The 57671-nt window shown below is 73.6% G+C and carries 49 protein-coding genes (1 of these 49 running past the window's edge); 17 read left to right on the forward strand and 32 right to left on the reverse strand.

Going from position 1 to position 57671, the window contains the following annotated elements; all coding sequences use genetic code 11:
• Nucleotides 1-197 precede the first annotated feature (197 nt).
• From ACVCAH_RS29195 to ACVCAH_RS29245, 11 genes are read right to left on the reverse strand one after another with little or no spacing between them, the layout of a single operon-like run.
• Nucleotides 198-725: a hypothetical protein gene (locus ACVCAH_RS29195; protein WP_447139442.1), complete on the reverse strand. Its 528-nt coding sequence runs from the start codon at nt 723-725 to the stop codon at nt 198-200.
• Nucleotides 726-760: 35 nt separating this feature from the next.
• Nucleotides 761-1543, reverse strand: a complete 783-nt coding sequence (locus tag ACVCAH_RS29200; protein ID WP_447139443.1) for a hypothetical protein — start codon at nt 1541-1543, stop codon at nt 761-763.
• Complete coding sequence (locus tag ACVCAH_RS29205; RefSeq protein ID WP_447139444.1) at nt 1540-2781, reverse strand: MCE family protein; 1242 nt, start codon at nt 2779-2781, stop codon at nt 1540-1542. The genes ACVCAH_RS29200 and ACVCAH_RS29205 overlap by 4 nt, the downstream gene beginning before the upstream one ends.
• On the reverse strand, nt 2778-4172 hold the full coding sequence (locus ACVCAH_RS29210) for an MCE family protein (protein ID WP_447139445.1): 1395 nt from the start codon (nt 4170-4172) through the stop codon (nt 2778-2780). The genes ACVCAH_RS29205 and ACVCAH_RS29210 overlap by 4 nt, the downstream gene beginning before the upstream one ends.
• 8 nt (nt 4173-4180) lie before the next feature.
• Nucleotides 4181-5425 carry an MCE family protein gene (locus ACVCAH_RS29215; RefSeq protein ID WP_447139446.1) on the reverse strand — a complete coding sequence of 415 codons (1245 nt, stop codon included), beginning with the start codon at nt 5423-5425 and terminating at the stop codon, nt 4181-4183.
• Nucleotides 5425-6405 carry an MCE family protein gene (locus ACVCAH_RS29220; RefSeq protein WP_447139447.1) on the reverse strand — a complete coding sequence of 327 codons (981 nt, stop codon included), beginning with the start codon at nt 6403-6405 and terminating at the stop codon, nt 5425-5427. The genes ACVCAH_RS29215 and ACVCAH_RS29220 overlap by 1 nt, the downstream gene beginning before the upstream one ends.
• A complete protein-coding gene (locus ACVCAH_RS29225) occupies nt 6402-7433 on the reverse strand; it encodes an MCE family protein (protein ID WP_447139448.1) in 1032 nt (343 codons plus the stop codon). Before ACVCAH_RS29225 ends, ACVCAH_RS29220 begins: the two co-directional genes overlap by 4 nt.
• Nucleotides 7430-8710, reverse strand: coding sequence for an MCE family protein (locus ACVCAH_RS29230; protein WP_447139449.1), 1281 nt, complete (start codon nt 8708-8710; stop codon nt 7430-7432). Before ACVCAH_RS29230 ends, ACVCAH_RS29225 begins: the two co-directional genes overlap by 4 nt.
• Before the next feature lie 2 nt (nt 8711-8712).
• Nucleotides 8713-9516, reverse strand: coding sequence for an MlaE family ABC transporter permease (locus ACVCAH_RS29235; RefSeq protein ID WP_447139450.1), 804 nt, complete (start codon nt 9514-9516; stop codon nt 8713-8715).
• 1 nt (nt 9517) lies between these two features.
• Nucleotides 9518-10288 (reverse strand): MlaE family ABC transporter permease, encoded by a 771-nt coding sequence (locus tag ACVCAH_RS29240; protein WP_447139451.1) that lies wholly within the window; start codon nt 10286-10288, stop codon nt 9518-9520.
• Nucleotides 10285-11262, reverse strand: a complete 978-nt coding sequence (locus ACVCAH_RS29245) for an ABC transporter ATP-binding protein (RefSeq protein WP_447139452.1) — start codon at nt 11260-11262, stop codon at nt 10285-10287. The genes ACVCAH_RS29240 and ACVCAH_RS29245 overlap by 4 nt, the downstream gene beginning before the upstream one ends.
• A 180-nt stretch (nt 11263-11442) precedes the next feature.
• On the opposite strand from ACVCAH_RS29245, the gene shbA reads away from it, so the two are divergent.
• The 4 genes from shbA (at nt 11443) to ACVCAH_RS29265 (ending at nt 14935) form a co-directional block, all read left to right on the forward strand.
• On the forward strand, nt 11443-12024 hold the full coding sequence (gene shbA, locus ACVCAH_RS29250; protein WP_447139453.1) for an RNA polymerase sigma factor ShbA: 582 nt from the start codon (nt 11443-11445) through the stop codon (nt 12022-12024).
• A complete protein-coding gene (locus ACVCAH_RS29255; protein WP_447139454.1) occupies nt 12021-12815 on the forward strand; it encodes an anti-sigma-D factor RsdA in 795 nt (264 codons plus the stop codon). Before shbA ends, ACVCAH_RS29255 begins: the two co-directional genes overlap by 4 nt.
• 110 nt (nt 12816-12925) lie before the next feature.
• On the forward strand, nt 12926-14008 hold the full coding sequence (locus tag ACVCAH_RS29260; protein ID WP_447139455.1) for a hypothetical protein: 1083 nt from the start codon (nt 12926-12928) through the stop codon (nt 14006-14008).
• A gap of 471 nt (nt 14009-14479) precedes the next feature.
• Nucleotides 14480-14935, forward strand: a complete 456-nt coding sequence (locus ACVCAH_RS29265) for a GNAT family N-acetyltransferase (RefSeq protein ID WP_447139456.1) — start codon at nt 14480-14482, stop codon at nt 14933-14935.
• A gap of 39 nt (nt 14936-14974) precedes the next feature.
• Here the strand turns inward: ACVCAH_RS29265 and ACVCAH_RS29270 are convergent, their stop codons facing one another.
• Together ACVCAH_RS29270 and ACVCAH_RS29275 are read right to left on the reverse strand one after the other, a co-directional pair.
• On the reverse strand, nt 14975-15547 hold the full coding sequence (locus tag ACVCAH_RS29270; protein WP_447139457.1) for a YdeI/OmpD-associated family protein: 573 nt from the start codon (nt 15545-15547) through the stop codon (nt 14975-14977).
• A gap of 2 nt (nt 15548-15549) precedes the next feature.
• Nucleotides 15550-15960, reverse strand: a complete 411-nt coding sequence (locus ACVCAH_RS29275) for a VOC family protein (RefSeq protein ID WP_447139458.1) — start codon at nt 15958-15960, stop codon at nt 15550-15552.
• 61 nt (nt 15961-16021) lie between these two features.
• On the opposite strand from ACVCAH_RS29275, the gene ACVCAH_RS29280 reads away from it, so the two are divergent.
• On the forward strand, nt 16022-16975 hold the full coding sequence (locus ACVCAH_RS29280; protein ID WP_447139459.1) for a helix-turn-helix transcriptional regulator: 954 nt from the start codon (nt 16022-16024) through the stop codon (nt 16973-16975).
• Nucleotides 16976-17058: 83 nt separating this feature from the next.
• On the opposite strand, the gene ACVCAH_RS29285 is transcribed toward ACVCAH_RS29280, so the two are convergent.
• Complete coding sequence (locus ACVCAH_RS29285; protein WP_447139460.1) at nt 17059-17730, reverse strand: HNH endonuclease family protein; 672 nt, start codon at nt 17728-17730, stop codon at nt 17059-17061.
• A gap of 282 nt (nt 17731-18012) precedes the next feature.
• On the opposite strand from ACVCAH_RS29285, the gene ACVCAH_RS29290 reads away from it, so the two are divergent.
• Nucleotides 18013-18417 (forward strand): DUF2267 domain-containing protein, encoded by a 405-nt coding sequence (locus ACVCAH_RS29290; protein ID WP_447139461.1) that lies wholly within the window; start codon nt 18013-18015, stop codon nt 18415-18417.
• A gap of 75 nt (nt 18418-18492) precedes the next feature.
• Here the strand turns inward: ACVCAH_RS29290 and ACVCAH_RS29295 are convergent, their stop codons facing one another.
• The 4 genes from ACVCAH_RS29295 to ACVCAH_RS29310 all read right to left on the reverse strand — a co-directional run bounded on the left by ACVCAH_RS29295 (nt 18493) and on the right by ACVCAH_RS29310 (nt 21586).
• Complete coding sequence (locus ACVCAH_RS29295) at nt 18493-18879, reverse strand: DUF6578 domain-containing protein (RefSeq protein WP_447139462.1); 387 nt, start codon at nt 18877-18879, stop codon at nt 18493-18495.
• A gap of 95 nt (nt 18880-18974) precedes the next feature.
• Entirely contained in the window at nt 18975-19952 is a 978-nt protein-coding gene (locus ACVCAH_RS29300; protein WP_447139463.1) for an ABC transporter permease, read from the reverse strand.
• A 121-nt stretch (nt 19953-20073) separates the two neighbouring features.
• Entirely contained in the window at nt 20074-20955 is an 882-nt protein-coding gene (locus tag ACVCAH_RS29305) for a hypothetical protein (RefSeq protein WP_447139464.1), read from the reverse strand.
• A 118-nt stretch (nt 20956-21073) separates the two neighbouring features.
• Nucleotides 21074-21586, reverse strand: a complete 513-nt coding sequence (locus tag ACVCAH_RS29310) for a hypothetical protein (RefSeq protein ID WP_447139465.1) — start codon at nt 21584-21586, stop codon at nt 21074-21076.
• A gap of 188 nt (nt 21587-21774) precedes the next feature.
• Between ACVCAH_RS29310 and ACVCAH_RS29315 the strand changes: the two genes are divergently transcribed.
• Entirely contained in the window at nt 21775-24576 is a 2802-nt protein-coding gene (locus tag ACVCAH_RS29315; protein WP_447139466.1) for a M14 family zinc carboxypeptidase, read from the forward strand.
• Between the two features lie 79 nt (nt 24577-24655).
• On the opposite strand, the gene ACVCAH_RS29320 is transcribed toward ACVCAH_RS29315, so the two are convergent.
• Nucleotides 24656-25732: an NYN domain-containing protein gene (locus tag ACVCAH_RS29320; RefSeq protein ID WP_447139467.1), complete on the reverse strand. Its 1077-nt coding sequence runs from the start codon at nt 25730-25732 to the stop codon at nt 24656-24658.
• Between the two features lie 273 nt (nt 25733-26005).
• Between ACVCAH_RS29320 and ACVCAH_RS29325 the strand changes: the two genes are divergently transcribed.
• The 3 genes from ACVCAH_RS29325 (at nt 26006) to ACVCAH_RS29335 (ending at nt 28945) form a co-directional block, all read left to right on the forward strand.
• On the forward strand, nt 26006-27265 hold the full coding sequence (locus ACVCAH_RS29325; protein ID WP_447139468.1) for a family 16 glycosylhydrolase: 1260 nt from the start codon (nt 26006-26008) through the stop codon (nt 27263-27265).
• A gap of 194 nt (nt 27266-27459) precedes the next feature.
• Entirely contained in the window at nt 27460-28551 is a 1092-nt protein-coding gene (locus ACVCAH_RS29330; RefSeq protein ID WP_447139469.1) for a Gfo/Idh/MocA family oxidoreductase, read from the forward strand.
• Nucleotides 28552-28567: 16 nt separating this feature from the next.
• Nucleotides 28568-28945: a nuclear transport factor 2 family protein gene (locus tag ACVCAH_RS29335; RefSeq protein ID WP_447139470.1), complete on the forward strand. Its 378-nt coding sequence runs from the start codon at nt 28568-28570 to the stop codon at nt 28943-28945.
• Between the two features lie 159 nt (nt 28946-29104).
• On the opposite strand, the gene ACVCAH_RS29340 is transcribed toward ACVCAH_RS29335, so the two are convergent.
• From ACVCAH_RS29340 to ACVCAH_RS29355, 4 genes are all read right to left on the reverse strand, one after another.
• Nucleotides 29105-30178 (reverse strand): cellulose binding domain-containing protein, encoded by a 1074-nt coding sequence (locus ACVCAH_RS29340; protein ID WP_447139471.1) that lies wholly within the window; start codon nt 30176-30178, stop codon nt 29105-29107.
• Between the two features lie 188 nt (nt 30179-30366).
• Complete coding sequence (locus ACVCAH_RS29345; protein WP_447139472.1) at nt 30367-31680, reverse strand: hypothetical protein; 1314 nt, start codon at nt 31678-31680, stop codon at nt 30367-30369.
• A 151-nt stretch (nt 31681-31831) separates the two neighbouring features.
• Nucleotides 31832-32764, reverse strand: coding sequence for an HNH endonuclease (locus ACVCAH_RS29350; RefSeq protein WP_447139473.1), 933 nt, complete (start codon nt 32762-32764; stop codon nt 31832-31834).
• Between the two features lie 71 nt (nt 32765-32835).
• Entirely contained in the window at nt 32836-33075 is a 240-nt protein-coding gene (locus ACVCAH_RS29355) for a winged helix-turn-helix domain-containing protein (RefSeq protein WP_447139474.1), read from the reverse strand.
• Between the two features lie 314 nt (nt 33076-33389).
• Here ACVCAH_RS29355 and ACVCAH_RS29360 point away from each other — a divergent pair, with 314 nt between their 5' ends.
• Entirely contained in the window at nt 33390-33683 is a 294-nt protein-coding gene (locus tag ACVCAH_RS29360; RefSeq protein WP_447139475.1) for a DivIVA domain-containing protein, read from the forward strand.
• Entirely contained in the window at nt 33661-33942 is a 282-nt protein-coding gene (locus tag ACVCAH_RS29365; protein ID WP_447139476.1) for a hypothetical protein, read from the forward strand. The genes ACVCAH_RS29360 and ACVCAH_RS29365 overlap by 23 nt, the downstream gene beginning before the upstream one ends.
• On the opposite strand, the gene ACVCAH_RS29370 is transcribed toward ACVCAH_RS29365, so the two are convergent.
• The 3 genes from ACVCAH_RS29370 to ACVCAH_RS29380 form a co-directional block, all read right to left on the reverse strand.
• Entirely contained in the window at nt 33917-34648 is a 732-nt protein-coding gene (locus tag ACVCAH_RS29370) for a Sec-independent protein translocase subunit TatA/TatB (RefSeq protein WP_447139477.1), read from the reverse strand. The two genes, ACVCAH_RS29365 and ACVCAH_RS29370, sit on opposite strands and share 26 nt — an antisense overlap.
• 335 nt (nt 34649-34983) lie before the next feature.
• Nucleotides 34984-36609, reverse strand: a complete 1626-nt coding sequence (locus ACVCAH_RS29375; RefSeq protein WP_447139478.1) for an ABC transporter permease — start codon at nt 36607-36609, stop codon at nt 34984-34986.
• The gene (locus ACVCAH_RS29380) at nt 36606-37553 is read right to left on the reverse strand and encodes an ABC transporter ATP-binding protein (RefSeq protein ID WP_447139479.1); all 948 of its coding nucleotides are present in this window, start codon (nt 37551-37553) and stop codon (nt 36606-36608) included. Before ACVCAH_RS29380 ends, ACVCAH_RS29375 begins: the two co-directional genes overlap by 4 nt.
• A 112-nt stretch (nt 37554-37665) precedes the next feature.
• Here ACVCAH_RS29380 and ACVCAH_RS29385 point away from each other — a divergent pair, with 112 nt between their 5' ends.
• Nucleotides 37666-38412, forward strand: coding sequence for a TetR family transcriptional regulator (locus ACVCAH_RS29385; protein WP_447139480.1), 747 nt, complete (start codon nt 37666-37668; stop codon nt 38410-38412).
• Between the two features lie 9 nt (nt 38413-38421).
• On the opposite strand, the gene ACVCAH_RS29390 is transcribed toward ACVCAH_RS29385, so the two are convergent.
• A complete protein-coding gene (locus ACVCAH_RS29390) occupies nt 38422-39018 on the reverse strand; it encodes a hypothetical protein (protein ID WP_447139481.1) in 597 nt (198 codons plus the stop codon).
• Nucleotides 39019-39073: 55 nt separating this feature from the next.
• Nucleotides 39074-40867, reverse strand: coding sequence for an ABC transporter ATP-binding protein (locus ACVCAH_RS29395; protein WP_447139482.1), 1794 nt, complete (start codon nt 40865-40867; stop codon nt 39074-39076).
• A gap of 89 nt (nt 40868-40956) precedes the next feature.
• Here ACVCAH_RS29395 and ACVCAH_RS29400 point away from each other — a divergent pair, with 89 nt between their 5' ends.
• Nucleotides 40957-41370 (forward strand): MarR family winged helix-turn-helix transcriptional regulator, encoded by a 414-nt coding sequence (locus ACVCAH_RS29400; RefSeq protein ID WP_447139495.1) that lies wholly within the window; start codon nt 40957-40959, stop codon nt 41368-41370.
• Nucleotides 41371-41620: 250 nt separating this feature from the next.
• On the forward strand, nt 41621-43405 hold the full coding sequence (locus tag ACVCAH_RS29405; protein WP_447139483.1) for an N-acetylglutaminylglutamine amidotransferase: 1785 nt from the start codon (nt 41621-41623) through the stop codon (nt 43403-43405).
• Between the two features lie 37 nt (nt 43406-43442).
• Here the strand turns inward: ACVCAH_RS29405 and ACVCAH_RS29410 are convergent, their stop codons facing one another.
• The 3 genes from ACVCAH_RS29410 to ACVCAH_RS29420 all read right to left on the reverse strand — a co-directional run bounded on the left by ACVCAH_RS29410 (nt 43443) and on the right by ACVCAH_RS29420 (nt 46273).
• A complete protein-coding gene (locus tag ACVCAH_RS29410; RefSeq protein ID WP_447139484.1) occupies nt 43443-44579 on the reverse strand; it encodes a carboxylate-amine ligase in 1137 nt (378 codons plus the stop codon).
• A 125-nt stretch (nt 44580-44704) separates the two neighbouring features.
• Complete coding sequence (locus ACVCAH_RS29415) at nt 44705-45913, reverse strand: RNA polymerase sigma factor (protein ID WP_447139485.1); 1209 nt, start codon at nt 45911-45913, stop codon at nt 44705-44707.
• Nucleotides 45914-45916: 3 nt separating this feature from the next.
• Nucleotides 45917-46273, reverse strand: coding sequence for a YciI family protein (locus ACVCAH_RS29420; RefSeq protein ID WP_447139486.1), 357 nt, complete (start codon nt 46271-46273; stop codon nt 45917-45919).
• Between the two features lie 217 nt (nt 46274-46490).
• On the opposite strand from ACVCAH_RS29420, the gene ACVCAH_RS29425 reads away from it, so the two are divergent.
• Entirely contained in the window at nt 46491-47237 is a 747-nt protein-coding gene (locus ACVCAH_RS29425) for a lysozyme (RefSeq protein ID WP_447139487.1), read from the forward strand.
• Between the two features lie 59 nt (nt 47238-47296).
• Nucleotides 47297-47965 (forward strand): peptidoglycan recognition protein family protein, encoded by a 669-nt coding sequence (locus ACVCAH_RS29430; protein WP_447139488.1) that lies wholly within the window; start codon nt 47297-47299, stop codon nt 47963-47965.
• A 72-nt stretch (nt 47966-48037) separates the two neighbouring features.
• Here the strand turns inward: ACVCAH_RS29430 and ACVCAH_RS29435 are convergent, their stop codons facing one another.
• Nucleotides 48038-57671, reverse strand: the 3' portion of a protein-coding gene (locus tag ACVCAH_RS29435) for a hypothetical protein (RefSeq protein WP_447139489.1). 17 nt of this gene lie beyond the right edge of the window; the window shows 9634 of its 9651 coding nt (coding positions 18-9651); the start codon falls outside the window, past its right edge — the gene reads right to left on this strand; its stop codon occupies nt 48038-48040.

Below are 57671 nucleotides of genomic sequence, written 5' to 3' on the forward strand. Positions count from 1 at the left end.
TGATCGACGTCGGCGAGCAACCACACCCCGATTTTCAGCCCGGCAGGACGCGCCGCAAGGGGCACGGGTGACTCAAATACGTTGCGGCCCGACGCCCGACGCGAGTCGCTGACTCTTGTCAGACGGATCGACCACGTGGGAGGGCGGCGGCGACGGCCCACTCCCCGCTGGACCGGGCCGCCCGCGCCGGGTAGCGGTCAGACCGCCGTCGCCCGGGTCACCTTCCAGTCGCCGTCGACCCGCTCCAGGGTGAGCACGACCCGGTTCTGGTCCACCTTCTCGCCGGCCGTGGTGACGTTGCGCCGGTACTGGTTCAGGTAGACCAGCAGCTCCACCCGGTCCGCGTCGGCGCTGACCACGCCGGTCGAGGTCACCTCCGCCAGGACCACCGCCTGCTGCTTGGCGGCGGTCTCCTTCAGCGTCGCCGTGGTCTGCGCGTACTCCTCGGCGAAGGCGCCGGTGGTGAAGGTCCGGGCGTTCGCCACGCTGTCGTCGAAGGTCCGGTAGTCGTAGGAGAAGATGGCCTTGGCGGCCGCCGGGGCGGTGGCGAGCGCCTGCCGGACCGCGGTGTCCCGCCGGTCGGCGGCGCGGTCGGCGTACCAGCCGGCGGTCGCGACGCCGGCCGCCAGCAGGATCGCCGTGACCAGCGCCGGGATCAGCCGGACCCGGCCGGGCCGCAGCCACGGGAGGCGGCCGGGCCGCGGCAGACGGGCGGGGATGCGCATGGGTCCTCCTCGGGGACGTCGGGGCGGCGTCGGGGTCATCCGACGAACTGCAGGCGGGACACGAGCCACTCGCCGGAGTCCCGGTCGCGGACCATGTCCACCTGGATCCGGTAGTGCGACGGCCGGCCCTCGGGCGCCTTGGCGTTCTTCACGGTGGCGTCGACGGCCACGATGACCACCGCCCGGTTCCGGTCACCGGAGACCACGCCGGCCCGCAGCACCGAGCCCCGCGAGTCGACCTTGTTCTCCACCACCGCGGCGCGGACCTGCGCCTGGCCCCGGGTGAACTCGTCCTTGAACTCGCCGGTCGCCCCGGCGACGATCCGTTGCAGGTCCCGGTCGACGCTGGCCGCGCTGACCGAGACGAAGTTGACGCTCGCCTGCCGGGCCGCGGCCAACGCCGCCTGGCGGGCCTCCTCGACGGCGTGCGCGGTGTACCAGCGGTGCCCGTAGAACCCGGCCGCGGCCAGGGTGGCGGCGAGCAGCACCACGAGCAGGCCGACGAGCGTACGACGGCGGGCCGGCGCGGCGCGCTCGGTGCCGGCCGGGCGGGGAGCGTCGTCGGCGGCCGGCGGGTCGTCGGCGCGCGCCGGGTCGTCCAGCGCCGTCAGGTCACCGGCGTCGTCCGGGTCGGTCACGGGCTCCTGGTCCAGCCGCTCCAGCACCGCCTCGATCGGCGATTCCGCACGGGACACGGGACGGCTGACCAGCCGGCGCTGGGCGGGCCGGCCGGGAACGCCGGCCTTGGCTCCCTTGATCACTTTCAGTGTGCGGTCCCTGCGGGTCTGCACGGGCACCTCCTCTGGTCTGCCGGTCACGGGGTCACCCCGGCGAGCAGCAACTGCTTCCACGACTGGTCGCCGGCCGTCCGGTACTGGCCGCCGGTGGCACCGAACTGCAACGGCCGCCCGTCGGAGCCGAGCACCAGGCCGGTCGCCGGGTCGTAACCCGGCCCGGACGCGCCGGCGGGCGGGGGGCCCGCGGCGGCCGGATCGGTGCCGCCGGGGCGCGGCGCGTTCGGGGCGCCCCGGACGCCGGCGCCGGCCGCCCGGTCCTGCGCGGTGCACTGCCGGCTGCCGCCCCGGTACACACAGGAGGGCGGGTTGTTGAGGTTGAGCACCAGGCCGAGGTGGGCGGTGCCGTCGCCCGGAGTGACGGTGAAACCACCGGCGACGGCGATCGGATACACCACGAGCAGCTGCTCGATGCCGGGCAGCCGCCGGGCGGCGATGCCGTTGACGGTCACCAGGTTGCCCAGCAGGGTGCCGATGGTCGGCTCCAGCCCGCGCAGCAGCGCGACGGCCTCGGTCGCGGCGGGCGGCCCGGCGGCGAGGACGCGCCGCAGGTCGGGGTCCGCGGCCCGGATGCCGGCGGCCAGCTCGGCCAGGCCCCGCGCCCACCGACGCAACGCCTCCGCCGACTCGGCCTGGGTGGTCAGCACGGTGCGGCCGTCGTGGATCAGGGCGAGCGTCTCGGGCAGCGCCGCGGTCGCGTCGGTGAGCAGCGCGTCCCCGGCGTCGAGGATCCGGGCGAGCGCTTCCTCGTTGCCGTGGAACGCGGTGCCGAGTTCGGTGATCAGCACGGCCAGGTCCTCGGGGCCGACCGACCGGACCAGCGCGTCCAGGTTGGTCAGCAGCACCTCGGGGGCGAGCGGAACCCCGGTGCGGTCGGCCGGGATCACCGACCCGTCACGCAGGTAGGGGCCGTCGTCGCGGTCCGGTCGCAGGTCGAGGTACTGCTCGCCGACGGCGGAGCGATGCGCCACCACCGCCCGAAGCTCGGTGGGTACCTGGACGTCCCGGTCGATCCGCAGGTCGGCGCGGACCCCCTCGCCGCGCAGGGTGACCGCGGTGACCCGGCCGACGGGCACTCCCCGGTAGGTGACCGGAGCGTTGGGGAAGAGTCCACCGGCGCGGGCGAGGTCGACGTGCACCACGTAGCCGCCGCCGAACAACCGGTCGCCGAGGCCGACGTAGCGGACCCCGACGTAGCCGACGCCGAGCAGGCTCACCAGCACGAACGCGATGACCTGGAGTTTCACGGTGCGCGTGATCATGGCAGCAGCCCGCCTCCGAGGATGTCGGTCAGGTCGCCGACGGCGCCGGTGATCGCGCCGGTCACTGGCAGGATGCAGTCGGCGGTGAGGATCGTGCCGGCCGGCAGTTTGGTGCCTTCGGGGAAGGCGGTCCCGGGCGGCACGATCCCCTTGGGCAGGATCAGCCCGCCGACCGGCACGGCCGAGCCGGGCTTGAGCAGCACGCAGCCCTTGGGCAGCAGGCAGTCCTTCGGCGGCGTCCAGGTCGCCGGGAAGTTCTTCAGGTCCGGCAGGCAGTCCAGCAGCGGCAGCTTCGGCCCGGACCCGGCGCCCGGGCGGGATCCGGGGCGCGACCCACCCGCCGCGGGCGGCCCGGCCGCGCCGGGGGCAGGCCGGCCGGCGGCCGCCCGCGTCGGCGCGGGCGCCGCGGCCACCAGGTTGGCCAGGATCGCGGCGGCGTCCAGGTCGGCGGTGACGGAGAGGTTGACGAAGTCCCCGACGATCGCGCCGGTCACGTTCGGCGGGAACGGGTACGACAGCATGAAGTCCAGCGACTTCGGCAGATCGTCCCCGGCGCGGACCAGCTGCTCCAGGATCGGTTTCAACGCCCGCAGACTGGCCAGGGTGTCGTCCCGGCTGCGGTTGACCACCCGGGTGCCGACCCGGCCGAGTTCGCCGAGCGCGGTCAGCGCGCTGGTCAGCTGGGCGCGCTGGCGGGCCAGCACGGTCACACCGGGGGCGAGCGAGTCGACGGCCTCGCCCACGACCTGCCGCTGCCGGGCGAGCCGGCCGGTCAGCCGGTCCAATGCCTCGACCGCCCGGACGATGTCCGCCTTCTGCCGTTCCAGCCCGCCGACGAATTCGTCGAGCTGGCGCAACGCGTCCCGGACGGCCGGCTCCCGGCCGTCGAGCGCCCGGCCGAGTTCCTGGTTGATGGTGCGCAGCTGGGCCAGGCCGCCGCCGTTGAGCAGCAGCCCCAGGGCGGCGAGCACCTCCTCCACCTCGGCGCCACGGGTGGTGCGGACCAACGGGATGACGTCGCCGTCGGCGAGCCGCCCGCGCTGCGGTTCGGTGGTCGGGGCGGCCACGGTGACGTACTTCTCGCCCAGCAGGCTGCTCTGCCGGACGGCCGCGGTGGCGTTGGCCGGCAGCTGGACCTCGCGGTCGATCCGCAGGGTCACCCGGGCGGTCCAGCCGGCGAGGGAGACCTTCTCGACGCTGCCCACGGTGACGTCGTCGACCTTGACGGCAGCCTGCGGCACCAGGTCGAGCACGTCGCGGAACTCGGCGGTGACCCGGTATCCGGGGCCGGCCGGGGCGCCGCCGGGCAGCGGCAGGTCGGTCAGCTCCGGCAGGCCGCAGCCGGCGGGCAGCAGCGCCACCACGAGGGCCCCCGCCAGGGTCCGTCGCATCCGGGCGGTCATGCCGGGCCCCGCAGGATGCCACCGAGGGTGCGGTCCAGGGTCCCGCCGGGGCCGCCCGGCGCCAGGTCGAGGGCCGGCCCACCGGGCTGGGTGGACGGAGGTTCACCCGGGGGGACCGGGCCGGCCGTCGCGGCGCCGGGCGGCAGCTTGAGCAGCTTGCGCAGCTGGTCGGTCATGGGCAGGCCGCGCGCGTGCAGGGTCTGGGCGAGCGCGTGGCAGGTGGCCGGGACCTGTTTCGCGGGCAGCTGGTCGACCAGGAGCGAGCAGGCGAAGCCGGCCGGGTCGTACGGGCCGGTGGCGTTGTCTCGGGTGTCCAGGGTGCCCGACCGGGGGTTGTAGGCCAGGGCGAGGTTGTTCAGCGCCAGCGGCGCGACGTCGAGGATCTCGATGACCGCCTCCTGCTGGCGGACCAGCACGCCGGTGATGTCGGCGAGCGCGGCGACGTCGGCGGTGAGCAGCTGCCGGTTCTGTTTCACGAAGGCGGTGACCTTCTCCAGCGCGACGGCGAGGTTGCGCAGCGCGGCGGAGAGTTCGTCGCGCTCGCCGGCGAGCTGCTCGGCCACGTCGGCCAGTTGCCGCTGGAAGGCGCGGACCTGCTGGTCGCTCTCGGCGAGGGCGGTGGTGAACCGTTGCAGGTTGCCGACCGAGCCGAAGAGGTCCTGCCGCCCGTCGGACAGGGTGGACAGCGCCCGGGACAGCCCGTCGAGGGTGTCGCGCAGGTGCTCGCCGTTGCCCTCCAGGTTGGCCCGGCCGGTGGCGACGAGGTCCGACAGGGCGCCGTCGGCGTTCGCCCCGTCCGGGCCCAGGGCGCGGTTGAAGTCGTCCAGCGCCCGGTAGATGTCGTCAATCTCCATCGGGGCCGCAGTGCGGTCCACCGGGATGGCGGCATCGTCGACGAGCGTGGCGCCACCGGCGTACGCGGGGGTGAGCTGGACGTACCGGTCGCTGACGACGCTGGGCGGGACGATCACCGCCTGCGCGTCGGCCGGGACGTCGACGCCCGCGTCGTAGCGCATGGCGACCTCGACGGTGCGGCCGCGCGGGGTCACCGCGACCACCTCGCCGACGCGGACGCCGAGGACCCGGACGTCGGAGCCGGGATGCACGCCGACGGCGCGGGTGAAGTGGGCGGTCACCCGTCGCTGGGGCGGCTCGTGCCGGGCGACCACCACGGCGGCGGCGACGGCGGTGAGCAGGACGGTGGCGGCGGCGACCGGCCGGCGCCAGCGCTGGGCGGCCATCAGCGGCCGCCCGTGGGCACGTACGGCTGCACCAGCCCGTGCACGTAGGAGTCGAACCAGCGACCGTTGCCGACCACGTTCGCGAACGCGGTGACGAACGGCGCCATCTTCGCGATGCTCTGCTCCAGGTCGTCGCGGTTGCGTTGCAGCACGACGATGACCTCCCGCAGCTGCCGCAGGGCGGGGTTGAGCTTGGCCCGGTTGTCGTCGACCAGTCCGGACAGCTGAGTGGCGAGGTCGTTGGTGCCGACCAGCAGCTTGTGGATGGCGTCGCGGCGGCGGCTCACCTCGGCGAGCAGCGCCTCGCCGTCGGTCACCAGCTTGCGGAACTCCTCGTCCCGGGTGGCGAGCACGCCGGTCACCTCCCGGGCCCGGGTGAGCAGCGAGCGAAGTTCCGCGTCGCGGTCGGCGACGGTACGGGAGAGCCGGGACAGCCCGCCGAGCGCGGAGTCGACGCTGGCGGGGGTGTCGGCGAAGGTCTCCGACAGGGTGGCGAACGCGGCGGCGAGCTGGTCGGTGTCCACCTTGTCGAGGGTGTCGGCCAGCCCGGTGACCGCCTGGACCACGTCGAACGGGGCGGCGGTACGGTCGAGCGGGATCTGTGCACCCTCGGGCAGCCGCCCGGCTCCGGCCGGCGACAGCGCCAGGTACTTCTGGCCGAGCACGGTCTTGATCCGGATCGTCGCGCCGGTGCGGTCGCCGAGGCGTACGCCGTCGTCGTCGAGGCGGAACCGGACCCGCACGTACGACCGGCCGTCGCGGGCGAGCTCGACGGCGGTGACCTTGCCGACGCGCACCCCGGCGACCCGCACCTCGTTGCCGACGGCGAGGCCGCTGGCGTCGGTGAAGGCCGCCTGGTAGGCCCGGCCGGTGAACGCGGCGAGCCGGTCGAGCTGGAAGGCGCCGAGCAGCGCGGCGACGATCACGGTCAACCCGACCACGCCGGTGACGACGGGGTTGCGTTCACGGAACGGTTTCATCGGCTGCCTCCGGTGGCGCACCGGGCGGCCGGCGCGCTGAACGTGACGGGGTTGAGGGTCTGGCCGGCGGTCGACACCCGGCCGTCGAAGTCGCAGAGGTAGAAGTTGAACCAGGAGCCGTACGAGGCGACCCGGGTCAGCGACTCGTAGCGCTCCGGCAGCCGGCCGAGCGTGCTGTCGATGACGGCGGAGTTGCGGTTGAGCGTGCCGGCGAGCTGGTCCAGGGCGCGGATGTCCGCGGCGAGCGGCGGCCGGGCCTGGCCCACCAGGGACGAGGTGGCCTCGGTGAGGTCGCCGAGGTTGACCAGCGCCTCGCCGATGGCGGTCCGGTCGGCGGCCAGCCCGGAGACGAACTCCTGAAGTTGGGTGATCGTCCGGTCGAGGTCGCGGTCCCGGGTGGCCAGGGTGGTCAGGACGGTGTTCAGGTTGGTCACCACGCGCCCGATGACGGCGTCCCGGTCGGCGAGGGTGTTGGTCAGCGAGGCGGTGCGTCGTAGCAGGCTGGCGACGGTGCCACCCTCGCCCTGGAGCACCTGGATGATCTCGTAGGCGAGCTTGTTGACGTCCTCGGGGCGCAGCGCGGTGAACAGCGGCCGGAAGCCGTTGAACAGCACGGTCAGGTCCAGCGCCGGGGTGGTCTGCGCGATCGGGATGAGCCCGTCCGGCCGCAACGGCCGCCCCTCCCCCGGCCCTTCGGTCAGCGCGACGTAGCGCTGCCCGACCAGGTTGCGGTAGCGGATCGCGGCCCGGACGCTGGTGGCGACCGGCACGTCGGTGGTGACGGTGAAGGCCACCTCGGCGACGGTGTCGTCGACCACCCGGATGTCCTCGACCCGGCCGACCCGGACGCCGGCGATGCGGACGTCGTCGCCCGGCAGCAGCCCGGTGACATCGGTGAACCGCGCGCGGTAGCTGACGCCACCGGCCGGGAAGGCGCCCAGGGTCTGCGCGAGCAGCCCGGTCAGCAGCAGCGTCACCGCGGCGAAGATGAGCAGCTTGACCAGCGGGGAGACGGTCCGGGCGGTCATCGGGCGTTCACCACCGCTCCGCGCAGCAGCGGCCCCCAGAGCAGCACCGCGATGTCGGGCACCTCCGCCGGCAGGGTGCCGGTGAGGGCACCGACCAACGGCTTCACCAGGGCCCGTTCCTGTGTGGTGGCGGCCTGACCCATGGCCGGGGTGGCGCCGGCGGCCGGGGTGGGCAGGCCGACCGGCAGGGTGACCCGGGGCCGGCCGCCGGAGTAGTCGTAGCCGTCGTCGATCGGCTTCTCCGGCGCCGGTTGGGCCGGTCGGGGCAGGCCCTGGCAGTGCGGCCCGTCGTCCGCGCCGTAGACCGGCTCGTCGCGCCCGCGTTCGTACCGGCCACCGTCGCGGGTGACCTCCAGGGTGATCCGCATCCGCCCACCCGCGAACACCTCCTCGACCCGGGGTTGCAGGGCCACCAGGCCACTCATCAGGCACGGGTACTCGGGGGCGTAGGCGGCGAGCAGTTCGAGCACCGGCCGGCTCACCGCGCCAAGCCGGATGAGCTGGTCGTCGTGCCGGTCGAGGAAGCCGCGGGCCACGTCGGCGGCGTCCGTGGTGTCGGCGAGGAACGCCGCCAGCTGGGTCCGCTGGTCGGTGACGGTCCGGGCGGTGACGCTGACGTCGCGCAGCAGCGCGAGCAGGTCCGGCAGCGCCGCGTCGTAGCTGTCCAGCACCACCGCCAGGGCGCGTACGTCCGCGGCGATCGCCGGCATCGCCGGGTTCAGCTGTCTGAGGTACGCGTCGAGCCGGGCCAGGTTCGCGCCGAGTTGGTCGCCGCGGCCCTCCAGCGCGGTGGCCAGGGCGCCCAGCGTGGTGGCCAGCTGGTCGGGTCGGATCGCCTGCAGCAGCGGCAGCGCCTCGTCGAGCACCCGCTCCAGTTCCACCGCGGTGCGGCTGCGGTCCTGGCTGATCACCGCGCCGTCGCGGATCGGCCCGGCGGTGCTGGCCGCTGGCGGGACGAGTTCGACGTAGCGTTCGCCGAAGAGCGTCTTGGGCAGCAGCCGCGCGGTCACGTCGGCCGGGATGCGGGCCGCGCTCGCCGGATCGAGGGCCAGCCGCAGGGTCGCGCCGTCGCCGGTGCTGCGTACCGAGCGCACGTCGCCGACGAGGACGCCGCGTACCTTGACGTCCGCGCCGTCGCCGAGTTGCAGGCCGGCGCGGTCGGCCTGCAGGGTGACCCAGGCGACCGGGGTGAAGGCCTTCTGGTACTGCAGGACGGCGGCGGTCAGCGCCGCAGTCAGCACGGCGACGAAGACGATGCCGAGGATGCGATGCCTCATGGTCACCCCGCGATCCGGACGGTGGTCGTGGCGCCCCAGATGGCCAGCGACAGGAAGAAGTCGACGATGTTGACGGCGACGATGGCCAGCCGGACGGCGCGGCCGACCGCGACGCCGACGCCGGCCGGCCCGCCGCTGGCGGTGTAGCCGTACCAGCAGTGCACCAGCATCACGATCACGCTGAAGACCAGCACCTTGCCGAAGGACCACAGCACGTCCACCGGCGGCAGGAACAGGTGGAAGTAGTAGTCGTAGGTGCCGGCCGACTGCCCGAAGTAGAAGACGGCGATGGCGCGGGTGGCCAGGTAGCTGGAGAGCAGCCCGACCACGTACAGCGGGATCACCGCGATGAACCCGGCGATCATGCGGGTGGTGACCAGGAACGGCAGCGACGGCACGCCCATCACCTCGAGGGCGTCGACCTCCTCGGAGATCCGCATGGCGCCGAGCTGGGCGGTGAATCCGCATCCCACGGTGGCCGACAGCGCCAGCGCCGCCACCAGCGGGGAGATCTCCCGGGTGTTGAAGTACGCGGAGATGAAGCCGGTGAAGGCGCTGCTGCCGATCTGGTTGAGCGCCTGGTAGCCCTGCAGGCCGACCTCGGTGCCGGTGAAGAAGGTCAGGAAGCAGATGACGCCGACGGTGCCGCCGAGCACCGCCAGCGCCCCGGAACCGAAGCTGACCTCGGCGAGCAGCCGCACCACCTCGCGCTTGTAACGGCGCACGGTGCGCGGCGCCCAACCGAAGGCCCGCAGGTAGAAGGCGAGCTGTCCGCCCAGGTCGTCGAGCTGTCGCAGCACCGGCACGTCAGCTTCCCTTCTGCGGTACGACCTGGAAGTACACGGCCGTGACGAGGAAGTTCAGCGCGAACAGCAGCATGAAGGTGATGACCACGCTCTGGTTGACCGCGTCGCCGACCCCCTTCGGGCCGCCCCGGGCGTGCATCCCCTGGTAGGACGCGACCAGGGCCGCGGTGGCGCCGAACAGCAGTGCCTTGACCTCGCCCACCAGCAGGTCGGGCAGTTGCCCGAGGGCCTGGAAGCTGGCCAGGTACGCGCCGGGGGTGCCGCCCTGCATGACCACGTTGAACAGGTAGCCGCCGGTGACGCCGACGACGCTGACCAGCCCGTTGAGCAGGACGGCGACCAGCATCGAGGCGAGCACCCGGGGCACCACGAGGCGGTGGATCGGGTCGATGCCCAGCACCTGCATCGCGTCGAGTTCCTCGCGGATCTTGCGGGAGCCCAGGTCGGCGCAGATGGCCGAACCGCCGGCCCCGGCGATGACCAGCGCGGTGACGATCGGCCCGGCCTCGCGGACCACGGCGAGCACCGACGCGGCGCCGGTGAACGACTGGGCGCCGAGCTGCCGGACCAGGGAGCCGAGTTGCAGGGCGATGACCGCGCCGAACGGGATCGAGACGAGGGCGGCCGGCAGGATCGACACCGAGCTGATGAACCAGGCCTGCTGGATGAACTCGCGGACCTGCACCGGCCGGCGGGGCAGCGCCCGCAGCGTGTCGAGGCAGAAGGCGAAGAAGTGGCCGGACCGGCGGACCGCGGCCAGCGGGGCGCTCATCCGCGCACCTCCCCGGGCGCGACCAGGTCGGCCGCCGGCTGGTCCGCGAAGGACCCGGGCGGCGGGGTGACGCCGTGCTCGCGACACCACTGTCCGGGCGGGCGTTCGGCCCGCCGGGGCCGGCCGTCGGAGGGCTGCAACTGGGTCGGGATGGGCGGCAGCGGGGGCAGTTCCACGCCGGCCCGCGCCTCGGCCTCCAGTTCCTCGGCGTCCTTCTCCTCGGCCATCCCGATCGGCCCGATCCGCTGGGCGTTGAGGAACTGCCGGACCACGGGTTCGGTGCTGGACAGCAGCATCTCCCGGGGGCCGAACATGGCCAGGTGCCCGTGGTAGATCAGGCCGATGTTGTCCGGCACCGTCCGGGCGGTGTTGATGTCGTGGGTGACGATCAGGAACGTCGCCTCGGTGCGCTGGTTGAGGTCGATGATCAGCTGGTTGAGGTACGCGGTGCGCACCGGGTCGAGCCCGGAGTCCGGCTCGTCGAAGAGGATGATCTCCGGGTCCAGGACGAGCGCGCGGGCCAGGCCGGCGCGTTTGCGCATCCCGCCGGAGATCTCCCCGGGCAGCTTCCGTTCGGCGCCGGTCAGGCCGACCATGTCCAGCTTCTCGGCGACCACCGCCCGGATCCGCGCCTCGCTCTTGCGGGTGTGCTCGCGCAGCGGGAAGGCGACGTTGTCGTAGATGGTCATCGAGCCGAACAGGGCGCCGTCCTGGAACAGCACGCCGAACAGCTTGCGGACCTCGTACAGCGCCCGCTCGGAGAGCCGGGGCAGGTTGTGTCCGGAGATCCAGATGTCGCCGCGGTCCGGGCGGAGCAGCCCCACCAGGGTCTTGAGGAACACCGACTTGCCGGTGCCCGACGGGCCCAGCAGCACCGAGATCTCGCCGGCCGGCAGCGTCAGGCTGACGTCGGACCAGACCGGCTGCCCGCCGAAGGACTTGGTCAGTCCCTGCACGGCCACCTCGACGCCCACTCGCGGTCCCCTCCCCTTGGTGCTGTTACTTCGGACATCGCTGCGGCCCGGCCGGGTGCAACAGATCTCCTGCGATTTCTTTCCGGTACGGGAGAGCTACTCGCGGTGAGCTAGGCAAATGCCGGCCGGCTCGCTACCGTGCCCGTTAACCGGCCGGTAACGAAGGTGTCCCGCGACGCGATGACCACAACGATCGATCCCGAGCTCGTCCGGCGGGCCGCCCAGGGCGATTCGAGGGCCATGGCGGCCCTGCTCACCGACGTGCGCCCCGGGCTGGTGCGCTACTGCCGGGCCCGGCTGGGGCGCATCGGCGGCGCGTACACCACGGCCGACGACATCGCGCAGGAGATCTGCCTGGCCGTGCTGCGGGCCCTGCCCCGCTACCGCGACCAGGGGGTGCCGTTCTCGGCGTTCGTCTACGCCATCGCCGGGCACAAGGTGGCCGACGCGCAGCGCTTGGCGGCCCGGGCCGCCGCGGTCACCGCGGCCACCGACGCCCCGATGGACACGCCGGACGCCGAGCCGGGCCCGGAGCAGCAGGCCGTCGCCACCGACCTCGCCCGCCGCCTGTCGGCGTTGTTGGACCGCCTGCCGGACGCGCAGCGGGAGATCGTCGTCCTCCGGGTGGCGGTCGGCCTGACCGCCGAGGAGGTCGGGGCCATCGTGGGCATGTCCGCGGCCGCGGTCCGGGTGGCCCAGTCCCGCGGCCTGGCCCGCCTCCGTACCCTGGCAGGCGACACACTCGACGAGGTGGCGGCATGACCGAGCACAGGCCCGACGGGGCCGAGGAGCTGGACCTGGCGACCATCGCCCGGGACGACCAGTTCCTCGACGCGCTCGGCCGGGGCGAGCCGGCGCCGGCCGGCGACGACCTCGCCGCGATGCTCGCCGCCTGGCGCGCCGACCTCGACGACGACGGCGAGCCGGTCCTCCGGCCCGCCGTGGACCTCCCACCGGCACCGCCGGCACCCCGGCCCGTGACGGCCGGGCGACGCGTCCTGCGCCTCGCGGCCGCCGTGGTCCTCCTCGTGGCGATCGCGAGCGGGCTCGGTGTCGGCAGCCGGAACGCCGGGCCGAGCAGCCCGCTCTGGTCGTTGACGAAGGTGCTCTACCCGGAACAGGCGCAGGTGCGCTCCGTCGAGGACGCCATCGACCGCGCTCGGGCCGCGCTCTCCGCCGGCCAGCCGGCGGAGGCCGCGCGGCTGATCGAGCAGGCGCGCGACGACCTCACCGCCGTCGACGACCCGGCGGTGGCCACCCGGCTGCGCGCGGAACTCGACGCGCTGCACCGCGACCTGCTGGCCGCGCTGCCGCCGCCGCCCGCGCCCGCCACGGCCGTCCCGACGCCGAGGGCCCCGACCGGAGACGGGTCCGCCGCGCCGGCCCGCCCCACTCCCGCCGGCGCGTCGCCACGGCCGTCGCCACCGGCCGCCGACCAGCCCACCCTCCCCCGGATCCTCCCGTCGTTGCCGGGCCTCCTGCCCACGGGGGGCCTGCCGACGCTGCTGCCGTCCCTGCCCGGGTTGCCGCTGCCCACCGCCCCGCTGGGCTGAGCACGCACTCACCCGCCGCTCTTCGGCGGATGTCGATTTCTCGTGTCCGGCCGCTCACGGTTCGGCACAATCAGAGCTGCCCGGAAGAGGACTCCTCGGAGGTGCCCGTGGTGCGGCGTCAGGGCCGGCTCGCTCGGACGGTGCTGCGTGGGCTGCTGCTGGTCGGTGGCGCCCTCGGCGGGTGGGGCGCGTACGACGCGCTCTCCGCCGACGCCGCGCACGCCGCCGCCCGCCCCTGCCTGCTCGGTGAGCTGCTGGACGGCGTGGGCGAGCTGCTCGGCACCCCGGTCCCCTGCTCCCCGCCCGCCGACGACGCGAGGAACGACGCTCCCGACGCCGGGGCGGCGCACCGACCCGGCACGCCGCGGCCACCGGCGCGTACCGGGCCGGACGCTCCGGCGGCCACGGGCGAGCGGCCGGCGAAGCCCGCCGCACCGGTACGCCGCGGGACGCCCACCCCCGCCTGGGACGCGGCGCCGGCGGTGGAGCCGGCCGCCGAGCCGGCCACGCCGGTGACCCGTCGGGGCGGGGACGCCGCGCGGCCGGTCGAACGGAAGCCGGCGACGGCTGGTCCGCTCGAACCGGTCGGCACCGCCGTCCGCCCGCTCACCCGGCCGGTCGCGGCATCCCTGGCTCGGGTGCTCGGTCCGACGAAGCCGGTCGTGGCGGCGTTGACCCCGGTCGTGGCGGCGTTGACTCCGGTGCTCGACCTGGCCGAGCCGGTCGTGGCGGCGCTGACGCCGGTGCTCAACGTCGTCCAGCCGATCGTCGGTGGGCCCGCCGCTCCCCGGACTCCGCCCGAGAGCGCCGCCGACGTCCGTTCACCGGCGTCCGCACGGGTACCGACGGCCACCGCGCCGACCACGAACGCCCGCGCCACCCCCGCTCCGCCGGTCGGGGACGCCTGGTCGTCCGCGCCGACGTGGCGGCCGTCCGGCGGCGGCGAGGCGGCGGACGGCGCCGCCGGAGCGAGCCACCGACCCCCGGCCGGCGACGCGAGCCACACCTACCAGGGGACGCCCGTCGGATGCGGCAGTTCGGTCGGCAACGGCGCCTCCGGCGGCTGGACCGGCACCGCGGACGGCGCGCTGCCCTGGGCCTGGCACCCGGACCTGGCGGCACCGGGCGGCTATCCGCCCCGCTGCGACGGGTTCTCCCACCGCTCCGGCCGACCGGACACCAGGCCCGCCTGACCGGACGACCGACGAGGGTCGGACAGCCACGACGACGCTGCGCCGGGGCGATTCCCCCACCGGCACCCCGCCCGCATCGTGATCGTCGTAGTCCCGCCGCACCTCGTCGGCCACGGCGTCGGCACCGCCCGGCTAGCGGCCCGAGTCCGGGCCGGCGGGCACCGACCCGAGCCGATCCGACCGAACCCGACCCGGCGCCCAGGCGCCGGGCGCGGCCCCTGCAACGTCACCACCCCGAGTGCCAGCGACTCCGGCCGGCGCTCCGGTCCCCCGCCCCGAACGGGAACCGGATCCACCGGACCCGCAGGCTCAGCCCCGCACACCTGTTGGAAGGAGAGCTTGTGAAGAAGACCCTGCCGGTCGGACGTGCCCGCTGGTGCGACGTCGCCGACATCGTCGACCTCGTCGTCGGCGCGCTCGCCACGAGCGCCACCGGCGCCTGGCTCGTGCCCGACACCCCATCGTCGCCGGATGGTGCTCAGCGCCGTCACCCGGATCTGGACCGAGCACGCGCTGCTCTTCGGCGAGGCGTACCTCGCCAGCGACCGCTCCGCCGCCGCCGTCTGGTTCCACCGCTACGGCCCGATCCCGCCGCCGCCCGGTTACGGCGAGCGGCTCGCCGTCGCCTGCGGCGACTACCTCGAGCGGTTCCTCCGCCTCGACGAGGTGCTGGCCGCCCACCGGCCCGCCGGTCCCCACAACCACCTGGCGTTCTTCGCGGTCGCACCGCGGCCACCCCGCGCCAACCCCGCCGGCGCGCTGCTCGCCACCAGCCACGCCTGGATCGACTCCAGCTCGCTGCCCGCGTACACCGAGGCGACGACCCTCGCCGACCGGGACCTCTACACCCGGCACGGCTACGTCGCCCACGGGTCCTTCCCGCTCCCCGACGGCACCACCGCCTACCCGATGTGGCGCCGGCCGTGACGCCCGGCGGGATCCGCCCCGCCGGTACGTCGCCGCCGATCACCGCTGCGGTGCGCCCGCCGCTTCCAACGTCGCCAGCGCGCGCCGCAGCGCCCCGGCCCGTGCCGCCGGAGTGCGCGCCTTGAGCAGCGGCAGGAACACCGCGTACCGGTCGCTGCGGCCGAGGGCCTGGTAGGCCGCGCGGGCCCGGTCGTTCGCCGCGAGCGCCGTGGCCAGGTCGTCGGGCACGGCCGCGGTGCGTTGCGGGGCGTACGCGGCCGCCCAGCGGCCGTCGGCCTTCGCCGCCGCGACCTGGGCCCGGCCGGCGGGGCGCATCCGGTTGGCCGCCTCGAGCGCGGCGACGCGCTCGACGTTGACCCGGGACCACGGGCTGCCCGGCCGGCGGGGCGAGTAGCGCTGCAGGTAGTGCGTGGCATCCAGGCGGCGGCGGTGGCTGTCGATCCACCCGTGGCAGATGGCCACGTCCCCGGCCTCGGTCGCGGTCATCGTGGCCGGGCCGCTGCCCTTGCGCGCGATGGCCAGCCAGACGGCGGGCCGGTCCGCACCGTACGCGGTGAGCCAGCGGTCCCACTCGTCGACGTCGGCACAGCGGATGATCTCGATGTCGTCCACGATCAGGCCTTCCCGGCGAGGATCTCGACGTAGTGCGGGTTGTACATGACGCCGAGCAGGTTGCCGAACGGGTCGACCACGGTGGCGGTAACGAAGCCCGCGCCGCGGTCCTGCGGCGGCTCGTGCTCGGTGGCGCCCATGGCGAGCAGCCGCGCGACCATGGCGTGCACGTCGTCGACGTGCCAGTACAGGACGACGCCGCCGGTACCGGCGGCCGCGCCCGGCGGCCGGTAGCGGCTGTCGACGAGGCCGAGCTCGTCCTGGTGGTCGCCGAGCCGCCATTCCGCGTAGCCCTCGCGCAGGAAGTACGGCTCGAAGCCGATCAGTTCGGTGTACCAGGCTCTGGCCGCCGGCCAGTCCGTGGCCCAGTAGCTGACGTTGGCCAGGCCCCGCAGTCTCGGTGTGTCGGTCATGACCCCACGCTAGGGCGGATTGCGGAACACTTGGTTCCTCGATCTGACGGAGAATCGGGGAATGTTGGAAACCTCGGCGCGGCTGCTTCGCCTGCTCTCCCTGCTGCAACAGCGGCGGGACTGGTCCGGCGCGGAGTTGGCGCAACGGCTGCGGGTCACCACGCGCACGGTGCGCAACGACGTCGACCGGCTGCGGCAGCTCGGCTACCACGTGCGGTCGACCACCGGGCCGGCGGGCGGCTACCGGCTCGGCGCCGGCACCGCGCTGCCGCCGCTGCTGCTCGACGACGACGAGGCCGTCGCGGTCGCGGTGGGACTCCGCGCCGCCGCGGCCGGCACCGTCACCGGCATCGAGGACGCGTCGCTGCGGGCACTGACCAAACTGGAACGGACCCTGCCGGGCCGGTTGCGTCCGCGGGTCGACGCGCTGCGCGGGGCGACGGTGTCGGCGGCCGGCGGCGGGCCGACGGTCGACGCCGACACGCTCACCACGATCGCGGCGGCCGCGCACAGCCACGAACGGCTCCGGTTCACGTACGCCGGCCACGACGGGCAGGCCAGCCAGCGCGACGTCGAGCCACACACCCTCGTCTACACCGGCCGCCGCTGGTACCTGCTGGCCTGGGACACCGACCGCCGGGACTGGCGCACCTTCCGCGCGGACCGGGTGCGTCCGCTGCCGCCGACCGGGCCACGCTTCGTACCGCGGGAGCCGCCCGGCGGTGACGCCGCAGCGCACGTGCTGCGCGGGGTCCGGTCGGCGGTCTGGACCTACCAGGCGCGGATCCGCCTGCACGCGCCGGCCGCCGTGGTGGCCGAACGCAGCACCACCACGTCGGGTCAGATCATCCCGCTCGACGAGGGCACCTGCGAGCTGGTCACCGGCACCGATTCGCTGACCGACCTGGCCATCTACCTGGCCAAGTTCGACGTGCCGTTCACCGTGCTCGAACCGCCCGAGCTGCGGGCGGTGCTACGCGAGCTGGCCACCCGATACCTCGCCGCCGCCGGGTGAGACGCGCCGCCCGCCCCACCGGCGACGAGGCCGGCTCGCACCGCCGCCGGCGATCCGGCGACGTGCGAGCGGGCACGCTGCCCTCAGGAGGCGCAGGTGTTGAGCATGCTCTGCAGCGCGGACTTCTCCGCCGACTGCAGGGTCAGGCCCCAGCTGTACTTCACGGTGATCCACATCTTGCTGTACGTGCAGCGGTAGGACGACAGCGGCGGCTGCCACGTCGACGGGTCCTGGTCGCCCTTGGCCTGGTTGACGTTGTCGGTCACGGCGATCAGCTGCGGCCGGGTCAGGTCGTTGGCGAAGCTCTGCCGCCGGCTGGTGGTCCACGAGCTGGCACCGGAGCGCCACGCCTCGGCCAGCGGCACCACGTGGTCGATGTCGACGTCCGAGGCGGCGTACCAGGTCGCGCCGTCGTACGGGCTGTACCAGCGACCGGAGGTGGCCGCGCAGGAGCTGTCCACGACCACGGAGGTGCCGTCGCGCTTGAGGACCTGCTCGCGGGTGTTGCAGCCACTGACCGTGATCCAGTGCGGGAACAGGTCCCGGGAGTAACCGCTGGTCGAGCCCTGCGCCGCCACGGTCAGCGCGTTGAGCTGCGACTGCGCGGTGGCCTTGGACGGGATGCCGGGCGGGGTGGCCGACGCGGGCTGGGCGGCCACGGCGACCAGCCCGGCGCCGGCGACGACGGCAGCCGCCGCGACGGCGACAGCTCGCCTGGCTGGAGGCGACGGGGCGAAGAGTCGGGGGAAACGCATGGGGGAACCTCCTCGGCATCCACAACGGACAGTCACCGTGGTTGATGATCATGTCCATCGAACATGGTGCCTATGGGAGCCGCGCGACGCAACCACGAGATTTCGACCAGATGGTTGCCACGCGATGAATTCGTCAACATTCCGGACAGCGGACGCCCGCCCGACGCCTGTCGGGTCCGGCGGAACGGCGCGGGGTGCGGCACGGCGGGCGGGCCGCTCGGGCTGTTTGCCGGGCGGGTATGCGGGTAGACGCCGCTGTCCACGCAGAGAAAGGCCCGGCAGGTGGAGAACAGCGAGTTCATCGACTCGGTGGCGCGACGCTTGCGCACCTCACCGGAGCAGGCGACCGCCATCACGCGCGCCACGCTCACGACCCTGGCCGAGCGGATCGACGGGGGCGAGGCGCGGGATCTGTCCGCCCGGCTCCCCGAGGGGCTGCGAGCGTACGCCTTCGCGCCGCGGGACAAGGCCCAGCGGTTCGGGCTCGACGTGTTTGTCCAGCAGGTCAGTGGCCGGGCCGAGGTGGACGGGGACCTCGCCAGGGCCGGCATGCGCGCGGTCTTCGACACCCTTCGGGAGGCCATCCCGGCCGGGGAGTACGACGACGTCATCACCCACCTGCCGGCCGAGTTCTGGGACCTCACCGACTCGGCGGGGCGGTACGACGGAGAGACCCGCCGGGGCTGACCCCGTGGGCGTTGCGGGCGAACCGGCTCTCCGCTCCCCGGCAGCCGCGCACCGGGTCCTGCCCGCCTGTCGTCGTCAGGAACGCGATCGGGTGGCCGCTCCGGTCAGTCGGACCAGATAGCCGACGAACGTGAGATCGCCGCGATCGGGTGTCCATCCGTCCGCGGAGTTGACCGTGCTGAGGGTCCCTGAGCCCGGTACGGGATGGAGTCCCCGCTCCTCACTGCCCAGCAGAGGTGCGTACCGACAGTGCACGGCGTCGATCGACGCGACGGTTCCCACCATGAGTGGCGCATCCTCACCGAGGTCACCGTGATGCTCCTCGGCGGCGTCGACGCCGATGGCCGACCCGCTGCCGAGCATCTCCGCCAGCCACTCGGAATCCGCGTCCCGCAACGTCCACGACACCTCGGCGCCCACCGCGAACGGGTCGCCGCAGCACTGCAACTGCCAGTCGTCCACCCAAACCACGAGGTCCACGACACCATTGTGACCTCCGTCGAGACCCAGCTGGGCGCCCGTCTGGCCGCCCGTCGACCGCCCCTGAAATCCTTGGCTCAGCGGAGCTTGGGGTCGAGGGCCTCGCGGACCGCCTCACCGAGCATCACGAAGCTCAGCACGGCGGTGACCAGGAAGGCGGCGGGGAAGAAGAGCAGATACGGCGAGACGCGGATGTACTGCTGCGCCTCGCTGATCATGATGCCCCAGGACACCACCGGGGTCTTCAGCCCGACGCCCAGGAAGGACAGCGTGGCCTCAGCGCCGATGAACGAGCCGACCATGATCGTGCCGTACACCAGCAGCGGCGCCACGCAGTTCGGCAGCAGGTGCTTGAGGATGATCCGCCCGGTGCCGGCGCCCAGCGCCCGCGCGGCCACGATGTAGTCCGCCTCCTTGGTGGCCAGCACCGAGGAGCGCATCAGCCGCATCACCACCGGCCACATCAGGACGGTCAGCGACAGCATCACCAGGCCCATGATCTCGGCCGTGCTGTTGTTGGAGCCGGAACCGTTGAAGGTGGTCAGGATGACGATGGCGCCGAGGATGAACGGCAGGCCGAAGAAGACGTCGGCGATCCGGGACAGCAGACCGTCGACCCAGCCGCCGCGGTAGCCGGCGATGATCCCCATCGTGCCGCCGATGAGCAGCGTGCCCATCACGGACAGCACGGCCACCACGATCGACGCGCGGGCGCCGTAGATCGTCCGGGCGTAGACGTCGCGACCCTGCACGTCGTAGCCGAACCACGCGTCCGCGGACGGCTCCACCCGGCTGTTCGACAGCGCGCCGTTGACCGGGTCGCCGGAGGTGAACAGCGACGGAAAGGCCGCCATCACCAGGAAGATCATGATGAACGTGGCCGAGATCCAGAACAGCGGCTTACGGCGCAGGTCACGCCACGCGTCACCGAACAGGCCCCGCGGCCTGTCGGCACGGGCGCTGCCCGGCAGCCCCGGATTGACCGGCGCGCCGATCTCGGTCGGCTGCTCGGGCCGGGGTGCGGAGACGATCGACGCGGTGCTCGGATCACTCATGACGGCTCCTCCCGGGCAGGGCGGCGTGGAGCAGATCCACCAGCAGGTCTATCAGGAAAGTGGCCAACGCCACAACCACGATGGGGACGAGGGTTGCCGGCCCGACAGCGGACCCCCGTGGTCAGTAGACCGGGTTGTGCGGGTTCGAGTGCGCGAACCAGACCTCCACCGTGGAGTCCCGCTCGTCGATCCGCAATTCCGCGCAGAGCCGGTAGGGGTTGGCCAACCCGGCGACGGGCCGGCAGGCGATCACCGGCTCCGGCGCGAAGTCGTACCAGGTCATTGTCCAGCCCTTCGTGTCGGCCAGATGCCGACCCAACCGCCGGGTGAGATCGCGCGCGTTCGCACCATCGGTGGCGGCCACGGTGAACCGCCGCACGCAGGAGCGCCCGCGAGTTACACACGCCGCCTCCTCGCCGAGCAGCACGACGGCCGGCGGCAGCGGCAGGAAGGCGTCTCGCGGGGGCATGGGCTCGCCGTCGAGCACCGGCACCGCGGCGATCGCGCCGACGCCGACCACCCACGCCACCAGTCCGACCGTACGACGCCGGCGCGATGCCGGCAGCGGCGCCGGGCTCGTCCGGTGCCATCCGACCTCGACCGCGACCCCGATCGCGACCAGGCAACCGGCGGTCACCAGGTAGTAGCGCAGCCCGTCGTCGACGGTCGGCGGGGTGGCGTACTCGGCGAACCGGACCGTCCCCACCGACCAGGCGGCAACGCATCCGACCAGCACCAGGCCAACGACCCGGCCGACCTGGCGGGACCGGCCGATCAGCGCCCAGGCGAGCGGCAGGATCAGCACGACCGGAACGATCACCGCCACCTCGCCGGGGGCCAGCATCTCGTCCGCGACCGGCTCTCCGGGCTGGATCACCGGCCACACGGGCGCTGTCGCGACCAGCGCGGCGATGCCGATCAGCAGCCGCGACCGCCACCGCCAGCGACACGGCGGCCAGGCCGCGGCCCGGTGGAGGCGTTGCCGTAGATCGGTTGCGCGCACGAGCTCATCTCCTCATCGGCGGTGTGACCGCGGCTTGGACGGGCCCGGGCCAGGTCCGGTTCCCTCTCCGTCCGCTACGGTCCACCGGCGCGAACGCGTGCCGGAGAGCCAGGAGGCGTCAGCTCTCCCGGTACGGGGGCAGCCCGAGCGCGGCCCGGACCTTCCCGGCCTCCTCGCCGCCGCTGTGCGCCGCCGCCGCGCGGATCTCCCGCATCAGCGCCTCGGCGTCCGCCGCCTCGCCGGCGCGTCGCCAGTGCCGCAACGCGACCTCGTTCTCCTTCAGCAGAGCGGCCATCAGGGCGCGGGCCTGCTCCGGCCAGGCCGTCTCCCGCAGCGCCACCGCGTGCGCGGCGTTCGTCCGGGCCACCTCGGCGGCCAGCTTCCGCACCGTCCGCCACGGCTTCCCCGCGTTGGCCGCCGTCTCGAGCTTCTCTAACGCCGTGTTGTACGGCGCGACGATCGCCAGGTAGCGGCTCTTCGCCTCCTCCGGCGTCAGCGCGGCCGGCGTGGGTGACGTGGTCGGCGTGCCGCCCTGCCACGCCGGTTGCTGGGTCATGGTCTCGGTCTGTTCGCCGCCACCACAACCGGCGAGCACCACGGTCAGGGCCAGGGCGGCCGTCCAGCGACGCACGGGCATTCCCTTCTGTCGAGCTGCGGAACAGCCGGAGTCTAGGGGCAGCCGGCAGCCGCGGGGGCCCTGCCTGTCAGCCGCGACCTCCGCGACCCCGGTCGACCGCGCCGGCAGGATCTTGACCGGGGAAAATCGCAGGTCATAGGCTTCCGTCAATGTGAGCCGGTTCCCGGGAAGGGAAACACGACATGGCCCCAGCGACGCGTCCGGTCTGGACGGTTCCTCCGCGACGGTTGGCGAGCGCCACCGTGGTCGCGCTCCTGCTCGGCATGACGCCCCTGCTGGGCGGCGCGCCGGCCGAAGCCGCACCCCGGCCCGCCCCCTGCAGCAACGATCCGAACGCCCGGCTGGCCACCGTGCCAAGCCCGGAGCAGACCCTCGGCTTCCCGCTCGGCCTCGGCCAGGAGCGGGTCGTCACCACCGGCGAGATCAGCCAGTACCTGGGCGCCGTGGACGCCGCCTCCGACCGCGTCGTCACCGGAGTCCTGGGGGCCAGCGTGCTCGGCCAGCCGCTGCCCTACGCGGTGGTGTCCACCGAGCCGAACGTCCGGCCGGCCACGCTGCGGAAGATCGCCGAGAACGTCCGGGACCTGCGGGACCCGCGCCGCACCTCGGCGCGCGAGGCCGCCGAGACCGCCGGCGGTCCGGCCATCGTCTGGGTGACCGGAAACGTGCACGGCGGCGAGAAGAGCGGCGCCGACGCCGCGCTCAAGACGCTGTACGAGTTGGCGTCCGGGCTGTCGTGCGACGTCGCCCGGCGCAACGAGAACCTGGTCACCGTCATCGTGCCGACGCAGAACCCGGACGGCCGGGACGCCAGCCGGCGGCAGAACGAGTTCGGCTTCGACCTGAACCGGGACTGGTTCGCCCGCACCCAGCAGGAGACCGACAGCAAGCTCGAACTCATGCGACGCTACCCGCCGCAGGTTTTCATCGACGCGCACGAGATGGGCGGCCGGCAGTACTTCTTCCCGCCCAACGCCGACCCGATCCACCACGAGATCGCCGGCGAGGCGGTCGACTGGATCAACCGGATCGGTGAGGCGAACAAGGCCGGCTTCGGCTACAACGGCGCCTGCGGCGGGGCGGTCACCACCGAGTGCTACTTCAACTACTCCACCTACGACCTGTTCTTCATGGGCTACGGCGACACGGTGCCGGCCGCCGGCTTCGGCGCCGCCGGCATGACGTTCGAGAAGGGCAGCGCCTCGGCGGTGCCCGACCGGGTGCAGCAGCAGTTCCACACCCAGTGGTCCACCCTGGGCTGGGCCGCGGCACACAAGCGCGAGCTGCTGACCGGCTACTTCCAGATCTGGCGGGACGCGCTGGCCCAGGGCCGCGCCGGCGCGCTGGAGCCGAATGAGGTGGTCCAACCCACCAACACGGTGCAGTTCCCGGTGCCGGACATCCGGATCCGCTCGTACTTCCTGCTGCCGGACCGGCAGCTCGCCGACGTACGCCAGCTGGTCGAGCGGCTGCGGCGGATGGACGTCGAGGTGTACGAGGTGCAGCGACCGACCCGGTTGCCGACCGCGCGGATCTTCGGCGGACGCAGCGCCACCAATCTCACGGTGCCGAAGGGCGCGTACTGGATCCCGATGGACCAGCCGCAGAAGCACTGGATCCAGGCGATCATGGGCGAGGATCCGTACACCCCGTTCCCGTACTTCTACGACGTGTCGTCCTGGAGCAACCCGCTGCTGATGGGCGTGTCCGCCGTCTACACCGGCGACGACGTCCGGCCACGAGCGCGACCGGTCCGGCAGATCAGCGGCGGCCGGACCGCTCTGGCGGCGCCATGGGGCTCGTACGCCTACCCGCTGGACTCCGCCGCGGCCGCGGAGTTCACCTTCGCGCTGCTGCGTCGGGGCGTACCGCTAGTGCGCGACCTGGACAGCGGCGTGGTCGGCCTGCCGGCAACCCGCCTGACCCGGGAGGTCGACCGGCTCGCCGAGTCGCTCGGGGTGACGCTGACCCCGCGCTCACCGGTCGAGGGGACCCGGCTCGCACTGCCGGACGTGGGACTGTTCCAGGGCACCGGCATCTCCACCACGTCCGGCTCGCACGGCGAGGCCCGGTACGTGCTCGGCAAGCGGTGGGGGCTGAATCTGACCCCGGTGACCACGGCCGACATCAACGACAACACCGAGGCGTTCACCGGCCGCACGGTGCTGCTGGTGCCCGACGGCAGCAGCCCGACCGGCGGTCTCACCGCCGCCGGGCAGGCCAACCTGCGGAACTGGATCGCGCAGGGCCACACCTACCTCGGGCTGCGCAACGAGGGCACCCGGATGGCCCGGGCCGCCGGGCTCACCTCCACCACCGAGCAGCCGAAACCGACCGGCTACACGGTGATCGGCTCGCACCTGCGGGTGGACGTCGACCACGACAGCCCGGTCGCGCTGGGCCGCCCGGCGGAGGACTTCGAGTTCAACAACAACGACCCCATCCTGACCCCGAGCAGCACCGGGACCAACGTGCTCCGCTACCCGACCGGCGACACCTTCTGGGCCAACGGCTACACCGTCGGCACCGACGCGTTGAAGGGCACGGTCGCGCTGGTGGACGAGCCGACCGGCGCAGGGCGGGCGGTGCTGTTCGCGTTCAACCCGCTCTTCCGGGCGTACAACGAGAACGGGCTGCACCTGGTGGCCAACGCGCTGCTGCACCCCGGCGGGCCGGCGCAGCGCGGCGCGGCGGCGCGCGGCGTCGAGCCGGCCCGCGCGGCCGCCGCGGCCGCGCCGGTCCCGGCGGACCTCGGCGGTGGCTGGCGGCCGATCACCATCGAGGTGGCCCCCGCCGACCTCGACCGCACCCGGGCGATCGTCGCGGGCTTCACCGGTGACAGCCGGACGTCCGTGGCGAACGGCTCGGCCTACCTGGTGATCCCGAACCCGGAGGGGCGCCAGGCCGACGAGCACCCGTTCCTCGGTGACCTGGTGCGGGCCCTGCGGGACGCCCGGGTGCCGCTGCGCTCCGTGGTGGGCTGAGGTCTGCCGGTCGGTGGTCCGGCCGGCCGCGTCACGGCCGGCCGGACCATCACCCTCGCGACCGCGGCTGCCGGGCGCGTCAGGCGGGCTGCGCGGTCAGCAGGTAGTCGTCCGCCTCGGGGCTCCAGCTCAGGTCGACGGCGCCGCTGGTGGCGGCCGCCTTGCAGAACTGGAGGAAGCTGCGGTAACCGAGCTTCTTCTCGCTGAAGTCGGGCCGGGCCCGGCGTAGCTGGTTCTTCAGGCCGGACAGCGCCACCGCGCCGTCACCGCCGGCCAGATCGAGCACCACGGTGCGGAGCAGCCCGAAGGCGACCTCGCGGTCGCCGTGCTCGGGCAGGGAGACCTCGGGGTCGCCCTTCGCGGGACCCTCCGCCAGCTCGACGACGTTGTGCTCGGCCAGGTGGCGCAGCAGTTCCCCGAAGGTGCGGAAGCCGTAGTCGGACTCGCTGAAGGTCGGGTCCTTGCGGAGCAGGGTGCGCTTCAGCCGCGAGGCGGTCACCGCGCCCTCGGAGCTGCCCTGCAGGCCGGCCACCGTCTGGGCGACCAGCACGGAGAGCGTGTCGACGTCCCGGGCCCGCTCCTCGACCGCCGGCGGCGCCTCGGGCTCCTGCTCCACCTGCTTCGGCTCCGGGCTGGGCAGCCGGGCCGGTCGACCGCGCCGGGCGCGGGTCGACGGGATGTCGACGCCCTCGAGCCGGTCGTAGTAGAGGAACTCGTCGCAGGCGGGCGGGAGCAGCGCCGAGGTGGACTTCTCGACCCCGACGCCGATCACCCGCTTGTTGAGCTCGCGCAGCTTGTGCACCAGCGGGGTGAAGTCGCTGTCGCCGGTGCAGATCACAAACGTCGAGATGTAGTCGCGTTCGAAGGCCAGCTCCACGGCGTCGACCGCCATCTTGATGTCGGCCGCGTTCTTGCGGGTGGCCCCCATCCGCTGGGGGATTTCGATGAGCTCGACGTGCGACCGGGTGAGCATCCGGCGGTCCTCGTCGAAGTACGACCAGTCCGCGTACGCCCGCCGCACCACCACCCGCCCGCGCTCGGCGAGCGCGTCGGCGATGGGACGGAAGTCGAAGGCCACTCCGCCATGGTGGTCGCGCGCTCCCAGCGCGAGGTTCTCGTAGTCCAGGAACAGGGCGATCCGGTCTTCTTGATCCACGGCTGCCAGCCTACGCCCGGCGCCCGTCCCGGGCCGGCAAGCCGCGTGGCACCGGCACGAGCGGGGCCAACCACCCGCTTCGGAACCCGAGCAACAAACTGGCAACAGTCTTGACAAATGAAACGCCCATCGACAAGCATCGCTAGAGAGCGCTCTCTCACCACCGCCGGTCACCGCGCAGCGGCGTGTGCCACGACCGGATTCGACCAGCGGTCGCTCCCTCCGGCCGCACGACCACCGCCCCCTGATCCCGACCCGCCCCCAGGAGACGCCATGTTCACCGCCCTTCGCCGACCACGCGCGCTCGTCCTCGCCGCAGTCGCGGTCGTCGGTCTCACCGCAGCCCTCGTCCTGCCCAGCCGCTCCGACACCGCCGAGGCGGCCATCGGCGGGATCACCTGGCAGGACGAGTTCAACGCGCCCGCCGGCACCCCGGTCGACCAGAGCAGGTGGCGGTTCGACATCGGCGGGAGCGGCTGGGGCAACAACGAACGGCAGTACTACACCAACAGCACGAGCAACGCCGTGCACGACGGCCAGGGCAACCTGGTCATCACCGCCCGCCGGGAGAACCCGGCCAACTACCAGTGCCACTACGGCCGGTGCGAGTACACCTCCGCCCGGCTGCTGACGGCGGCCACCTTCACCCAGGCGTACGGGCGGTTCGAGGCCCGGATCAAGATCCCACGCGGGCAGGGCATCTGGCCGGCGTTCTGGATGCTCGGCAACAACATGGGCACCGTCGGCTGGCCGGCCGCCGGCGAGATCGACATCATGGAGAACATCGGCCGGGAGCCGAACACCGTCTACGGCACCATCCACGGCCCGGGTTACTCCGGCGGCGGGGGCATCACCGGCAGCCGCACCATCGGCCAGCCGCTGGCGGACGCCTTCCACACCTACCGGGTGGACTGGGAGCCGAACTCGATCATCTGGTACCTAGACGGCGTCGAGTACCACCGGGTCGACCCGAGCCGGCTCGGCGGCAACCGCTGGGTGTTCGACCACCCCTTCTTCATGATCCTCAACGTGGCCGTCGGCGGTAACTGGCCCGGCTACCCGGACGCCTCGACGCAGTTCCCGCAGCAGATGCTGGTCGACTACGTCCGGGTCTCCGGCTACACCTCGGGCGGCACCCCGCCGCCGTCCGGCACCAGCCGGATCCGGGGCGCGCACAGCGGCCGGTGCATCGACATCCCCGGCGCCAACCCGGTCGAGGGGGCCAAGCTGCAGATCTGGGACTGCAACACCACCGCCGCGCAGGCGTGGACCTTCGCCGCCGACGGCACCGTCCAGGCGATGGGCAAGTGCATGGACCCGGCCTGGGCCGGCACGGCCAACGGCACCGAGGTCAACCTGGTCAGCTGCAACGGCAACCCGGCCCAACGCTTCACCCTCAACGGCGCCGGCGACCTGGTCAACCTCAACAGCAACCGGTGCGTCGACGTGCGGGACTGGGTCGCCACCAACGGCGGCAAGCTGCAACTGTGGGACTGCACGGGCGGCGCCAACCAGAAGTGGTCGCGCGTCTGAGCCGGACCGCCGGCCCGCCGCCGCGGCGACCGCGAGGTGGAGGGGTCGTACGCCGGTCGGCGTACGGCCCCCCTCCCCCTCGGCCGGCGGCCACCGCCGCGCGAATGCCCGCCATGCGGTGAAGCGACGCCCGCGTGGGGCGTAAGTTCGGTGCCATCGGGCCGGGCGGACCGGCGGTACGAGACGAGGGTGGCATGACGGGGACGACGGGAACTCCGCTGCGGGTCGGCCTGCTGGGCTACGGGATCGCCGGGCGGGTGTTCCACGCCCCGCTGATCGCCGCGACGCCCGGGCTGCGGTTGGAGGTCGTGGTGACCCGCGACCCGCAGCGACGCGACCAGGTCCGGCAGGATCACCCGGACGCCCGGCTCGTCGACGACGTCGAGCAGCTCTGGCGCTCGCCGGACGCGCTCGACCTGGTCGTGGTGGCGACGCCGAACCGGCAGCACGTGCCGATGGCCCGGGCGGCGGTGGCCGCCGGGCTGGCGGTGGTGGTGGACAAGCCGCTGGCCGCCACCGCCGCGCAGGGCCGGGACCTGGTCGACGAGGCCGGCCGGCGCGGGGTGCCGCTGACGGTGTTCCACAACCGGCGCTGGGACGGCGACTTCCTGACCGCCCGCCGCCTCGTCGAGGAGGGCGCGCTGGGGAAGGTGGCCCGCTTCGAGTCCCGCTTCGAGCGCTGGCGGCCGGCGATCAAACCCGGCTGGCGGGAGCTCGGGCGCCCCGACGAGGCCGGCGGCACCCTCTACGACCTGGGCGCCCACCTCGTCGACCAGGCGGTGCAGCTGTTCGGCCCGGTACGCAGCGTCTACGCCGAGGTGAACCGCCGTCGGCCGGGCGCCCAGGTCGACGACGACGCGTTCGTCGCGCTGACCCACACCAACGGCATCCGCTCCCACCTCTGGATGACCGCCCTGGCGGCGCAGCTCGGGCCGCGCCTGCGGATCCTCGGCGACCGCGCCGCGTACACCAGCTACGGGCTCGACGTGCAGGAGGCGGCGCTGCGCGACGGCGGCCGGCCGGGCACACCGGGCTGGGGCGAGGTCCCTCCCGAGCGGTACGGCCAGCTCGGCGTCGACGGCGACCTGCGGCCGGTGCCCACCGAGCCCGGCCGCTACCAGAACTTCTACCAGCAGGTGGTGGCGGCGTTGCGGGACGGCGCGCCGATGCCGGTCGACCCGTACGACGCGGTCGACACGGTCGCGCTGATCGAGCTGGCCCACCTGTCCGCCGTCGAGGGCACGGTGCTGACCGTGGCCCCGACCGGCCCGTCGATCCACGCCTAAGCAGGAGGAGGGCAGCATGCCGGACAGCGAGCGCGAGGCCGAGCTGCTCGACGCCGAGCGCCGCCTCCAGGCAGCGCAACGCGCCGGGGACGTGGCCGCCCTCGACCAGCTGCTCGACGACCACCTGATCACCATCGGCCCGGACGGCAACCGGTACGGCAAGCGGGACGACCTGGCCGCCCACCGGAGCCGGAGCTCGATCATCGACGAGCTGGCCGAGGAGGAACTGGACCTGATCGTCGAGGGCAGCACCGGGGTGACGATCTTCGTGGGCCGGGTGACGGGACTGTTCGGCGGCGCACCGTTCGCGGCGCGGCTGCGCTACACCCGCACCTGGGTCTACGACGACGAGCGCGGCTGGCGGATCCTCGCCGCGCACATCAGCCCGGCCTGAACGCCGTCAACCGCTCCCGCTCCGGTCCCGCCACCCGGGTTCTTCGCCGCCCGGCCTGGCGCTCCCCCGGACCTGATGCGTCCCCGGCCTGGCGCTCGCCGGGGCTGGCGCTCCCCCGGCCCGGCGTTCCCCCGGGGCTGGTGCGCGCCCGGCCCGGTGTCAGAGGCCGGCGCAGGGGTTGTCGTTGACCGTGCAGCCGTCCGGCGCCCGCCTGACCCCGGCGTCACGGACGTCGAACTGGACCGTCTGCGATCCACCGGCCGGCACGGGTGACCCGGTGAAGGTCACCACCTGCCCGTCCTGCTGCCATTCGACCTTCCTGGCGTCGGTGACCGTGCTGCCCTCGGGCAGCGTGACGACCAGCTTCCAGTCCGCCGCCGCACTGCCGGGATTGTCGATCACCACCTCGCCGGTGTAGCCGAGGAGACGAGGCCTCGTGGTTTCGTAGCGAGCGGTCAGCGCGGGGGCCGACGGCGCGGTCGAGGCGGACGCCGACGAGGGCTTCGCCGCGGGGGTCCGACTCGGGCGGGCGTTGCTGGAGGTGGAGCTCCGCGCGGGGCGCGAGGACGGGATCGGCTGGGCGGGACGGTTCGTGGCGGTCGGGGCGGTCGGCAGCGCCGCGGCGTCCGACCCGGCGGGGCGTTCCGGCTCGCCCGGCAGCACCGCCCACACCGCCACCGCCCCGGCAGCGAGTACGGCTGCGGCCACCGCCGCGATCAGCACCGGAAGACGGCGGCGGCCCGCCGGCGCCGGTTCGGGCGCCTCGGTCACCGGCAACTCGGCCGTCATCCCGGGCTCGCCACGCCGCAGGTCGACCTGCTGGAAGGCCAACCAGTCGAGGATCGCCGGGAGCCGCCCGGACAGCGTCTGCTGGTAGTACTCCTCGCGGCGTTCGCGCTGGTCGTCCGGCCAGCTGCCGTGCTCCAGGACCTCGCTGACCGAGAGCCGGCAGCCCTCGGCGGTGGGGAGGATGGTGCAGGTCAGCCGGGTACGCCGGTCGGCCTCCTGGCAGCGCAACGCGAGCAGCTCCGGCTCCCGCCGGTCGACCACCTCGGCGTCCACTGCGGCGTCGAAGCCGGGTAGGTCCGCCGTGTGCAGCAGCAGCCGCCCATCCGGCCCCGCCACCGGCTCAGCCTTGGTGAACCACCGGGCCAACAGCCCACGATCCGTCAACGTGCGCCACACCCGGTCAGCGGGGTGGAACAGGTCGACCTGCGCGCCGATCTCAGTCACGGCGGCACTCTACGGCTCGAGCCGCCGGACGGCACCGCAAGGTGGACCGATCGGCACCGGCGACGACAACCCGTTGGCGGTCGACTGCGGATGGTGTCCGAGGCGCCGACCGGTGGCTCACGAGTCCCGGATGTGGCAGCGCACCAGATTCGCGCGCCGGCCGTCGTCGCGCAGCTTGCGGGCCAGCGTCAGCTCGTCGGCGCGCCCCGGCCGCCGCACATCTTCCTTGGCGGACGCGACCGGTCTGGCGGGTGCTGGCGCTGGCGCTCTGCGCGGGGCTGCGGCGCCGATTTAGGGCCGGGCGGAACGCCGAGGGTGGGGACGTCCCGCCCAGCCGTGGCCAGCCACGCACCTCGACTGTCCACTGTGTTGCGTCGCTGATCATGCCCCAGGGCTACATCGTTGTAAAGCCCCCGAATCGATCGCGCCCGCGCCGCCCACGGCGGTTCGAGCCCTTGATCGTCTGATGGTGAGCAGGTGAGAACGGCCTCTCCCGCCCTGCTGGCCATCAGACGATCAAGGAGGATTGCCGCGACTGCTGCACGGCTGAGGCGATCATCGGTCGGGGCGGCGGGAAGCGAGGATGGCGAGGGTCTCGCGGCGGACCTCGTCGGGGGCGTGGGTGAGTCGGCGGTGGGTGAAGCGACCACGAGGATGCCCCGGGTGGCGAGCAGGGCGTCCCGGCGCAGGTCGATCTCGCGCTCCCGCGGGTCGCCATGCGTCGTGGCGCCGTCGAGTTCGATGTCAACCCGCTCCGCCTCGGCGAACAGGTCGAGGTAGACGGTTTGCGCGCCCACCCGCACCCGGGCCTGCCGCCGGAAGGCCGGCATCCCGGGCCCGGTGAAGACGTGATCGTGCCCCCAGATCTCCAGCGGGCTGCGGCACCCGGCGACGAGCCGGTCCAACAACCGGCGAAGCCCGGCTCGGTCGCCCAGCCGCGGTGCCTGCCCGAGCGCGGCATCGACCCGCTGCGGCGTGGTCAGCCGATCGTTGACGGCCTGGATGAGCGGCACGGATCGGTCCACCAAGGGCGGCAGCGGCCAGGCATCGACCAACGAACGCTCCAGCCGGGTCACGGCCGTACCACCGCGCACAACCACCCGCGGGGGCTCGGCGGCAAAGCCACGGCGGTGATGCGCCACGATGTGTGTGCGGGTACGGATCCCCGACTCCGCCGGCACCTCCACGTGCAGCGGCTCGGCAGCTGGCTGCCGACGCAGGCCCCACACGTCTAGCGCCGTGAGGTGACTCAGCGCACCCCGCCAGCCGGCGTACGCCAAGACCGCCCGACGGGCCAATCCCGGCTCGACGCGGGCCAGCGGCGGTCCGCCCTCGGTGTCGTTCACCAGGTCGGCGTCTACGTACACCTCGGGCAGCAGCCGGACCAGCCGGCCCGAGCGACAGGCATCCTGCACCGCCCACCGCGGCACCATTCGCAGCGCGGCGTCCCGGGTTACCAGCCCGCCGCCCCGCTCGATCAGGACCCGGAGTACGGAGTTCACCTTGCCGACGTTGCCCGCGCGCCCCGGGGGCGCGCCACTCCACCCCCTCCCGACCTGTGGACTCACCTTCCGCTGTGGATAGACGCCACGCACGCGCCAGTTCTGCTAGGTGGGTGTTAGCAGAGCTACAACGCAGAGGTTGAAGAACTGCTCAGGCGGCCTTGAAGACCGTGCCGAGGTGCCATTCCAGGAACTCGACATTCGGCCGATCGCTGCGCCGCTCGGGGACGGCTATCTGCTGCCCCGCCTTGGCATAGAACTGGTCGCCGTTGCCGAACTCTGTGCGAAGCCGCGGGCTGACCATCAGTCGGTACTTCGGATCTACGCCTAGGTAACCGCGGTCAAAGAGAATGTGAACGTCGGACTTGAGGAGTAAGCCGTTGTCTAGGCGGTGCTCGCCACCCTTCGGTAGTGGCCGGATATGCGCAGCCTGCAACACCGGCCCAACCCTGTTGCCTGTGACGGCGCACCGCCGGCCGTACGCCCCTAGGACCACGGCTTTGAACGACTGCTGGCCAAGCCGCTGCGGCATCAACCTCGGATCGCCATACACCGGTCCGGGTCGATGCCAGGGCTGGCTCGGATCAAGATCGATGGTCGTACCGATCAGGCGATGAACGAGCAACTCGAAGTAGTCTCCCCAAGCGGGTTCGGCAAGGTCATACGTCTTGCCCTGCACTACGTTTGAAGCGAACCTGGGCGGCGGATCAACGGTCGACTCATCCGGGAAGAACTTCACGTCACGGACGAAGATGCAGCCGATGTCCGGATCCTCGTCAGGGCGGATCGCTTGCTTGCGGTAGCGCCCGACGCTGCGGCGCATCTCCTCGATACTGGCCGTTCCGTTGGCCTCACCGAACAACTCCCAAGCCTCGGAGATTCGTAGCCGGGTGAAGCCACTGAAGAAACCGCCACCGACGACGCGGTTCAGGGGGTAATGAGCCTTGAAGAAGAAGGGCTCACCCGGCGTGAGCGCCTGAAATCCCCCACCTGACGGTCGCCAGAAGTTGACCTCGTTGAGAGCTGGACGTGCCGCCAGGAAGCGGAACCACTTCTCATCCGTCACCCCGACGAAGGCCTTCACATCGACGAGGATGCCCCGGAGTCGATCTCAACACCACCCCCCGAACGGGCACGCCGCAGTCGGCGCCGCCATCATGGCTCGCGCATCCACAACGCGGGATTATTGACGAAGACGCCTTTGCCTTGATGCCGCCAGATCACCCTTAGCGCCTCCAACCGCACGTAGACCTGCTTCACCGTGGACGGGCTGACCTTGTAGGTCGCCGCCAGCTGCGCAATCGACGGCAGCTTGTCTCCCGGCTTGAGCTTCTTCGCCTCGACGTCGGCGACGATCTTGTCGGCGATGCGGATGTAGTCGGCGGTGATCGGCATGACTCCCCCTGCGTGGCGCGCCAATTCGATCACGCAAGGACACTCGCCGACAACTCTGGGTTTGACTAAGACGACTGGGACAGCTAAGTTTGCACTCGCCTCTCCCCTTGCGTGGCAACAAGGGCTTGAGGCACTCCCTGGTAGTGCGGGGCGCGGAGGCCCGTCCCGACCTGCCGGACCAGCTCGGCTGCCGTACCTCTGACCGAGAGTGTGCGGCGGCGGAGCGGGCGGGTCGTCCGCGGCCCTCGCGCGGACGACCCGCCCTCCTGCCTCCTACCGGGACCCTCCGCGCTCCCCGCCCAGAAAGGACCATCGTGGCTCAGGTGTATCGGGGCGGCCAGCCCTGCGGGGCCGGCTACCCGGCCCGGTTGACGCCGCACGAGGTGCGGACCCGCGAATTCGCCGCGCGCCGTCGGGGCGTCGACCTTGAGGAGGTACGCGAGTTCCAGCATCGGGTGGCCGACGAGTTGACCGACCTCAACGAGGTGGTACGGCTGCTCAGCCAGGAGAACGACCGGCTCCGCCGGGCGCTGCGCGACTGGCAGACCATGCACGCACGGGAGTGCCGGCCGACGCAGGACCACCATGTCGACGAGCGCCGCTGGTAGCGGCCGACCCGCCCCCGGTGACCTGCTGGTCGTCGACGGGCGAGCCTCGGTGCAGTTCGCCGGGAGCCGGGCGCTGACCCTCCGGGTCGTCTCGGTGGCCGACGGGCCCGCGTATCCCGGCTGGGTCTGGCTGACCGGCTACGTGCTCGACCACCGCGGCGACGCGATCGCCAAACGCGAGGTCTACGTTCAACTCACCGGTCTGCGACCCACCACCCGGCGGCGGGCGACGGCTAGGAGCCGAGCAGGTCGAGGGTGAACCCGGCGACGAAGAACCCGACACCGAGCCAGCGCAGCAGGTGCCCCGGGTTCGCGTTGTCCAAGACGGCCGCGATCGGCGCCAGGACCAGCGTGGTCAGCAGCAGGAACAGGCCGATGAACGGCATCCGCACGCCGTACTGGACCGCGGGCCCACCGACCAGCAGGATCACACCGAACGCCACCACCGAGACGGCGAGCGGCGCCAGCAGGGTGGGATTCTGCCGGACGGTCGTCCATTGGACGGCGAACATGATGGCGAGTCCGATGTTGGCGACCAGCAGGAACTGCGCCACCGCACTCTGCACGGCGGTCGGCAGGGTCCGCCTGATCTCGGGACGCATCGCCGTGGCGAGCTGTCGGGCCTCGGCATAGCTGTGCGACAGCCGGCGTCCCGCGGCTCGCAGCCGCTCCGGCCCAAGCAGGTCGAGGACGACCACCAGGCCGGCGGCGAACTGCAACAGCTTGCCGACCCGGGCCCACCACAGCACCGTGTGTCCCCACAGCGGTTGCTGGCTCGCCGACCGACCGTCCCACCACACCGTCCACGCCGCACCGAACTCGCCGAAGGCGGAGGACAGGGCCGCCTCGCCCGCGGCGATGAGAAGCAGCGGCAGCGCCAGCAGCACACCGGTCTGCACCGGCGAGGGCGCCGGCCGCTCCACCCGCACCGAATAGCCGCCGCCGTCCGCGGTCGGGCCGGTCACCCTTTCCCCGGCCTCGACGCCGCCGCCGGGTCGAGTGGCCGACGCGGCGACCGTCGGCGTCCGAGCCGCGCGAGCCGGCTTCCTCGGTGTCGGAGCACCCCGGCGCCTCGCCTTCGACAACTCGCGCCCTCTCCCCCTCGGCCCTGGCAGTTCCGTTGCCCTGGCCGAAGAGTCTGCGGGAACATGCCAACTGCCGACCCTAGGTGTCCGGCACCCGACAGGGCCGACCGGCACCGCGCACCTTCAGGGAAGTTGCGGCCTCGGAGGGCCTGCGAGGGGACAACTTCTCTGAAGTTGCGCGGATCTTGCCGGAGGGCGGGCCCGCAAGCGCGGCGTCAGGAGGGGACGTCGCGGTGGCGGAAGGCCGCCACACCTCCGGCGAGCAGCGCCGCCGCCACCGCCGTCAGCACGACCAGGGGCAGCGCCGCCGGGTCGACCGCGGGAACGGAGGGGACGTGCGTGTACGGGGACAGGTTGAGCGCGGCCTGCGGCAGCTCCAGCACCGCGCCGAGCTGGCCGAGCAGCAGGAAGACCAGCAGCGCCGTCCAGGACAGCACCACCGACCAGCGGGGCAGCAGCCCGAACAGCGCCGTCACCACTCCGGCCACCACGAGCAGGGCCGGCAGGCGTACGAGCGCGGCGCCGGCCAGGTCGACCGCGCGCCCGACCGGGTCGCCGGCGACCAGGCCGTAGCCGAGGCCGGTGGTGAGGCCGGCGAGCAGCACCAGGGCGAGCGCGCCGGCCGCCGCGGCGAGCACCTGGGTGCCCAGCCAGCGGGCGCGGCTCACCCCGGTGGCGAGGACGGCCTCGAGCACGCCGTCGGACTCGTCGCCGCGCACCCGCAGCAGGGCCTGCACGACGTACGCCCCGATGGTCAGCGCGAACAGCCCGAGCATCGCGGCCAGGTAGGCGTCGATCAGTTGCGCCCCGCCGCCCATCGCGGCGATCGCCTCGGCGGCGGCCGGGTTCTCCTCGATCATGGCGTTGAACTCGTCGCCGGCGATGCCCATCGAGAAGCCGAGCACCGCCACCCCGACCGCCCAGCCGAGCAGCGCGCCGCGTTGCAGCCGCCAGGCCAACCCGGCGGGGCTGAGCAGTCCGGGTGCGGCGGTCGCCGGCCCGCGACGGGGCGCGACCAGCCCGGCGCCGATGTCCCGCCGCTCGGCCAGCGCGTAGGCCGCCGCCACCGCGGCGAGCAGCAGCACGGCGGGCAGCGCGAGGACCCACCACCGGTCCTCGGTGTAGGCGCGCACCTGGGTGCCCCAGCCGAGCGGGGAGAGCCAGGACGGCCAGGCGCTGACCACGCGCAGGCCACCGTCGGTCTGCTCGCCCAGCACGTCGCCGGCGGCGCGGAGCAGGAAGGCGATCCCGACGGCGGCGGCGGCAAGCGCGTTCGCGCCCCGGGAAGTGACCGAGAGTTGGGCGGTGACCGCGGCGATGCCGGTGAACGCCACGCCGACGCCCCCGATCGCGGCCGCCGCGGCGACCGACCCGGCCAGCGGCAGGCCGGCGCCGGCCAGGGCCAGCGCGAGCAGGGCCGCGGCCGCCACGTTCGCCGCGACGATCACCAGCAGCGCGGCGGTGAGCAGCGCGTACCGGCCGACGACGGAGGCGCCGAGCAGTTCCGCCCGGCCGGTCTCCTCGTTCTGCCGGGTGTGCCGGACCACCGCGAAGGTGCTCAGCAGCGCGAAGATCAGGGCCAGCGTGACGTACGTCTCGGCGACCACCACGGCGCCCAGGTCGCTGCCGGCGATCGGCCCGTTGAAGGCCCGGGCGACCAGGCTGGACGCCGAGGTGGTGGCGTAGCCGACCCGGGCGGCCTCGTCCGGGTAGAAGCCGACGACGCTCTGCGCGAGGGCATAGCCGAGCAGCTGCGTGCCGAGCATCCAGATGGCGAGCCGGACCCGGTCGCGGCGCAGCACGAGCCGGGCCAGCCGCCCGGTGCCGGTGAGCGCGCTCATCGGGCACCCGCCCGGCGGCCGACGCCCGCCCGGTGGCCGTTCGCGGTCGCGTCGGCCGCCGGACGCTCGTCGCCGTAGTGGCGCAGAAACAGCTCCTCCAGGGTGGGCGGGGCGCTGGTCAGCGCGCGCACGCCGAACCGGACCAGGTGCCCGAGCAGCTCGTCCAGGTGGGCGGGCTCGACCTCCAGGTGGGTGCGCCCGTCGACCTCGCTCACCGCGTGCACGCCGGACAGCGCGTCCAGGCCGGTCAGCGGCCGGGCGGTCTCGACGGTCACCGCGGTGCGGGTGAGGTGGCGCAGCTCGCTCAGCGTGCCGGTCTCGACGGTGCGGCCCTCGCGGATGATGCTGACCCGGTCGCAGAGCGCCTCGACCTCGGCGAGCACGTGGCTGGAGAGCAGCACGGTGGCGCCGTCGCCCTTGATCCGCCGCACCTCGTCCTGGAACACCGCCTCCATCAGCGGGTCGAGCCCGGAGGTCGGCTCGTCGAGCACGTACAGCTCGACGTTCGAGGCGAAGGCGGCGACGATGGCCACCTTCTGCCGGTTGCCCTTCGAGTAGGTGCGGCACTTGCGGGTCGGGTCCAGGTCGAAGCGGTCGAGCAGTTCGTCGCGGCGGCGCCGGTCCAGGCCGCCGCGCAGCTTGCCGAGCAGGTCGATCGCCTCGCCGCCGGAGAGGTTGGGCCACAGGTTCACGTCACCGGGCACGTAGGCCAGCCGGCGGTGCAGGGCCACCGCGTCGCGCCACGGGTCGGCGTCGAACAGCCGCGCCTCGCCCGCGTCGCGGCGCAGCAGGCCGAGCAGGATGCGGATGGTGGTGGACTTGCCGGAACCGTTCGGCCCGAGGAAGCCGTGCACCTCCCCCGCCTCGACCCGCAGGTCGAGCCCGTCGAGTGCCCGGACGCTGCCGAACGTCTTGACCAGGTTGCCGATCTCGATGACGGGCATGGCCGCCCCTCCTGCCGTTTGACACCCCCGACGCGCCCACTGTACTGACCGTCGGTCAGCCGAATCAACAGTGATGCCGCCCACCGGTCAGGACCCGGCTACCCTTGCCGGCATGACCGTGGAGGCCGTGGACAACACCCGCACCCGGATCCTGCGCGCCGCGCTCGACCTCTTCGCCGAGCACGGCTACCAGCGCACCTCGCTGCGCCAGATCGCCGACCGGCTGCGGTTGACCAAGGCCGCCATCCTCTACCACTTCCCGGCCAAGGAGCACCTGCTCGCGGCCCTGATCGAGCCGCTGGTGGGCGACCTGGAGCGGCTGCTGGACAGCGCTGAGGCGCTGCCCACCGATCGGGCCCGGTGGACAGTGCTGGAGGGCTGGGTCGACACCATGCTCACCCACCGCCGCCCGCTCGGCATGCTCTTCCACGACATCGCCCTGATCACCCGCGGCGACACGTACCACCGCCTGATGCGGATCGCCATGCGGGCCAACGACCTCATCGCCGGGCCGGACGCCGGGCGCCGGGAGCGGGTCCGCGCGGTGCAGGCGGTCGCCATGTGCAGCGACCCGGTGGTCTTCTTCGCCGACGTGCCGGACGCGGTGCTGCGCGAGGACATGCTCGACGGCGTCCGCCAGCTGCTGGCCGCGCCCGGCCCGCAGGCCGCCGTCGCCGGAACGTCGGCAGCGCGCCGACGCCGGCCGGGTCGGCCCCGGGCGCTGGGCCACGAACAGGTCGAGGCCGCGCGCCGGATGCACGCCGAGGGCAGCCACTCGGTGGACGACATCGCCACCGCGCTGGGGGTGTCCCGGGCCACCGTCTACCGCCACCTGGACCGCACCGCCGCGGCGGAATAATGAGACGGTTTAGCGACGGTTTCGAGACGGTTGTGGGACGACGTCGCGCCCGCCGGCCGCAGCCGCCCGGTCGAGCAGCGCCTGCTCCAGCAGCGCGGACTGCGCCACCGAACCACCCTGGACGGCGAGACTCCGACGGGCCGCGCGGTAGAAGCCGTCCCGTGCCTCGTTGACCCGGGAGAGCACCAGGGCCAGGTCGGGTTCCGGGTCGGCGATGCCCCGAGCCAGGCGCTCCATCTGCCACACCGCGTCCCGCCAGACCCTGGCCGCGGTGACCGTCGCCTCGTCGCCGAGCAGGAGCATGTTCTCCCAGGCGATGCTGCGCCGGGCATCGGTTTCGGCCAGCCTCGCCAGGCCGGACTCCCGGTCGATCGGGTGGCTGCGGGACTCCGGCCGGTGGTCGGCGGTCATCCGGAGTGCGACGGCATGGCTCTCCTTGACGGCGTGCGCGTACTCGACGTAGGCGTCGAGCCGCCGCTCGTCCCACCGGATGCTCTGGTTGCGTCGCCACCGGGCCCGGTCCGCCAGGGAGGTGGCGAGGATCGTGCCGAGGGTTCCGACCAGTACGCCCAACAGCGCCGGAAGCTGCGCCAGCAAGGTGCCCACGCCGCCGAGGCTGTCATGATTTGGCAAGCCCGCGCCAGGCCGGCGCGGCGACGGGTCAGGCGGCCAGGGCGGCGTAGCGGCCGTGGCGGCCGAGCAGGGCGTCGTGGGTGCCGGCCTCGACGATCCGGCCGTGGTCGAGCACGGCGATCTGGTCGGCGTCGCGCACGGTGGAGAGCCGGTGCGCGATGGTGATGGTCGTCCGCCCCTCGGCCAGCGCGTCGAAGGCCCGCTGCACCGCCCGCTCGGTCTCGGTGTCCAGCGCGCTGGTGGCCTCGTCGAGGACGAGGATCCGCGGGTCGCGCAGCAGGGTGCGGGCGATGGCCAGCCGCTGCTTCTCCCCGCCGGAGAAGCGGTGGCCCCGGGAGCCGACCACGGTGTCGTAGCCGTCGGGCAGCCCGGCGATCAGGTCGTGGATCTGCGCGGCGCGGGCGGCGGCCTCGATCTCGGCGTCGGTGGCGTCCGGGCGGGCGTAGCGCAGGTTCTCCCGCACCGTGGTGTGCAGCAGGTAGGTCTCCTGGCTGACCACGCCGACGATCGCGGCGAGGTCGGCCAGGCGCAGGTCGCGCAGGTCGACCCCGTCGACGGTGACCCGGCCGCTGGTCGGGTCGTGCAGCCGGCTGACCAGCGCGGCGAGCGTGCTCTTGCCGGAGCCGGTCTCGCCGACCAGGGCCAGTCCGGTGCCGGCGGGCACGTCGACGCTGACCCCGGCGAGCGCCGCGGTGTCGCTGCCCGGGTAGCTGAAGGTGACGTCCTCCAGCCGCAGGTGGCCACGGACCCGCCGGGGGTCGATCCGCACCGGGTCGGCCGGGTCGGCCACCTCGACCGGGAGGTCCAGGTACTCGAAGATCCGGGCGAAGAGCGCCAGCGAGGCGGTCAGCGAGACGCCCACGTTGAGCAGGCCCATCAACGGCCGGAACAGGCCGCCCTGCAACGCGGTGAAGGCAACCAGGGTGCCGATGCTGAGCGTGCCGGCGGTGCCGGGCAGGCCCGCGGCGAGGTAGATGACCGCGGGGATGGCGGCGAAGACGACGCTCATCGAGGCCATCCGCCACCGGCCGGCCAGCTCGGACCGCAGCTCCAGGTCGACCAGCCGGGCCGAGGAGGCGGTGAAGCGCTCGACCAGCGCCGGGCCGGTGCCCAGCGTCTTGGCCAACTGCACCCCGCTGACCGACAGGCTCTCGTCCACGGTGACGTTGAGGTCGGCGAGTTCCCGCTGCCGCCGCGCGGTGATCTCCCGGCGCAGCCGGGCCACCCGCCGGGTCAGCCAGATCGCCGGCGGCAGCACCACCAGCGAGACCAGGGTGAGCCGCCAGGAGAGCGCCAGCATGGCCACGACGGTGGCCACCACGGTGGTCAGGTTGGCCGCGACCGAGGTGGCGGTGGAGGTGACCACGTTCTGCATGCCACCGATGTCGTTGGTGATCCGAGACTGCACCTCGCCGGTGCGGGTCCGGGTGAAGAACGCCAGCGACTGCCGTTGCAGGTGGCGGAAGACGTCGGTGCGCAGCCGGTGCATGACCTGCTGCCCGACCCGGGTGGAGATCCAGGTCTGCACCACGCCGAGCACCGCGGTCACCGCGGCGACCGCGACCAGGCCGGCGACCAGCCAGACCAGCAGCGTGAGGTCGCGCTCGGGCAGGGCCCGGTCGATCACGGCACGGAGCAGGAACGGCGAGGCCATGCCGAGCACCGAGGAGACCACGATGATCGCGGTGACGGTGGCCAGGGCCCCGCGGTGCGGGGTGAACAGGGCGCCGATGCGTCGCCACGACACCTGGCGGGCCTGCGCCTTCTCGGCGGCGCTGACCGTGCGTGGACCGCGGTCGCGGCCGGTGGGGGTGGGTGCCAAAGGGATACCGCCTTCACGTCCGGCATGCTGAGGTTACCTCAACATGAGGGAACAACGGCTTCTGCTGCTACGGTATTCCCGTGACCGGGGTGGACGGCGGCGACGACGGCCTGGCCGAGGCGTTCTGGTCGGTGGCCCGGCGGCTGCGCCACCGCACCCGGGAGGCGCTGGCGCCCTGGGACGTCACCCCCAGCCAGGCACGCGCGCTCGGCGTGCTCGGCCGGCAGGGGCCGCTGCGGCTCAGCGCGCTCGCCGAGCAGCTGCGCATCGCCCCCCGCTCCGCCACCGAGGTGGTCGACGACCTCGAGGGCCGGGGGCTCGTCGAGCGCCGGCCCGACCCGGCCGACCGGCGGGCGACCCTGGTCGCGCTGACCGACGACGGTACGCGCACCGGCGCGGCCATCCAGGCCGCCCGCAGGGCCGAAGCGGCCCGCTTCTTCGGCGACCTGACCCCGACCGACCGGGACTCTCTCGCCCGCATCCTCGGTACGCTGCGCGGCTGACCCCGCCGCCGAGGCCGAGCCAGCGGGTCCACCTGCCGGACGACGGCGACCAGCCGAGCACGACCGCCGCGACACGGGAGCCGTGGTTCACCCCTGAACCGGGCGGAGTTTGGCCGCCACACCGGCGGGTAGCCCACCCCTCCGTCCTGCGGACGGGACCGGACCCGTACGGGTGGTCCGTCACAGGGGTCGACGCGACAGGAGTGGTGACGGTGGGTCGGGTGCCCCGGGCGAACGGTGGCCGCTGAGCATGTGCGGGATCAGCGGCGAGGCGAGGTTCGACGGCTCGACACCGGACGCCGATGCGGTCACCCGGATGACGGAGGCGATGCGGTCCCGCGGCCCGGACGGGGAGGGCCTGTGGGGCGACGGTTGGGTGACCCTCGGGCACCGCCGGCTGACCATCATCGACCTCTCCGACGCCGGCGCCCAGCCGATGGTCCGCGAGGACCTCGGACTCGGCCTGGTCTTCAACGGCTGCGTCTACAACTACCCTGAGCTGCGCGAGGAACTGCGCGCCGCCGGGCACACCTTCCACTCCACCAGCGACACCGAGGTGATCCTGGTGGCGTACGCGCAGTGGGGGGAACGGTTCGTCGACCACCTGGTCGGCATGTTCGCGATCGGCCTGGTCGACCGGCGCCGGCGCCGGCTGCTGCTGGCCCGCGACCGGCTCGGCATCAAACCGCTCTACCTCGCCGAGGCGCCCGGGCGGCTGCGGTTCGCCAGCACCCTGCCGGCGCTGCTGCGCGCCGGCGACGTGGACACCGGCGTCGACCCGGTGGCCCTGCACCACTACCTGTCCTGGCACTCGATCGTGCCCGCGCCGCGTACGGTGCTGCGCGGCGTGCGCAAGCTGCCCCCGGCCACCGTGCGGATCGTCGAGGCGGACGGGCGCAGCCGGGACCACCTCTACTGGCGGCCGGACTACCTGCGGGACCCGGCGCACGCCGGCATGGACGCGGCGGACTGGCGGGCCGCCGTCGGGGACGCGCTGCGCACGGCGGTACGCCGGCGCCTGGTCGCCGACGTCCCGGTCGGGGTGCTCCTCTCCGGCGGCCTGGACTCCAGCATGATCGTGGCGCTGCTCGCCGAGGCCGGCCAGCACCACCTCCGGACGTTCAGCATCGGCTTCGACAGCCGGGGCGCCGAGGCCGGCGACGAGTTCCACTACTCCGACCTGGTGGCCCGCGTCTTCGACACCGACCACCACCGGATCCGGCTCGCCGACGACGACCTGGTCCCCGCGGTACGCCGGACCGTGCTGGCGATGGCCGAGCCGATGGGCAGCCACGACGTGGTCGCCTTCCACCTGCTCTCCGAGCAGGTGGCTCGGCACGTCAAGGTGGCCCAGTCGGGGCAGGGCGCGGACGAGGTGTTCGCCGGCTACGGCTACCACCAGCCGCTGGCCCGGGTGCCCCGGGACGGCGCGGCGGAGGCGTTCACCGCCGCGTTCTTCGACCGGGACCACGCCGAGCTGAACCGGGTGGTCGACCCGGCGTACGCCTGCCCGCACGACGCCAGCCGCGAGCTGCTCGCCGCGCAGCTCGCCGCGCCCGGGGCGGACACCGCGCTGGACGCGGTGCTGCGCCTGGACACCCACCTGATGCTTCCCGACGACCCGGTCAAGCGGGTGGACAACATGAGCATGGCCTGGGGCCTGGAGGTGCGTACCCCGTTCCTCGACCAGGACCTGGTCGCGCTAGCCGCGGCGTGCCCGCCGGAGCACAAGGTGGCCCAGGGCGGCAAGGCGGTGCTGAAGGAGGTGGCCCGCCAAGTGCTCCCCGTCGAGGTGGTCGACCGGCCCAAGGGCTACTTCCCGGTGCCCGCACTGCGCAACGTGGACGGCCCGGTCCGCCAGCTGGTCACCGAGGCGCTGCACGCGCCGGCCGCCCGCGAGCGTGGGCTGTTTTGCCCCGAGTACGTCGCCGAGCTGCTCACCGAGCCGGACCGGGCCAAGGCGGCCGCCGGCAGCAACAAACTGTGGCAGCTGGGCCTGCTGGAGCTCTGGCTGCAGACGCACGACATCCGGTGAGCCGCCGGGGTGGCGCGCCGTCCGGCGCCGTCGGCGGTCAGCCGGCGGTGGTCTGCGCGGCGAGGTGGTCCAGCACGGACCGGACGTCGCCGTCGGTGTCGGCCATGATGCGTCGCTGCCGGGTGGCGCCGGTGCCTTCCCGGCGCAGCCGGGTCAGCTGCGCGACGGTGTAATCGAGGTCGCCGTGGCGCACCAGCGCGGGCGTCACCGTGGCGACCAGTTCGTCGACCAGGTCCCAGGCCGATCGGGCGCCGCCGGCGTGCAGGTCGACCAGGTCGCCGTCGAGGCCGTGGTGGGCGGCGCGCCAGTGCGCGGCCGAGACCAGGCAGTTCCGGATCCGGGGGGCGGCCACCCCGGCCCGGACGTCGTCGACCACCGTGGCGACCAGCGCCCGGACCAGCGCGGCGACCAGCACGGTGTCGTCCACGGTCGGGCAGACGTCGCCGACCCGGATCTCCACCGTCGGGTACGCCGCGGACGGCCGGGCGTACCAGTACACCATCGCCGCGTCGAGCATGATGCCGGCGGCGACCAGGTCGTCGACCGTGCGGTCGTAGTCGGCGGCCGAGTCGAAGTGCGGGGTCGGTCCGATGCTGGGCCACCGCTCCAGCTGCATCGACCGCCAGCTGGCGTGCCCGGTGTCCCGCCCGTCGTGCAGCGGCGAGTTGGTGGTGATCGCCTGCACCACCGGCAGCCACGGGCGCAGGTGGTTGCAGACCTGCACGGCCAGTTCCCGGTCGGGCACCCCGACGTGCACGTGGCAGCCGCAGACCGCCGGGTCGTGTGCCACCGGCCCGAACCGCCGGGACATGGCGTGGTAGCGCGGTTTGTCGGGCACCGTCCGGTGCGGCTCGTGCACCGGCGTGGCCCCCACCGCGACCAGCCGGGCGCCGGCCGCCTCGGCCGCCGCCGCGGCGGACCGGCGGACCCCGACCAGGTGCCGCCGCAACTCCCCCAGGTCGGCGCAGACCGGGGTGACCATCTCCACCATGCTGTGCCGGAACTCCTGGCGGCTCTGGTCCCGGGCCGCGCCGTGCAGGGCGGTGAGCACCCGGTCGGCGACCGGAAGACTCTCCCCGGTGGCCGGGTCGAGCAGCAGGTACTCCTCCTCCACCCCCAGAGTCAGGGTGGTCAGGTCGGGGACGCTGGTGGCAACTGCCGGAGGGTACGTCATCGGTGGTCGGCGTCCGTTTCGTCGAGCGGCGCGCGCCGCACGGCCGGGGGAGCCGTTTTCCCGGCGGCCGGGCGGGCAAACGTGCCCCACCGCCCCGGTCAGGCCCCGCGCGGGCCTGCCGTCCGCTATCCGCCGGCCCGCACCGTCGCGGCCCGGCAGGTCAGGAAGTCGCGTTCGGCCGCGTTCCCGGTCCGCTCGGCGGCCCGCCGGTACGCCGTCGCCGCCTCCCCCGCCCGCCCGAGCCGGCGCAGCAGGTCGGCGCGGACCGCGTGGAAGACGTGGTACCCGGCCAGGTCGAGGCGCTCCACCTCGGCCAGTGCCACGGCCGGGCCGGCCACCTCGGCCAGCGCGACCGCCCGGTTCAGCGCCACCACCGGCCCCGGGGCGTACGCCATGAGCTGGTCGTACAGGGCCAGGATCTGCCCCCAGTCGGTGCCGGCGGCGTCCGGCGCGGCGCTGTGCACGGCGGCGATGGCGGCCTGGATCTGGTACGGGCCGGGCTGGTCGCGGCGCAGGCAGCGGCGGACCAGGTCCTGCCCCTGCGCGACCAGCCCGGCGTCCCAGCGCCGCCGGTCCTGTTTCGGCAGCGGCACCAGCGCGCCGTCGGCGGTGGTGCGGGCGGGGCGCCGGGCCTCGGCGAGCAGCATCAGGGCCAGCAGCCCTTGCGCCTCCGGCTCGTCCGGCATCAGCTCGACCAGCAGCCGGCCGAGCCGGATCGCCTCGGCGCACAGGTCGTCGCGGACCAGGTGTGCACCGGAACTCGCCGTGTGCCCCTCGCTGAAGATCAGGTAGACCACCGCCAGCACGGCCCGGAGCCGGTCCGGCAGGTCGGCGTCCCGGGGCACCCGGTACGGGATGCCGGCGTCCCGGATCTTCGCCTTCGCCCGGACCAGCCGCTGCGCCATGGTCTTCTCCGGCACCAGGAACGCCCGGGCGATCTCGGCGGTGCTCAACCCGCCGAGCAGGCGCAGGGTCAGCGCGACCCGGGCGGCCGCGTTCAGCGCCGGATGGCAACAGGTGAAGATCAGCCGGAGCCGGTCGTCGCGCACGGGTCCCTCCTCGGCCGGTTCGCCGGCGGCGTACAGCAGGGTGGCCTGGGCGTGCCGGTCGGCGCGGGAGGCCTCCCGGCGCAGCCGGTCGATCGCCCGGTGCCGGGCGGTGGTGATGATCCACCCGGCCGGGCTGGGCGGCGGCCCGGTCTCCGGCCAGCGGGCGGCGGCGGTGAACGCGTCCTGCACCGCCTCCTCGGCGAGGTCGAGGTCGCCGAGGAGGCGGGTCAGGACGGCGACCGCGCGGCCGTACTCCGCGCGGAACACCTGCTCCACGTCGGGCACCGGTCAGTCCCCGGCGTCGCCCTGGAACGGCCGCACCTCGATGGGCAGGGTGGTGGCCAACGCGTAGCGGCGGCCCCACTCGAGCGCGGCGTCCAGGTCGGGCGCCCGGAGGATGGTGAAGCCCCCGAGGTACTCCTTGCCCTCGACGAACGGCCCGTCGGTGACCAGCACTTCGCCGTCCTTCGGACGCAGCACGGTGGCGGTGTCCGGGGCGTGCAGGCCCTGGCCGAAGACCCAGCATCCGGCCGCCTCCATTTCCTGCCGGATGACGCCGAGGTCGCGCATCACCCGGGCCAGGAACTCCGGCTCGGGGCGGCCCTCGCCCTTGGGTTGGTAGATGCTGAGCAGGTACTGCCGCATCGGCTTCTCCTCGGTGGACGGCCGGCCCGATGCCGGCCTCTCATCCTCCACACGAACGGCGCCGGCTCTGATCGACATACCGGCGAAAATTCCCCGGGTCGCCCGAGCGAACCGACAGACAAAGACGATCTTCAATAGTTATTGAAGTTTATCTACGAACTGTGTCCTAATACTGTCAGTTCCCTTCGCCACCACCGGCGCACCTCCGGGAGGATCGATGACCCGTCCCCCGCGTACTCCCCTGCTGGCCCTCGCCGCCACCCTCGCCGCGGGCGCGGTGCTGCTCGCGGCGGCTGCGCTGCGCCCGGGGCCGGCCGACGCCGCGCCGGCCGGCCTGCCCGGCGTGCAGGTCTCCGGCCTCAACGGCAGCGTCAACTGGTCCGCCGCCTGGACCGCGGGCGCCCGCTTCGCCTACATCCAGGCCACCGAGGGCACCTCGGTCAGCAACGCCTCCTTCGCCCAGCAGTACAACGGCTCCTACAGCGTCGGGATGATCCGGGGCGCCTACCACGTGGCCCGGCCCGACCTCGGCGGCGGCGCCGCCCAGGCCGACTGGTTCGTCGCCCACGGCGGCGGCTGGTCCCGCGACGGCCGGACCCTGCCGGGCGCGCTGGACATCGAGTACAACCCCTACGGCGCGACCTGCTACGGGCTCTCGCAGAGCGCGATGCGGAGCTGGATCACCGCCTTCGTCAACCGCTACCAGGCCCGGACCGGCCGGTGGGCGACGATCTACACCACCGCGGACTGGTGGGCCACCTGCACCGGCAACTACGCCGGCTTCACCGGCACCAACCCGCTCTGGCTCGCCCGCTACGCGAACACCGTGGGCACCGTCCCCGCCGGCTGGGCGACCTGGTCGTTCTGGCAGTGGGCGAGTTCGGGGGCACTGCCCGGCGAGCAGAACGTGTGGAACGGCTCGCTGGACCGGCTGCGGGTGCTGGCCTGCGACGGCCCGTGCTGAGCCGCCCTCCCGGGCCCCGCCGACGTCACCCATCCACCCCGCCCGACCCGGAGGTCAGCATGTCCCAGCCCGTACCCCGCCGGACAGTGCTGCGCGGGGCCGTCCTGCTCGGCGCCGCCGCCGGCGTCACGGCCGCCGGCCAGTTCGCCGTCGGCCGCACCGCGGACGCCGCCGCCACCGTCGACCAGCCGGTGATCGCCAACTGCGCCACCTGGGGCGCCCGTCCGCCCTCGGCGCCGGTCACCGTGCTGAAGAACCGGCCGAACAAGATCATCATCCATCACACCGCGCTCCCCAACACGACCGACTACAGCCTGGCGCAGGCCTACGCCAACTCCCGCGACATCCAGGACCTGCACATGGACGGCAACGGCTGGCTCGACTCCGGCCAGCACTTCACCAACAGCCGGGGCGGGCACCTGACCGAGGGCCGGCACGGCAGCCTGCACGCGCTGCTACACGGGCGCACCATGGTGCAGGGCGCGCACTGCGTCGGGCAGAACAACCAGGCGATCGGCATCGAGAACGACGGCATCTACCTCGACGTGCAGCCGCCGGCGGCGCTGTGGAACAGCCTGATCCTGTTCTGCGCGTTCACCTGCCAGCAGTACGGCATCCGCCCGACCGAGATCTACGGCCACAAGGACTTCAACAACACCCAGTGCCCCGGCCTGCTGCACGGCCGGCTCCCCGAGCTGCGCGCCGCCGTCGCCGCGCGACTCGGCTGAGCCGCCCTCGGCCACGGGAAACGCCGCAGCCCGGCTCCCCAGGCGGGGAACCGGGCCGCGGCTGGTGCGGCGTCAGTCGGTGCAGGACGGCTGGTCGAAGTGCCCCGGGGTGCCCGGGTACGCCGCGCCCGCGCCCTGCTCCTTGTTGTCCCGCGGATACACGTAGGACAGCTCCAGGAAGGCCGAGGTGCCCGGCGTGGTCACGTCGGCCGGCGTGCGGCCGGCACCGGTGGCCCAGGCCAGCCGGGTCAGGAAGTCCTGCATCGCCGGGCTGTGCTGGCGGATGTCGTTGAACCCGCCGTACGCCGCGTTGCAGTGGGTGTACATGTTGTACGCCCCGTTCCAGTCGAACAGCCGGTCGCCGTTGTTCGGCCCGTTCGCCGTCACGTCACCCTGCAACACGTCCCGGTCCCAGCCGCCGTAGATCCAGTCGGTGCCGTGGTGGTGCTGGTTGTCCGCCGACTCCCCGTTGTCCAGCCCGGTCAGCTCGAACCAGCGGCACGGGTCGATGCCGCCCGCCGCGTCCACCGGCCAGGCCCCGGCGGCGCAGTTGTCCGGGTAGGACCCGCGCGGCCGGAAGTCCAGCAGGTCGGAGCTGAGCACGGCGGCCACCGCCGGGCCGCTCGTCGCGCCGGCCCCGCCGAAGAGGTGGTCCACGTACTGGTCGTGGTCGCCCCGGGCGGCGGCGCTGAACACGCCGTCGACCAGGCACTGCGGCTCGGCCGCATCCAGCACCGGGTCGCAGCCCTTGCCGCCCCAGAGCACGTCCGAGCCCTCGGAGCCGAAGAGCCGGTCACCGCCGCTGTCGCCGTTGGCGATGTCGTCACCGAAGCCGGCGTGGATGTTGTCCGCCCCGGCCCCGCCGCGGATCCGGTCGTCGCCGCCGGCGGTCAACCCCGAGTGCGGCATCGGCGCCGACGTCGGGCTGCCGATCCAGGCGTCGCCGTCGGTGTCGTGCAGCAGGTCCACCCGCCGGTCGTAGTCGCCGGCCCGGAACCCGGTGAACGTCTCCTGCGGCACCGACGACAGCGTGACGGTGAAACCGAGCGCGGCCACGTCGTCGGGGTTCAGGTGCTGGTTGACCACACCGCCCCGGTCGCCGAGGATCGCGTCCCGGCCGCCCTCGCCGTACAGGGCGTCGGCGCCGAGCTCGCCGAGGAGGTCGTCGTCGCCGTCGCCGCCCCGGATCAGGTCGTCGCCGTCCTGACCCCAGACCCCGTCGTCGCCGCCGTCGCCGAAGAGCTGGTCGGCCCCGTACGCCCCGGCCGGCTCGCAGGTGGCCTGGGCGGTGGTGCAGAACCGGGTGGACGGGCCGGGCAACGCCGGGTCGTGGGTACGGGACCGGGTGGCGTCGGCCGGCACCGCGCCGGTCGGGTACCGCTCGGTGTAGACCCGCTCGGCCGGCTGACCATTCACACTGGTCAGCGTGCGCAGCAGCGACCCGTTGTCGCCGAGCAGCACGTCCGCGGCGCCGTTGCCCTCCAGCACGTCCCCGGTGTCCCGGAAGGCGGCGGCCGAACTGCCGCCGATCAGGTCGTCCTGCCCTGCCGGCTCCCCGAGCCCGACCAGCTGCGCCGGGGCTGCGGGGGCGCCCGGCCAGCCCGGGTCGGCCAGCGGGGTGACGGTGCTGCGGCCGGCGGCGCCGAGCGCGGAGTCGCCGCGCAGCACGTCCGCGCCGCCGTTGCCCTCCAGGTAGTCGCCGCCGCCGTCGCCGGTCAGCGCGTCGTCGCCGTCCTGGCCCCAGAGGGTGTCCACGCCGTCGCCGCCGCCGATCCGGTCGCCGCCGTGCCGGTTGGCGTCGGCCGCCGCCCGGTCGAGCAGCACCACGATCCGCGGCCCGAACGGTGCGCCGTCGCTACCGAGCCGGACGGTCACCGCGGTCGGTGTCTCGCCCGGCAGCGACCGGAGCACGGCGCCGTTGTCGCCGATCACCGCGTCCGAGTCCGGGCCGCCGAAGAGCGCGTCGGCGGTGTCCGGCTGGCCGGTGGTGGCCGCGCCCGCCCCGTCGTACGCGGTGCTGGAGCCGCCCACCAGGTCGTCGTCGCCGTGGTTGCCCTCGACCCAGTCCGAGCCGGGGCCACCCTCGGCGAAGTCCGCCCCGCCGTCGGCGTGCACCCGGTCGGGACCGCCCTGGCCGAAGATAACGTCACCGGAGTCACCGCCGGAGATCAGGTCCCCGCCGCTGGTGCCGGCGGCCGGGGTGAACCCGAGGTCGAGCAGGGTGACCTTGCGGGCCGGTCCGGACCGGCTTTGGGTGACCCGGGTCGCGTCGGCGTCCGCCGGGGCGAACCGGGCGTTGTCCCCGGCGATCAGGTCGCTGTCAGCGTCGCCGAAGAGCTGGTCACCGGTGTCCGGCCTTCCGGTGCCCGGTGCCGGCTCCTGACCGGAGCCGCCGACGATCTCGTCCTGCCCGGCGTTGCCGTGCACCACGTCGGCGTCGTTGTTGCCCTCCAGCCGGTCGTCGCCGGCGTCGCCGTCGACCCGGTCGGCGCCGAGGCCGCCGTAGGCCAGGTCGCCGTCCGCGCCGCCGGAGATCACGTCCCCGGCGCCGGCGCCCGGCGCGTCCCCGGCGAGGTCCAGCGGCAGCGGACCGATGTCGCCGACTCGCGCCGTGCCGTTGTCGCCGACGATCCGGTCGACGCCGCCCTCGCCGTAGAGGTGGTCCCGCCCGTCTGCCGCGCCCGCGGTCCGGCCGCCGCCGTAGAGCAGGTCGCCGTCCGGGCCACCGAAGACCTGGTCGTCGCCGGCGTTGCCCTCGGCGGTGTCCACGCCGTCGCCACCGTGCACGCCGTCGTCGCCGGCGTTGCCGAAGAGCAGGTCGTCGTCGCCGTCGCCGTGCAGCTGGTCCACCCCGGCCGCGCCCCAGGCCCGGTCGGCGCCGGCGCCCAGGTGCAGGGTGTCGTCGCCGAGCTGCCCGCAGGCGCGGTCGTCGCCGCCACCGAGGTCGGCCCGGTCGGCGCCGCCGCCGGCCGCCACCCGCTCCACCCCGGCGCCGCCCAGGATCAGGTCGCGGTCACCCTGGTCGGCCGGGGCCGGCTGGCCGTCGGCCAGGGTGGCGTCGGCGCAGGTCTCGGCCGGCAGGTGCCGGTCACCGAAGACCGTCGAGCCGCCGTCCCCGCCGATCAGGTGGTCCCGGCCCGGGCCACCGACCAGCAGCTTGGTCTGCGACTGCACGCCGGCCGGGAGTGGCTCGTGGACCACCTCGCGGAACCGGCCGTAGCCGTCGTCGTCGCCGGCCGGCCCGACCTGGGACGGCTCGGCGAGGACGTGGTCGTCGCCGGGGCCGCCGAACAGCTCGTCGGTGCCGTGACCGCCGATCAGCACGTCGTCGCCGCCGTAGCCGTACAGCCGGCCGGTCTGGCCGTTGGCCGAGTGGGACACCACCAGGTCGGTGCCGGCGCTGCCGTACACGGTGTCCTGGCCGCTGCCGGTGTCGACCTGGTTGGTCAGCCCGGCGTCGCCGGTGCCCGGGTCGTCCACGCCGGCCGGCACGGTGGTGTCGAAGGTGTGGATGGTGTCGTCGCCGCGCCCACCGTTGACGGTGTCCCCGCCGGGGCCGCCGACCAGCAGGTTGTTTCCGCTGGGCCGGTCGTCGGAGACGACGCCGAGCACGTCGTCGCCGCCGTTGCCGTACACCTTGTTGGTGCCGTGGCCGACGGTGACGTGGTCGACGACGCCGCCGGTGGCGGCGGTCGGCTCGGCCAGCGTGGTCCAGTCGATCAGTCCGGTGAGGGTCTTGTCGCCGACCGAGGTGTGCACACCGGTCGGCGCCCGGTCGGTGCCGCCGAGGCCGCTGTCACCGGCGACCACGTTGTTCCCGTCGCCGGTGGTGACGGTGTCCGCCCCGGCGCCACCGGCCACCCGGCTGACCGCGCCGGGCGCCTCGGCGGTGACGATGACGTCGTCGCCGCCGCGCCCGTCGACGTACGCCGGCCCGGTGCCGGTGCGGATCTGGTCCCTGCCGTCGGAGCCGACGACCACCGCGGTCTTGTCGAACGCCGAGGTCTTCGTCCCGTCGCCGCTGGTGTCACCGTCGCCGAGCAGCAGGACCGACATGGAGGTCTTGGCCGCGTCGGCGACCTGGTAGCCCCGTCCGTCCACGACTACCCGCGTCAGCGCCGGGTCGAGGAACTCCTGCCGCCGGCCGAGCGCCTCGACCGCGAAGCCGTCGAAGTCGTCGCTGGCGCCCTCCCGGCCGGCGTCGGCGTAGTGCAGCGCGTACACCTTGATCACGTCGCCGGCGTACGTGCCGGCGCCGTTGTCCCAGGCGGCGTCGCCGCGCTGCGCCTGCTTACCGAACCGACCGGCGAAGACCACCAGGGTGTCGTCCACCGTGCCGCCGAGTTCCGGTGGTGGCGGGGTGCAGTCGGGTTGTGCCCGGAAGTCCAGCAGGACCGCGTCGACCAGGGTGAAGTCGAACGTCTTGGAGAAGAGCACCAGGTCGATGGTGATGTAGACCTTGAGGAACACGGACAGCTGCCCGCTGGTGGTGAACAGGCAGATCGGGTTGACCAGCAGCGCCTGGAGGAACTCGCTGGTGCGGAACTTGCCGTCGTTGTTCGGGTCGTTCCAGCTGAACCCGATGGTGAGCCGGATACCGCCTTCGATGCCGGCCTTGAGGAACAGCACGCTGACCTGGGCGCCGGCGGCGATCTCGCCGCGCAGGGTGACCACCGGGACGGCGGTCCCGGTGCTGTCCGCGGTCTTGAAGTAGAGCCCGTCGAGCAGCTTCACCGCGTTGACCGCGGTGCCGTCGCCGGCCGCCTCGATCGCGTGCCGGATGCCGGCGGTGTCCAGGCCGGCGATGAACCGGGCGGTCACCGAGGCGCTGCCGGCCAGCGTGATCAGCACCGGCGGCGGGGCGTAGACCGGGCCGAACGACTGCCGCCAGCTGAAGCCGAGGGTCAGCGGCCCGGAGTCGAAGCCGATCAGCTCGACGTCCTGCCCCATCAGCAGCCCGAAGAGCGAGCCCGGGTTGTCGAAGACCGGGAAGCTGAAGCCGATCTTCGCGGCGGTGGACTTCCCGTCCCCGCCCGGCGTGAAGATCTTCTCGCCGTCGTCGCCGGCCGCGGTGTCCACGGCCGCCTTCACCTCGTCGGCGGACTTCGCCTGGGTGAACGCGTCCGCCCGGTCGATCAGGCTCTCCGCTGCGGCCGGGGAGGCCTCGGTGGTCAGCGCCGTGTCGCCGTTGACCAGGAACTGGCCCAACGGGATCGAGCAGCCGGCGTCGCAGTCGGGGATCCGGTTGATGAACGTGACCACCGCGCGCACCGTGTCCACGAAGGACAGGTCCGGCCCACCGCTGAGCGTGCTGAACTGCTTGGCCAGCCAGACCAGGGTGATGTCCGGCCCGCCGGTGGCCTTGGACAGGTCGGAGAGCACCGGGATCGGGGCGTAGAGCGTGTCGATGACCGGCTGCAGCGGCCCGGTGACCGCCTTGAGCTGCTCGACCACCGGCTTGAGGATCTTGTCGAAGAAGGCGCCCGCGTCGAGCGCGATGTCGGTGAAGGTGATCCGCAGGCCGTGCTCCGGGCTGTCCCCGGCGGCGCTCAGCGCGCCGCGCTGGTGGGTGAGCTGCCAGCTCAGCCCGAACCGGGCGCTGATGCCGGGCAGCGCGGAGGCCGCCTCGCCGCCCGGATCCACCTTGGCCGCCAGCTTCCAGTCGATCTTCACCTTGGCGGTGAGGTCCGTGGCGAGCAGCGAACCGAGGTCGCCGAGCTCGGCCAGGGTCAGCTTGGCGGTCGGGTCGGCCGCGCAGTCCCCGGCCGGGGTGTCGCCGAAGCAGCTCTGCTCCCCCGCCGAGCCCTTCAGGTCGATCGCGAAGTACGCGCTGACCAGCGGCTCGGTGCCCTGCTTCTGCGCGTTCACCCGGATGAACGCGAGCTGGGCGGCGAGGTCGGTGGGCATGTCGAAGGACGCGCCGATCTCCAGCTCCGGCGCGGCGTCCCCGGAATGGGTGGCCACGTAGAAGCCCTCGTCCCGGTCGAGCACCAGGTCCAGCCGCAGCTTCCAGCCGAGCCGGGCCTTGATCCCGTCGGTGGCGCCCTTCTCCGCCTTCAGCGACAGGCCGGGCACGCCGAGGTCGAGCGGCACGTCGACGCCGAGGCAGCCGTCGCCGGCGCAGCCCTGCTCCGCCGACGGGTCGCCGCGGGCGGCGGTGAGGGTGATCCGGACCGACTGGAAGTCCTCCGGCCCGCAGGTGGCGGCGTCGGCGCGGCAGGTGACCGTGCTGGTCGCGCCCGGGGCGAGCTCGGCCAGCGCGGCGTCCAGCGCGGCCTTCGCCCCGGCGCTGTCCAGCGTGGCGTCCGCGAGCACCGGGCCGATCGCGTCCTTGACCTGGGTACGCAGGTCGGCGATGAACCGCTGGCCCTGTTGCAGGTCGTCGCCGACCAGCGGCAGCTTGCCGTCGAAGCTGGCCAGGCGCAACGCCTCCTCCACCTTGGCCAGGTAGCCGTCGATGCCGACGTTGAAGTCGGTGAGCCGCAGCGCGAGGTTCGCGAAGCAGGTGTTCAGGTCGGGGGTGGTGGTGTTCGCGGCCAGGTCCAGCCCGAGTTCCAGGGAGAGCAGGTTGCTCGCGCCGCCCGGGTCGCAGTCGTTGACGAAGAGCGGGGCGCGGGCGCAGATCGGCACGTTCGCGCCGCCGACGCCGTCGCCGCAGTCCGTGCCGGCGGTGGTGACGTTGGGCGTCACGCCGAGCAGGCCGGCGATCGGTCCGTCCGCGGCCAGGCCGCCGAGGCCGAAACTGAGGTTGGCCCGGACGGTGCCGGGGTCGCCGGCCTTGCCGAGATCCAGCGCCAGCGGGCCGACCCGGGCGGCCACCGCCAGGTCGGTGGCCGCGCCGGCCACCGTCACGTTCGCGGACGAGGTGCGGTCCAGCAGCGGTACGCCGTCCGCGCGCAGCGGCAGCAGCAGGCCCAGTTGCGCCCGGGCGTCGACATCCACGGTGAACGCCCCGGAGCTGTCCAGGCTGACCAGCTCGCGGGCGCCGTCCCAGCCGAAGGTCAGCGGGCCGCCGGTGTGGAAGCCGCGCTTCCAGTCCAGCCCGAGCCGCAGGTACGGCCCGCCGGCCCGCTCGTCGAGGGTGAAGGCGATGCCACTGCCCTCGCCGATCGCGCCGTTCAGCACGTCGATCGCGTCCTGGAGGGTGTCCGGCGGTGCGGCCAGCAGCCGGTCCACGGCGTCGGCCAGCTCCGGCCGCAGCGCGTACGCGGTGCCGTCGGCCGGGGTGGGCGTACCGGCCGCTTCGACCCGCAGGGTCTGCGCGTCGACCCGGGCCAGCACCCGGTAGGCCTTGCTGCCGATGACCACCGCCCGGTCCGCCAGGCTCGGGGCGAACCCGGAGTCGGCGTCCCGGCTGGTGTCCTTGAGCAGGAAGTTCGCGCCGTCGGCGGTGTAGCTGACCTCCGCGCCGACCCCGCTCTCGTCGCTGCCGAGCAGCTCGCGGGCGGAGCGGCCGAGCACCGGGATCTCGGTGTCCAGCGGCCCGGTGCCGGTCGACGGCGCGCTGAGTGCCCCGTTGACCAGCCGGAGCGCCTCCACCACCAGCGCGAACATCGCCTTCGGGTCGTTCGGGTCGAAGTCGAGCGCGAAGAGGCCGGCCAGCTCGGAGGTGTCGACGCTCGGCTGCCCGCCGGCGGTCCAGCTCACGTCGACCCCGACGCCGGTGCCGAGCGCGCCGGTGGCGCCGGGCACGCTGACGTCGACCCGTCCGCTGGTCTTCACCGATCCGGTGGCGGCGAGGAGGCCGCCAGGGTCCTGTTCCAGCCGGCTGAACAGGGTGCCGAGGCTCAGATCCTGGGCCTGCTTGAACCGCACCTCGATCATGCGCTTGCCGTCGACGGCCGGGCCGACGGCGAGGTTGCCGCCCAGCTTCACCTTCAGGAATCCGGCGGTGGTGTGGAAGTCCACCGCGGTGGTGATCGGGAAGTCGGCGGCGAAGAGCGGGGTGGCGGGGTCGGTGCGGAGCAGCACCCGGTCGGCGTTGGCGGCCGGGCTGCCGAGGTCGTCGCGCAGGTCGAGCACGAGGGTGATGCTGGCGGTGTAGCGGGGCTTGACCATCGCGTAGCTGGCCTGGGCGTTGGCCGCGCGCAGGCCGACCTTCGCCTCGCCGGCCGGCCGGGTGAGCGCGCCGCCGAGTTCGACCGCGCCGGTGTGCGGGCTGGAGCCGCTGATCACCCAGGCGCTGTCCGCGGCGGGCTGCCCGCCGATCCAGTTCTCCTTCAGCGTGACCGAGTCGGCGGTGTTGGCCGCGACGGTGCCGGCGGAGGTGCCGGCCACGACGCGCTGGCCGACCAGCGCCCCGGGGGCGAACCGGTCGCTGTCGACGGTGAAGCTCTTGGCGCCAAAGGTGGCGCCCCGGCCGGAGACCTGCGGCGCGCCCGGGTCCAGCGGCACCTCGACGGTGGACTCACGCTCCAGCTTGACCCGGAAGACCAGCTTGTCGTCGGCGAAGGAGAGCCCGTCGACCGGCATGCCCTCGGCGGCGAGCAGGGCGAGCAGTTCCTGGATCGAGGTGAACTTCGGTTGCCCGGCCCGGGCCGGGTCGTCCACGCCGGGCTGGAAGTGCGGGTCCTCGGGTCGGGGGTGCACGTGCTCGCGCAGGAAGTCGGTGAGCTTCTCGTTGACCTTCACCGCGTCGGCGAAGGTGCCGCGCAGGAAGGGCAGGTCGAGGTTGCCGGCCGGGCCGCTCTGCTGCACCCCGCCGATCAGGGTGGCGAGCTGAGCGATGCCGGCGGCCAGGTCGAGCGGGCTCATGGTGCGGAACCGGCCGATCGTCTCGTCCAGCCCGCTGGTGGTCACCGTGGGGCTGCCGACACCGATGTCCGCCCAGTCGATGGTCACCGTGGCGGCGATCGCCGGCAGGTTGAACGGCGTACCGGCGGTGGCGGCGCCGAGCTTGACCGCGCCGTGCACCGAGCCCGGACCGGCCTCGGTCTCGGTGTCGGAGATCCGGCCGCCGCCGGAGCCGTCCAGCGCCACCTGCACCAGGCCGGCGAGGGAGCCGGCCGCGCCGAGTTCGCCGGTGCCCGCGCCGGCCGGGGTGTCGAAGGCGAGGTGCCCGTCGCCGTTCGGGTCGGTCAGGGTCACCTTGAGGTGGCTGCTCGCGGTCAGCGTGCTGCCGGCGGTGAGCGTGACGCCCAGGATGCCGACGGAGGCGCTGGCGTGGTCCAGGTCGGACCGGAACCGGGCCACCGCGTCGATGTCGATGCGGGGGCTGTCGCCGTCGCGCACCAGGTAGGTCTCGCCTGCGGCGGTGTGCCGGGCCCGCAGGTGCAGGGTGGCCCAGCCGGTGACGGTGACCGCGTCGGCGACGATGACCCCGGAGACGGCCAGGTCCTGCTCGGCCACCTCGCGGTTGGTGGTGAGCAGGACGTCGAGCAGGTGGTCGCCGTCGCTGCTGGTGACCGTGCTGGTCAGCCGGGTGCCGCCGCCCAGGTCGACGTCCTGCTCCAGGCCGTCGGCCAGCGCGTCGGCGGCGGTACGGGCCAGCGTGTCGGCCTGGACCAGCGCGCCGGGGCTGACGCCGAGCAGCGGCAGCGGCTGGGCGAGCGCGCCGATCCGGGACAGGCCGCCCTCGGCCCAGGTGGCCGTGCGGTTCATCAGTCCCTTGAGGGCGGTCTCCCACGCCTCGTCGGCCTGTGCCGGGGGTGCCGTCACGACCAGGGCGAAGGTTGTCGCGAGCAGGGTCGCGACCGCCGCGGCGAGC

Source organism: Micromonospora sp. LZ34, assembly GCF_052981855.1.

What these genes read in the sequence shown, in the direction of transcription:
- ACVCAH_RS29195 (WP_447139442.1), bottom strand. Translation starts at nt 725, where the DNA reads ATGCGCATCCCCGCCCGTCTGCCGCGGCCCGGCCGCCTCCCGTGGCTG.
- ACVCAH_RS29205 (WP_447139444.1), bottom strand. Translation starts at nt 2,781, where the DNA reads ATGATCACGCGCACCGTGAAACTCCAGGTCATCGCGTTCGTGCTGGTG.
- ACVCAH_RS29210 (WP_447139445.1), bottom strand. Translation starts at nt 4,172, where the DNA reads ATGCGACGGACCCTGGCGGGGGCCCTCGTGGTGGCGCTGCTGCCCGCC.
- ACVCAH_RS29215 (WP_447139446.1), bottom strand. Translation starts at nt 5,425, where the DNA reads ATGGCCGCCCAGCGCTGGCGCCGGCCGGTCGCCGCCGCCACCGTCCTG.
- ACVCAH_RS29220 (WP_447139447.1), bottom strand. Translation starts at nt 6,405, where the DNA reads ATGAAACCGTTCCGTGAACGCAACCCCGTCGTCACCGGCGTGGTCGGG.
- ACVCAH_RS29225 (WP_447139448.1), bottom strand. Translation starts at nt 7,433, where the DNA reads ATGACCGCCCGGACCGTCTCCCCGCTGGTCAAGCTGCTCATCTTCGCC.
- ACVCAH_RS29230 (WP_447139449.1), bottom strand. Translation starts at nt 8,710, where the DNA reads ATGAGGCATCGCATCCTCGGCATCGTCTTCGTCGCCGTGCTGACTGCG.
- ACVCAH_RS29240 (WP_447139451.1), bottom strand. Translation starts at nt 10,288, where the DNA reads ATGAGCGCCCCGCTGGCCGCGGTCCGCCGGTCCGGCCACTTCTTCGCC.
- shbA (WP_447139453.1), top strand. Translation starts at nt 11,443, where the DNA reads ATGACCACAACGATCGATCCCGAGCTCGTCCGGCGGGCCGCCCAGGGC.
- ACVCAH_RS29255 (WP_447139454.1), top strand. Translation starts at nt 12,021, where the DNA reads ATGACCGAGCACAGGCCCGACGGGGCCGAGGAGCTGGACCTGGCGACC.
- ACVCAH_RS29265 (WP_447139456.1), top strand. Translation starts at nt 14,480, where the DNA reads ATGGTGCTCAGCGCCGTCACCCGGATCTGGACCGAGCACGCGCTGCTC.
- ACVCAH_RS29275 (WP_447139458.1), bottom strand. Translation starts at nt 15,960, where the DNA reads ATGACCGACACACCGAGACTGCGGGGCCTGGCCAACGTCAGCTACTGG.
- ACVCAH_RS29280 (WP_447139459.1), top strand. Translation starts at nt 16,022, where the DNA reads ATGTTGGAAACCTCGGCGCGGCTGCTTCGCCTGCTCTCCCTGCTGCAA.
- ACVCAH_RS29285 (WP_447139460.1), bottom strand. Translation starts at nt 17,730, where the DNA reads ATGCGTTTCCCCCGACTCTTCGCCCCGTCGCCTCCAGCCAGGCGAGCT.
- ACVCAH_RS29300 (WP_447139463.1), bottom strand. Translation starts at nt 19,952, where the DNA reads ATGAGTGATCCGAGCACCGCGTCGATCGTCTCCGCACCCCGGCCCGAG.
- ACVCAH_RS29315 (WP_447139466.1), top strand. Translation starts at nt 21,775, where the DNA reads ATGGCCCCAGCGACGCGTCCGGTCTGGACGGTTCCTCCGCGACGGTTG.
- ACVCAH_RS29325 (WP_447139468.1), top strand. Translation starts at nt 26,006, where the DNA reads ATGTTCACCGCCCTTCGCCGACCACGCGCGCTCGTCCTCGCCGCAGTC.
- ACVCAH_RS29330 (WP_447139469.1), top strand. Translation starts at nt 27,460, where the DNA reads ATGACGGGGACGACGGGAACTCCGCTGCGGGTCGGCCTGCTGGGCTAC.
- ACVCAH_RS29335 (WP_447139470.1), top strand. Translation starts at nt 28,568, where the DNA reads ATGCCGGACAGCGAGCGCGAGGCCGAGCTGCTCGACGCCGAGCGCCGC.
- ACVCAH_RS29355 (WP_447139474.1), bottom strand. Translation starts at nt 33,075, where the DNA reads ATGCCGATCACCGCCGACTACATCCGCATCGCCGACAAGATCGTCGCC.
- ACVCAH_RS29365 (WP_447139476.1), top strand. Translation starts at nt 33,661, where the DNA reads ATGTCGACGAGCGCCGCTGGTAGCGGCCGACCCGCCCCCGGTGACCTG.
- ACVCAH_RS29375 (WP_447139478.1), bottom strand. Translation starts at nt 36,609, where the DNA reads ATGAGCGCGCTCACCGGCACCGGGCGGCTGGCCCGGCTCGTGCTGCGC.
- ACVCAH_RS29380 (WP_447139479.1), bottom strand. Translation starts at nt 37,553, where the DNA reads ATGCCCGTCATCGAGATCGGCAACCTGGTCAAGACGTTCGGCAGCGTC.
- ACVCAH_RS29385 (WP_447139480.1), top strand. Translation starts at nt 37,666, where the DNA reads ATGACCGTGGAGGCCGTGGACAACACCCGCACCCGGATCCTGCGCGCC.
- ACVCAH_RS29405 (WP_447139483.1), top strand. Translation starts at nt 41,621, where the DNA reads ATGTGCGGGATCAGCGGCGAGGCGAGGTTCGACGGCTCGACACCGGAC.
- ACVCAH_RS29410 (WP_447139484.1), bottom strand. Translation starts at nt 44,579, where the DNA reads ATGACGTACCCTCCGGCAGTTGCCACCAGCGTCCCCGACCTGACCACC.
- ACVCAH_RS29420 (WP_447139486.1), bottom strand. Translation starts at nt 46,273, where the DNA reads ATGCGGCAGTACCTGCTCAGCATCTACCAACCCAAGGGCGAGGGCCGC.
- ACVCAH_RS29425 (WP_447139487.1), top strand. Translation starts at nt 46,491, where the DNA reads ATGACCCGTCCCCCGCGTACTCCCCTGCTGGCCCTCGCCGCCACCCTC.
- ACVCAH_RS29430 (WP_447139488.1), top strand. Translation starts at nt 47,297, where the DNA reads ATGTCCCAGCCCGTACCCCGCCGGACAGTGCTGCGCGGGGCCGTCCTG.